The organism is Marinobacter sp. DSM 26671 (assembly GCF_900112835.1).
Taxonomy (GTDB): Bacteria; Pseudomonadota; Gammaproteobacteria; order Pseudomonadales; family Oleiphilaceae; genus Marinobacter; species Marinobacter flavimaris.
Genome location: NZ_FONF01000007.1, coordinates 1 through 57671, shown reverse-complemented (window position 1 = coordinate 57671; position 57671 = coordinate 1). Strand labels below are relative to the sequence as shown.

Here is a 57671-nt window from a genome sequence, read left to right as displayed (position 1 = left end):
GTTCCAGGGCCAGTTGCAGGCCTTCAAGGCTCAGACCCTCGGAAGGATGCGTTGGAATTTCAATGACCTTCAGTCCGACCACTTCCAGAGCCTGAAGAATGCCGGGGAAAGACGGCGATTCCACGGCCACAATATCTCCGGGCTGGGTTACCGCCCTCAGCGCCAGTATGATCGCCTCCTGGGCGCCATTGGTGGCAAGTACGTCGTCTGGCGTCACCGGCACACCGAGGGTCGCCATCCGCTGGGCGATCTGCCGGCGGAACGATTCCTTGCCGGGAAAGGCATAGTCCAGGGTTTCCAGACCCCGGCGTGCCGCCCAGAGCGTGCTGTGCTGGATCTGGCGGAGCGGCAGGTAATCCGGGTGGGGGATCGCCGTAGCCAGCGGTACCATGCGCTTCTGTTCGTCCGCGCACAGGTCCAGGGTCATCTCCCTTGCACTGACTGGAACCGGACGGCTTCGGTGTCGGCGCATAACAGGCTCGGGGGCGTCCACAGTCGGCAGCCGCACGAAGTAGCCGCTACGTTCCCGGGCCTGCAGGAAGCCCCGCGCCTCCAGCGTCTGGTGTGCCTGGAGGATGGTCGAGATGCTAACCCCGAACTGCCGGCTCAACTGTCGCACGCCCGGTAGCCGTTCGCCGTCCCGGTACACGCCTTCATGAATCAGCCCCTGAAGCTGATCCGCGACCTGGTTGTAGAGAATGCCCATTGCCCGCCCTCGCCTGCGAAGCTTCATCGTGATAATGATCTATTGCACCAGAACCCGAGCTGTTCGGTGCAGTACAGATTGCTTCCGATATGACCAGTACAGATCTCACCAAATGCATTCTGTACCGGTTCAAAACCAGATTATCTGAATCTGTTATGGCAGTCAGATCTTTTCCTACAATAGGCTCGAAATCAGATGATATTTCCAAACAGGCCAGCGCTTTGAAATAGGAGAAGAGACCGTGACTTTACCCATCTATCAGGTTGATGCGTTCACCAGCGAGGTGTTCGGTGGCAACCCGGCCGCGGTCATGCCGCTGGACCAGTGGCTGCCAGATAACCTCATGCTCTCGCTTGCCGCGGAGAACAACCTCTCCGAAACAGCCTTTTTCGTGCCTCTTCCGGCCGGCGAGGACGCGGATTTCCATATCCGCTGGTTTACTCCGGGCACAGAGGTACCACTGTGCGGCCATGCCACCCTGGCCAGCGCCTGGATCATCTTCAACAAACTCGGCTGGGACAGAGAGCAAATCCGTTTACGCTCCAAAAGCGGCCCGCTATCCGTCCGGCAATCCGACGACGGCTGGCTGGTACTCGATTTCCCGAATCTGGCCTACGAGGAACAGCCCACGCCGGCCCTGATTCGGGAAGCTCTGGACAGCGCGCCTGATACTGCGTTTTTTGTTCCAAACGACACCAATTACATGGTGGTCCTGAAGGACGAAGACGCTGTGCGGTCTGCGCAACCGGATCTGCGCAAATTAAAGCAACTGGGCAACCAGGGGCTGATCATCACCGCACCTGGCAACAACTGCGATTTTGTCAGCCGCTATTTCGCGCCTGGCGCCGGCATTGATGAGGACCCGGTCACCGGTTCCATTCACAGCGTGCTGGTGCCTTACTGGTCCGAACAACTGGGCAAAACCGAGCTTGAGGCTTGGCAGATTTCTGCCCGGGGCGGTGTACTTCGCTGCGAGTTAAAGGGGGATCGCGTCGACATTGCCGGCCAGGCAGCCTTCTTTATGGAAGGCGCCATTCATTTGTGAGGCACACTTGCAGAGTGCAAATGAAAAAACCGACATGGTCGCCGGTGATAGCTCTGACGGTCAGTTTCGTAAACTTACCCTCAATTCTGAAACAGAGGCGAAGTGATGACAGCGACCAAAGCATTTGCAGCACAGTCACCAACGTCCGGCATGGCACCTCATACCATAGACCGCCGGGATCCACGTCCCGATGACGTTGCGATCGAGATCGACTACTGCGGGGTCTGCCATACCGACATTCATTTTGCACAGAACGACTGGGGGATCACCGAGTATCCGGTTGTCCCCGGCCACGAAATTGTGGGGCGGGTCACGGCCGTTGGTCCCGAGGTCAAAAGCTTTAACGTAGGCGATGTCGTCGGCGTCGGTTGCATGGTGGATTCCTGCCGTACCTGCTCAGCTTGTGAAGCAGGTCTGGAGCAGTACTGCAGCGAAGGCATGACCTCCACCTACAACGGCCAGGAACGCCACGATCACTCCATCACCTTTGGCGGCTATTCCGAGCGCATTACCGTCAGCGAACGGTTTGTCGTTCGCATTCCGGAAAAGCTGGACATCAAGGCCGCTGCGCCTCTGCTTTGCGCCGGCATCACCACCTACTCGCCGCTGCGCCATTATGGCGTCAAAGCGGGCCACAAGGTCGGTGTTATCGGCATGGGCGGTCTCGGGCACATGGGTGTTAAATTCGCCCGGGCACTTGGCGCGGAGGTGACCATTTTCACCCGCTCCGAGAGCAAGGTTCCGGAAGCGAAAAAGCAGGGTGCCGATCATGTAGTGATCTCCACCGATGAAGATCAGATGGCCGCAGCCGCTGAAACCTTTGATTTCATGCTGGACACGGTTCCGGTCCAGCACGATCTGAACCCTTACCTCAACTGCCTGAAGCACGATGGCACTCACATACTGGTTGGCCTGCTGGAGCCGGTAGAGCCACCGGTAGAGGCTGGCGCTCTGGTATTCAAGCGCCGAGTTCTGGCCGGGTCGCTGATCGGTGGCATGCCGGAAACCCAGGAAGTTCTGGATTTCTGCGCAGAGCACGACATCAGCTGCGACGTCGAGATGCTCGACATAAACAACCTCAATGAGGCCTACGAGCGCATGAAAAAAGGCGACGTGAAGTATCGCTTCGTGATCAATATGCAAACCCTGAAAAACGGGTAGCTGCGCAGGAGACCGGGCCTCACGGGCCCGGTCTCCGACTCCTTCTCATCCCGCCACTTCATACGTGGTTACCCCGGCACCACAGACGCCAGCCCCCCATATCCGTATAATTCGCCCACTCAATGTTCGTACCCGGTTTGTGGTTACCCCATGCCTTCACACTACGATGTCATTATTATCGGCGCTGGCGCAGCAGGCCTGATGTGCGCGGCCACTGCGGGCTATCGCGGCCGCAGCGTGCTGGTGTTGGACCACGCCAATAAACCCGGCAAGAAAATCCTGATGTCCGGCGGCGGACGCTGCAATTTCACAAACCTGAACAGTACGCCGGCCAACTTCCTTTCGGATAACCCGCACTACTGCATTTCTGCGCTAAAGCGCTATACCCCCCAGGACTTTCTGGAACTTGTAGACCGCCACGGCATTGAACATGAGGAAAAAACCCCTGGTCAGTTGTTCTGCAAAGACAGCGCCAAGGACATTCTCAATATGCTGCTGACCGAATGCGAGTGGGCAGGAGCAGAAGTGAGAATGAAAACAACGGTCGACCGCATTACCGAAATCGACAGCGGCTACCGCCTGAGCGTCGGCTCCGGCGATCTCACCTGTGAATCCCTGGTGATCGCCACCGGTGGCCTGTCGATTCCCACCATGGGCGCCACCGCATTCGGTTACCGGGTAGCCGAGCAGTTCGGGCTGGACATACTTCCCACCCGCGCGGGCCTGGTACCCTTTACCCTGCAGCCGGAATTGAAAGACCAGCTCGCGCCTTTGTCCGGTGTCAGTTGTCCCGTTGACGTGCAGTGCCATGACCAGCACTTCCGGGAACCGATGCTGGTCACCCATCGCGGGCTCAGTGGCCCGGCGATGCTCCAGATTTCCAGTTTCTGGGAGCCGGGCGACAGCCTGGCCATCGATCTGCTGCCGGCCTGCCGCATCAAGGATGACCTGCTGAACCTCCGGAAAACCCGCCCGCAGTCAACCATTGCAAACTACCTGACCCAGCACCTGCCAAAACGGTTTGCCCAGGCCTTCAACGAACTGCAGGGCTGGACCGGTCCCTTGCAGGGCTACAAGAACAGCGATATTGAGCAGGTTGCCGATGTCCTCGGCCATTGGTCGATCAAGCCGGCGGGAACCGAGGGCTACCGCACGGCAGAGGTTACCCTGGGGGGTGTGGATACACGCCAGCTCTCCTCCAAAACCATGGCGGTGCTGGAGAAGCCAAACCTGTATTTCATCGGTGAGGTAGTGGATGTCACCGGACACCTCGGCGGCCATAATTTCCAGTGGGCCTGGGCTTCGGGTGTGGCGGCCGGCAACAGCGCCTGAGGGCACATCCGACTGCCCAAAGCGACCGTCGAACTGGTAAGCTGAGTTCATGTATTGGCATGACCGGAGAACACACAAGATAGGGGGAACGGATGCTCCAGACCCACAGTGACACCACAACCAGCAATGCCCTCGTTGTCGAAGGTGGCGCCATGCGCGGCATCTTCGCCGCCGGCGTACTCGATGCCTTTCTCGAAAAGCGGCATCAGCCTTTCACGGAAGCCTGGGGCGTCTCCGCGGGCTCAACCAATCTCATCGGCTACCTCTGCGGCCATCACGGCCGAAATCATCGAGTAATCACCGACCACGCCTGTCGGCCGGAATTCATCAACTGGGGGCGTTTCTTCCAGGGCGGGCATTTGTGCGATGTTCACTGGCTCTGGCATCAGTCTTACCAGGAAGTACCACTCGATCTGGAACGCTACCTGTCTGGCACCACCAAACTCTGGGTGGCAACCACGTCGGTGGTGACCGGTGAGGCCCGGTATTTTCCGGTCGACGACCAGAACATCCACAACGTGCTCACCGCCTCCTGCTCCATTCCCCTGGCCTACCGTGATTATCCAAGAGTGGAGGACGAGCCCATGAGTGATGGCGGAATTGCCGATTCCATTCCGGTTGCGGAGGCCTATCGCCGGGGAGCCCGGGATATGACGGTGGTGCTTTCCCGACCGCTGGGCTATGAGAAGAAGCCGTTGGCGTTTCCGGCGCTCACCAAGCGGATGTTCCGGGAGCAACCGGGGCTCGCCGAGGCCATAATCCGGCGGGGCGAAAGATACAACGAGACACTGGAATTCATTCGAAATCCGCCGGAGGACTGCCGGCTCCGGATTATCGCGCCACCGGAGAATTTTCCGGTAAGCCGGTTGACCACGGATCTGAACAAGCTGGATCTGGGGTATCAGCAAGGCCACCGCGCCGCGATGGCCTATCTTGCGGAATTGGCCCAGGAAGTGGCCTAGCGAAGGACGACCAGGGGCTTTCTGGCGGTTTCCAGCATCCTGGTGGTTGTACTGCCCACCAGGAACTGACGGATGCGGGAGTGCCCGTAGGCGCCCATCACCAGAATGTCGATATCATGTTCTTCCTGGTAAGCGTGCAATGTGGGTTCCACATCACCGGCGCGGATCGCCAGAGTGATCTCGGATTCCAGCCCTGCCAGCATTTTCTCGGCTTTTTTGAGCTGCTCCCAACGGTCATTGGTATCCGCTCCAACCATCACCAGATGCAATGGCATGCCTTTGAGAACCGGGCTGCCGGCCAGCAATTCCACACCCTTGAACGCCGTGGCACTGCCGTCGAAGGCCAGCATGGCACTGCGAGGCTGGGTGTACTCATCCGACACCAGGAGAATCGGGCGATGCATGCTGCGAATCACCGTCTCCAGCTGGCTGCCAATGTGAGTGCCACGCTCCGAGCTGCTCTCACCGTGCAGCCCCATGACCAGCAGCCGGGTCTGATTCTCCAGCGCCAGCAGGGACTCGGTCAGGTCCCCATGTCGCTGTCTCTGCACCACGTCTGAGATGCCAGCTTCGCCAACCCGCTTTTGGGCTTCATCCAGCATGTGGTGGCCGTGTTCCAGGGCCAGCTTGGCGCGCTTGCGGTCCAGCTCTGCCAGGTCTTCGAGCAGCTGTTCACGGCTGCCCAGACCAATGTTGCCAGCCAGATCCGGCTCCGCCGGATAACGTTCCTCGTCCAGCACGTGCAGCAGCATCATGGGCGTTTCCATGTGCTTGCTGGCCCAGGCTGCGTAATCGCAAACCGCCGGCGCCGCCTGGGAGCCATCAATACAGGCAACTACTCGTAACATCTCAACCTCGCCTTCATGATCCTTGTGATTGTTATTCTGACTGCGATCGCTGTTGGATTCCTTGGTCTGTGTCATGTCAGTGCCCCATCAGCTGGTCAACGGCGTCCGGCTTGTCGTGCACGCCAAAGCGGTCAACAATCGTGGCACTGGCTTCATTCAGCCCGATAACCTCAACTTCCGCGCCTTCCCGGCGGAACTTGATGACCGCCTTGTCCAGGGCACCGACTGCGGTGATATCCCAGAAATGGGCCCGGCTCAGATCAATGACCACATTATCGACTGCTTCCTTGAAATCAAAGGATTCCGTGAATTTTTCCGAGGAACTGAAAAACACCTGGCCCACCACTGTGTAGGTGCGGGTATCGCTTGCTTCATCCAGCTCAGAGGTCACCAGCATGTAATGGCCAACTTTGTTGGCAAAAAACAGGGCCGCCAGCAGAACGCCGGCCAGAACGCCGAACGCCAGGTTATGGGTGGCAACCACCACAATCACCGTAACAACCATCACGATGTTGGTTGAAAGCGGATGTTCCCGCAGGTTCTTGATCGAGCCCCAACTGAAGGTACCAATCGACACCATGATCATCACAGCAACGAGGGCCGCCATGGGGATCTGGACCAGCCACTTGTCCAGCACCAACACCATAATCAGCAGGAACACACCGGCAGTCAGTGTCGACAGCCGGGTACGGCCGCCGGATTTGATATTGATAATGGACTGCCCGATCATCGCGCAGCCCGCCATACCACCAAGCAGGCCGGAGCCGATGTTGGCAATGCCCTGACCCTTGCACTCACGGTTGCGGTCACTGGTGGTGTCGGTCAGGTCATCGACGATGGTTGCGGTCATCATCGATTCCAGCAGCCCCACAACAGCCAGCCCCACGGAGTACGGCAGGATGATCATCAGGGTTTCCAGGTTCAGGGGCACATCCGGCCACAGGAAGATCGGCAGAGTATCGGGCAATTCGCCCATATCACCGACCGTGCGGATGTCGAGGTTCAGGTACATGGCAACGCCGGTCAGAACCACAATGCACACCAGAGGTGAAGGCAGGATCTTGCCGATCCGGGGCAGCAGCGGGAACAGGTAGATGATGCCGAGGCCGGCCGCCGTCATGGCGTAGACATGCCAGGTAACATTCGTCAGTTCGGGCAGCTGCGCCATAAAAATAAGGATGGCCAGGGCGTTTACAAAACCGGTTACCACCGAGCGCGAGACGAACCGCATCAGGCCGCCGAGCTTAAGGTAGCCAGCGGCAATCTGAAGAACACCGGTCAGCAGCGTCGCAGCAAGGAGATACTCGAGACCATGCTCTTTAACCAGTGTCACCATCAACAGGGCCATGGCGCCAGTGGCTGCCGAAATCATGCCGGGACGGCCACCCACGAAGGCAATGATCACCGCAATACAAAAAGAGGCGTAAAGACCCACTTTGGGATCGACACCGGCAATGATCGAGAAGGCAATGGCCTCCGGGATCAGTGCCAGCGCCACGACGATACCGGCGAGCACATCGCCACGAATGTTCGAAAGCCAGTTGGCTTTTAGGGAATTCACCATAATGTCGGGTTTCCGGATTGCTGTGGAGATAAAAAAACTGAGATAAAACCGTCGATTGCACCCAACCTATCTCACGTTGGCTACAGGGATATGTCTCAGGGGATTAAACCAGAGGAAGAGGAAGCTGAGCGCTAGGGCGGAAGGATCGTCACGGTTTCAGTTTGCTGCACGGTTGATGAAAATCAGGTAACTGCGAATTTCAGGGTCGCGAAGCTTACCAGACCCCTAACGGGAAAGTAAGGCGGTTACGGGAATCTTCTTAGAGGTGTAACGACCGGTTGCACCTGCTGCTATCATCAACATATTCAATTATTAACAGGAGCCTACGCCCTCCCATGGATGATCTTGCTTCCCAGTTTCTGGCCGGAAACCAGACCACTCTCGACCTCGCCGTTGCGCTTTTGCTTGGCGCCATCATTGGCCTGGAGCGGGGATGGGATGCCCGGGAACAGAAATCCGGCGAGCGAATTGCCGGCATCCGCACCTTTGCCCTGGTAGGCCTGCTTGGCGGTATTTCCGCGGTATTGGCACAGGAAATCACGGAATGGGCGTTTCCCGTGCTTCTGGTCAGTGTCGTGGCCATGGCCATCGTGGCCTACAGCGAGCGCCTTGAGCATATCCGTAATTTCAGCATCACCGGTATGGTTGGCATGGTGCTGACCTTCTGCTTCGGTGCGGTGGCGGTGGCAGTGGACCCGGTCATCGCCACGGCCGCAGCGGTGGTAACCGCAATCATTCTGGACAACAAGGAAGAAATCCACGGTTGGGTCAACAAGCTGAAGGAACATGAACTGGATGCCGCTCTCAAGCTGCTGCTGATTTCCGTGGTCATGCTGCCGTTGCTGCCAAACGAAAAGATGGGGCCTGGCGGGGTTCTGAATCCCCGGGAAATCTGGTGGATGGTGGTGATGATCGCCTCCATTTCCTTTGTCGGCTACTTCGCCATACGGGTGGCCGGCACCCGCAAGGGCATCCTGTTTACCAGCCTGTTCGCCGGGCTCAGCTCCTCCACTGCCCTCACCCTGCACTTCGCCCGTCAGGCCTCGAAGAACCCTCAGCTCAATGCCCAGTTCGCCACCGGTATCCTGATTGCCTGCGGTACCATGTTTCCCAGAATCCTGGTGTATTGCCTGGTGATCAACCGTGACCTGCTGCCCAGCCTGATCTGGCCGGTGGTGGTCATGACCGCTCTGCTGTATGGGCCGGCGCTGCTTATCTGGCGCCGGAACAATCGCCATACGCAGGTCAGTCAGCCAACCCTCAACCAGAACCCGCTGGATCTGACCTCGGCGCTGGTATTCGGCGTGTTGCTGACCGCGATCCTTCTGCTGGGCGAATTTCTGGGCAACTGGCTGGGCGACGCCGGCATCTATGTTCTGGCAGCAACCTCCGGCATTGCTGACGTAGACGCCATTACCCTCTCCCTCACCCGCATGTCCAATAACAACCTGGCCACGAGCACTGCCGTGATCGGTATTGTTATCGCCGCCGCCACCAACAATCTGGTGAAGTCCGCGCTGGCGGGCTTTATCGGCAACCGCCAGACCGGGTTGCTGGTTGGCATCCCCATGGTGCTCTCGCTGGGCGCGGGACTGCTGGTCGCCTGGCTGCAATAACCCCTTACCTCGCCCGCCGGAACGTCAGGTTGTAGCGGTACCCGCCCGTCTGCGGGTGCTCACCGGCCTTGAGGGTTAACACTCCGTGGTAACGCATTCGGGCAGGGCCGCCCCAGACCACCACGTCACCATGGCCCAGTGGCACCCGGATGGGGCGTTCGCTGCGTTTGAGACCACCAAACTGGAACACCATCGGCAGGCCCAGAGAAACCGACACGATGGGCTGCGTGAAGTCCTGCTCGTCCTTGTCCTGATGCAGCCCCATTCTTGCCCCGGGCTGGTATCGATTGATCAGACAGGCGTCCGGTTCAAATCCCTCAAAACCAGCGGTTTCGGCGGCGCTTCTGGCCAGTTCCCGGAAAGCCGCAGGCATGGCGGGCCAAGGCCGGCCGGATTCCGGATCCTCCGCCTGATACCGGTAACCCCTGCTATCGGTAACCCAGCCAAGATCCCCGCAGCAGCTCATGGCCGCAGACATGGCATGGCCACCAGGGGTCTTCATGTGTCTGAACGGCGCTTCTGAGGTAACCGTTTCAATGCCGGCCATGAGTGATTCGGCGTTCGGGAGCGCGAACTGCCGCAGCACCACCGCGCCATCCATCAGAGGCTCGACTGTCTGTTCCGGTGGCAGGTTAGAAAACAGGTCTTGGGTCATGACTACTGCCCCCTCATAAATGATTTAATCTAATAGCTTACGTGGCTTTTTCACAGGTCGATGAAAGCCTGTTCATGAAGCCGGGCTGAAAAACACGTATATTCTATGGGCTGATTCATTCCTGTTAAGGACTTATTAATGCTGTTTGCAATCATAATTGGCGGTCTGATTGGCTACGCCTTTGGCAAATTCCCGGGCTTTCTCATAGGTGCGGCGATTGGTGCCTTTCTCTTGAACCTTCTCAAGCGCCGCCTGATTGGCAAGCTCCAGAGCATTCAGTCCGGTTTTATTGAATCGGTTTTTGCGGTGATGGGTGCCCTGTGCAAGGCAGACGGCGTGGTATCCAGGGATGAAATCCAGATGGCCGAAGCCATGTTCGTTCGCTTCCGCCTGAATGAAGAACAGAAAGCCAAGGCCAAAACCGCCTTCAACCGTGGTAAAGAGCCGGATTTTGACCTGGATGCCGAACTTAACCGGTTCCTCCAGGCCAGCGGACGCCAACCCGCGTTTCTCCAGATGTTCCTGCAGGTTCAGGTATCAGCCGTAGCTGCGGACGGCAAGGTGCACCCGGCCGAACACGAAATGCTCGTAAAAATCGCCCGTGGGCTGGGGCTACCGGAGAGCCAGGTGGACCAGCTGGAAGCCATGCTCCGAGGAGCCCACACCAACCGGGCCGGTGCGGGCCAGCCCTCCTCCGCTGATCAGATCAGCGATGCCTACAAGGTTCTTGGGGTATCGCCTTCCGCCAGTGATGATGAACTCAAGAAGGCCTACCGCAAGCTGATGAGCGAGAACCACCCGGATAAACTTGCGGGCCGGGGATTGCCCGAGAGCATGCGGGAGATGGCAGAGGAACGCACCCGCGAAATCAGTCATGCCTACGATGTGATCAAGGAAGCCCGGAAAAAATCTGCGTAAGGCCCTCTGCCGTCACCGGTTCAGAACCAGCGCGGTACCCGCACGCGATAACGCTCGTAGTCCTCGCCAAATTTATCCGCCAGCGCCTTCTCCTCCTCCCGGGCCTGGCGGGTGATCACCAGTACACCGGCCACCAGGCATACCAGGGAAAACACACTGGGCAAGGCCAGGAAAAAACCGAGCTGCCCAGCCATCACAGCCAGGAACAGGGGATTACGGGAACGGCCAAATGGCCCGCCTGTGAGCAGTTTGCGCTCATCCTTCCGAGGATCGATACCAGAGCGCCAATCCTCATGCATGTAGGCCTGCAGATAGTTCACGGTAGTAAATGAGCCAATCAGGAGGAGCATGCCAACCAGCAAAATCGGCCACACATAGAGCGGGCCGAACACGCCCAGCCAGGGGTCGATATCCGCAAAAATCCGCACCACGCAGACGCCCAGAATGAACGCCCGAAACACATTGAAGGTTTGCCGGTGCCACCAGGGCGCACTCCCTCGCTCACCATAGTTAATGTGCGAAAAGCGCATTCTCTGATACAGCCCGAGGCTTCGGCCAGCAAACTGGAGACCGATCATCAGAAAGAAAATGCCGAGAAAGTGGCGTACGAGGGGTTCAATAAATTCCATCAGGATCGCTTACAACGTTTTCAGGCCGACAGCTTATTATTTGAAGAGGTCTGTGAAAAGGCCCTGTGCTAGCCGCCGACCACTCACCCTACCTAAAATGACATGTCATCACGTTTTCAAATGCAGTAGAGTCGTGGAATCACTTTCAAGGAGAGTCTGGCCATGAGCGCCCCGCAGTCCTGCCACAGTTTCAGAAACGACGCGATAGGTTGCGATGACGCCACTGCCCTTGCCGAACGGGTCCTCCGCCGGGAAATATCGATCACCGAACTCACTCAAGCCGCTATCGCTCGCGCACAGGCGGTCGAACCGCTCCTTCACGGTCTGGCCTCGGCGAATTACGACCAGGCGATCCGGACTGCTTCAAAGCTTGATGCCGCCGACCAGACCGGTTCCTTTCCCCTGTTCCGCGGTGTTCCAACACTTATCAAAGACAACACCAACGTGTCGGGCATGACCACACGGCACGGCTCCCTGGCCGTGCCCAGCGTTCCTGCATCCGATACCAGTCCATTTGCCCGCCAGTTGCTTGCCCAGGGTTTTCTGTGCCTGGGTAAAAGCACCCTGCCGGAATTCGGATTCAACGCCACAACCGAGCCCGCACACGCGCCGGCAACCTGTAACCCGTGGAACCTGGCCTATTCCTCCGGAGCCTCCTCAGGCGGTTCAGCGGCCCTTGTGGCGGCCGGCGTGGTACCCATTGCCCACGCGAATGACGGCGGAGGCTCCATACGGATTCCGGCCGCCTGCTGCGGCCTGGTCGGCCTTAAGCCCACACTAGGACGATTGATAGACAACGAAGCGGCAGCCTCCCTGCCGATCAACATTATCAGCGAGGGCGTAGTGACGCGCTCGGTACGGGATACCGCTAATTTTTTCGAGCAGGCCGAGACCTATTTCCGCAATCCCGGCCTGCCGGCCATTGGAAGAATGGAGGGCCCCTCCGGTCGTCCTTTGAGAATCGGACTGGTGCTGGATTCCATCAATGGTCACAAAACCGATGACATCACCCGACGGACTGTCGAAGAAACGGCGCTCAGGCTGGAAAAAATGGGCCACCGCATTGAGCCAGTGCCCGTTCCGGTGCACAGCACCTTCCCTGATGACTTTGCCCTGTACTGGGCACTGCTCGCCTTCGGCATCAGGGCCAACGGCAGGAAACTGCTTCACCCGGCCTTCGACAAACACAAAACAGACGGCCTGACCAACGGCCTCGACAGGATGTTCCGGCGACAGTTCTGGCGCCTGCCAACCGCACTCTGGCGGCTCAAGCGTTCCTGGCACGACTATGCACATGCCATGGCCGGATTTGATGCCGTGCTCACACCGGTACTTGGCCACACCACGCCCGCCCTTGGCCACCTGAGCCCCGATGTGCCTTTTGACACCCTGTTCGAACGGCTGCGCGAGTATGTGAGCTTCACCCCTCTGGCAAACGCCACGGGCGCACCGGCAATCTCACTGCCCATGGGCCACACGCCCGATCAACTGCCCGTGTCCGTTCAGTTTATGGGGCGGCACGGAGGCGAACGCACGTTGCTGGATATCGCCTTTACTCTGGAAGCCAACCATCCCTGGCCGCTGCTTTGCGATTTCAGCCGGAACCATCTTGGTAGTGGAGAGCAAAACACCAGGGACTCACTGACCAATCCCGTTTGAAGTTGGACACTTATAAAAACAGCTGCCATATTCTTTAAAGAACTTAGACATAACCTGTTCAAGTATCCAAACCGAGAGCCAAGGCCGTTCGTAATTCGAAGAAGGACAATTTATTGAGCCCGGCCATGCGTGACAGTGAAGTCCTCGTGACCCACCACAAGGCACTGATGGAGCTGAGCCACAATACCAGCTTTATCGAGATGCCCCGCCCCCGGAAGCTGGCAGCCCTCATGGAGCTGTGCACACGGCTGTTGGGCGTGAAACGGGCAAGTGTCTGGCTTTTCCCTCCAGAACGGGACCGGATCACCTGTGAGTGGCTTCACGACACAGAGCTGCCCGGCCGCAATAGCTGCATCGCGCAGAATGGCTCAGAGTTCAACCTGTTTCGCTCAGACCACCCCGACTACTTCCGCGCCATCACCGAAGAACGAGTCATTGCCGTGGAAGACGCCCGCAATGATATCCGTACCCGTTCCTTCGACCGCGATTATCTGTCCGTGCAAAACATTCATTCCATGTTAGACGCGCCGATTTTCGACGGCGAACAACTCAGCGGGGTTGTCTGCCTGGAGTCAAGTGTGCGCCGTGACTGGTCGGTCCCGGACATTTCGCTGTCAGCTGCCATTGCAGACACCATAAGCCTGATGAACACTCACGAGGCATGGCTGAGATCCAAGCGGGCGCTGGAATACGTCAGTCGCTACGACTCCCTCACCGGACTCGCCAACATTGATTCACTGCGTGACCGGCTGAACCACCTGGTGCGCAAGATCAAAGGCCGGGGTACCGGCAGTCTTGCACTGCTCTGGATTGACGTTGACCGCCTGAAAACCATCAACGATGGCCTTGGCCCTCAGGCGGGGGATCAGGTCATCGCCGATATCGGACAGCGCCTGAAAGAAATCCAGTTGGCGGGCAAGGACTTTCTGGCGCGCATTGGAGGGGATGAATTTGCCCTGGTTATTCGCAACTACACCCAGCCGAGCTTTCTGGACGAGGTGATCCGCGAGATCCACAGCCGTATTCGCCAGTCTATCCGGGTGTCCGATCAGGATCTGAATGTCAGTGCCAGTGTGGGCATCTGTCACTTCCCGGGCGATTGCCACGAGTCAGAAGAACTGCTCAGAGGTGCAGAGGCTGCGATGTACCACGCGAAGCGGCAGGGCGGGGACCGTTCGACCCTGTTCGATTCGGAAATCCAGATGACAGCCCGCTCCCGGTTTGCGCTCGAGAGCGAGCTGCGGGAAACACTCAGAACCAGCGGCCTCGATGTCTTCTACCAGCCAATCATGGACCGCACGGGAACACAGCTGGAAAGCGCCGAGGCCCTGGTTCGCTGGCAGCACCCGCAACGTGGCTGGCTGTCACCGATTGAATTTCTGGACGTGGCGCGCAGCGCCGGCCTGATGTATGAGCTGGGCGCCTGTGTGCTGAAAAACGTCTGCGCTCACTGGCGTGAGGCAAAAGACCGGAATACGCCATTACCAACGATATCCGTCAACCTGTCGGCAGAGCAGATATTGGTCCCAGAGTTGCCAGAGCTGGTAAAAGAGATCTGCGGTAACCAGGGCATGCCGGTCAGTGCCCTGCAGTTTGAGGTGACCGAAGACTCCATCCAGGGTGATTTCAGTGTCATCGGTCGGGTTCTGGAACAGCTGGTACACGCCGGCGCCGAGCTCGCTATCGACGACTTTGGCACCGGGTACTCATCGCTGTCCCGGCTCAAAAGCCTGCCCTTCTCCCGCATCAAGATCGACCGCTCGTTCATCAACAACCTTCCGGATGACGAAAACGATTGCGCTATCACCCTGTCGATCATTGGCCTGGCCAGGGGGCTTGGCCTTTCTGTCGTTGCAGAAGGTGTGGAGAGCGAAGCCCATGAAAGCTGGCTGTTCGAGAAAGGCTGCGACTACCTTCAGGGCTACCGTTACAGTAAACCGCTTCCCTACCCAGGGTTTATCAAGCGCTACTTTTCCGAGTGATCCCGTACGTCAAATCCCGGGAAAAGCGATAACACCTCCAGAAAGCTCGCCTCAGGCGCGGCGCTAATGGTCAGTGGTTTACCCGAAACCGGGTGCTGGAATGCCATCCGGGTTGCGGCCAGCATCAACCGCCCCTGGCCGAATCGCTCTGCAAAATAGCGGTTGTGGCGGCCCCGACCGTGATTGGCATCGCCAATGATCGGGTGGTTGATGTGTTTCATATGCCTGCGCAACTGGTGCTTTCGGCCAGTTTTCGGGTTCAGTTCAACAACGGCGTAGCGACTGCTCGGGTATTTCTCGATCTCCACTGGTATCTCGGTCGTCGCCAGCGTGCGGTAATAAGTGAGAGCGTCCCGCACCGGCTGCTCTTCCCCTTTCAGCCGTCGATCCTCCGGTTCCTCTCGCAAGGGATGATCAATCTCCCCGTGTTCCGGCGGCCAGCCACGCACCATCGCCAGATAGGTTTTCGTCACCTCACCGGCCATCAGCGCCATACCCAGCGTGCGGGCAGTGTCGCTGTCCCTGGCAAACACCAGGACGCCGGAGGTAGGCCGGTCCAGTCGATGGACCGGGTAAACATGCTGGCCCTCATTTAGCGCCCGGGCATATTGCAGGGCAAACTCGGTTTCGTGTTTGTCGATAGGGCTCCGGTGAACCAACAGCCCGGCCGGTTTGTGGACAGCCAGAAGGTGTTCGTCCCGGTAAAGAACGGTTAGTGGGTTGCTCATAAGATAGATGTCATAAAAGCTTCATATTCAAGTCGGCCAATTGCATTCAAGAGCCCGCTTCCCTAGCCGATACCAAAGTAGATAACCTAATCAACTAACGCTACGTATACACTAGCGACACACCCTTACCATCGATCGCTCCCAGGAATAGCTGATGAACTGGTACTCGAAAAGCATTCTCAACCGGGTTCTTCTCGTCGTTTTGACGGCAAATCTAGTCGTCGCCGCAGTGGCGGTGATTTACCTGAACTTCTCCCTGAAAGTCAAAGATGACTTCAACAGTCTTGTAAGTACCAGGATGGTGAACGCCCTTGAAGCCCAGGATGTGCTTTCTGATTTCAAGACCCAGGTCCAGGAGTGGAAAAACGTCCTGATCCGCGGAGCCGACCCGGAACAACTGGACAAATACTGGGGCCGATTTCAGCAGCGCGAAGCATCAATACAGAGCCAGCTTGATGACCTGATTCCCCGAATTCAGGAGCCACAGGCAAAGTCACTGATGTCCGACTTCAAACAGGCACACCAGACGATGGGGCGTGCCTATCGTGAGGGATTCGAGGCGTTCACACGCTCAGGCTTTGATCCGAACGCAGGCGATGCCGCGGTACAGGGGATCGACCGTGAACCTGCCAGACTGATTGTAGATGCTGCAACCGCAGTCCGTGAAGATAGCCTTGTCCGGGCCCGAACCCTGAACACCGTTGTCACCGAGCGTAGCTGGCTGGTGGCGGGTCTTCTGATTGCCGCCATCATTCTGGGTACCATCGCGCTGATAATGGTCCTTTTGTCAGGTGTGGTCCGGCCCGCACAGAAGCTCACCTCGCAGATCTCCCGACTGGGCGACGGTGATCTTTCGGATCCTGTAACCATGCAGCGGGCTGACGAATTGGGGCAATTGGCCGACGCTGCCCGAAGCCTGCACCGCTTCCTCAGCGATACCGGAAGCCAACTGAGCGAGAACGCCAGGCAACTGAACGATACCGGCGAGTTGATCCGCCAGAACGCCGACAGTGTCGTCAGCCAGTCTGACCTGGCCCACCAGCGCATTGAGCAGATTGCGACAGCCATGAACGAAATGTCTGCCACCGCGGAGGATGTGGCCAGTCACGCTGCCTCGGTAGCCACCGAAGTGAGCCAGACATCCGACGAGACGGCTACAGCGGATTCGCAGATCAACAAGGCGGTAGACAGCATGCGGCGTCTGACCGACCAGATCCGGAACTCGGCCGAAACCGTTAACCAACTCGCCAATGATGGCAAGAAGGTCGGCGACGTTATGCAGGTTATCCGGGAAATTGCAGACCAGACCAACCTGCTGGCACTGAACGCCGCCATCGAGGCGGCCCGGGCCGGCGACGCAGGTCGCGGATTCGCGGTGGTTGCCGATGAAGTCCGGAACCTGGCTGCCAAGACCCAGGAAGCCACCGTGGAAATCGACCAGATCATCGGCGCCATCAGTGGGGCTTCGCGGGACGCCACCGAGTTCATGCAGGCCTCAGGCGTTGTAGCTCAGGAAAGCAGCGAGGCCGTTGAAGCCGTACGCGCCACCCTGGCCGAAATCAACCGGCGCATGGGCAGCATCAACGACGCAACAACCCAGGTTGCTACAGCGGCCGAAGAACAGACCAGTGTCTGTGAAGACATCAACCGCAATGTCACGGATGTGGCCGAAACCTCCGAAGCCATGCACCAGGCTGCTGAAAACAACCTGCGCACGGTACCTGAACTGGAAGCCATGGCTGCCCGGGCCCAGGAACTGGCGGGCCGGATCAAGCATTAAGTAGTTCGGAAGCGGCTGGTCAGACTCCCGAAAGCCCGACCGGCCCGGTTACCCAGCACCAGCAATGCAGGTGTGAGCAACAGCGTCAGCACCGTAGCAAACGCCAACCCCCCCGCGATGGCACTGGACAGCTGGGTCCACCACTGGGTTGATGGCGCACCAAGGCCCAGGGAGGGCGTCAGCAGGTCCACATTGACGCCGAGGACCATGGGCATCAACCCCAGCACAGTGGTGATGGCCGTCAGCAGCACCGGCCTCAGGCGAAGGCAACCGGTTTCCAGGGCGGCCTCGTAGGCCTCAACCCCGTCCTTGCGCATCTGGTTGTAGGTATCGATCAGAATGATGTTGTTGTTTACCACGATGCCTGCCAGGGCAATCGTACCCATTCCCACCATCACAATGCCGAACGACTGACCGTTTACCAGAAGCCCGAGCAGCACCCCGGCGGTGGAGAGCACAATCGCCGAGAGAATCAGGAAGGTCTGGTACAACGAATTGAACTGGGTCACCAGTATCAACAGCATGAGGCCGATGGCTACCAGGAAGGCCGTCGCAAGGAAGTTTGATGCCTGCTGCTGATCCTCGTTCTCGCCGGCAAACTTCACCGAAATTCCCTCTGGCGGTTCCGGCATCTCGGCCTGCAGGGCCCGCAGCAGCTCATCCACGCGGCGCCCCTGTGCCAGATCGGATTTGATGGTTACCGTGCGCTGGCCATCCACCCGGACAATACTGTTGGTTTTGTCGCCCGGGCGAAGATCGACGAATTCAGAGAGCGGCACCTGGCCCCGGGAGGTATGAATGGTCTGGCGCTGCAGATGATCCAGTTCCCGCCAGTTATTCGGAACTCGCACCACGATGTCCACTTCATCCCGCACGTCTTCAGGGCGATAGGTGGCCAGTTTCAACCCGTTGGTCACCAAGCGCAAGGCACTGCCGATACCCAGCACATCGGTACCGAAGCGAGCGGCGGCTTCCCGGTCAACCTGCAGCCGCCACTCAATCCCCGGAAGGCTGCGGTCGTCTTCGATGTCCACGAAACCACCGAGCTCACGCATGCGGTCTTTGATTTCGTCCACGTAGCCATTGAGACTGTTTGCTTCGCGGCTGCTCACCTGTAGCTCTATCGGTTTGCCTTCGGCAGGCCCACCTTCCTGTTTGCGGAATTCCAGCTCAACGCCCGCTATATCAGAGGTCATGTCGCGGAAGTCCTCGAGAATCGCGCTGGCCGGTCGCCGGGTGAACCAGTCGGTAAACTGGAATTGCAGAACGCCTATGACATCTGGCGCCAGTTGCGAGCTGGTCTGTACCATTGAGCGGGCGTACAGGGCCTTCACCTCGGGCATGCCACGCAACCGCTGCTCCACTTCACGCACAATGGCATCCCGCTCCCACACTGAAAGATCACCCCTCGCCCTCACCTGAACCTGGGCGGAATCCGGCTCCACACTGGGGAAGAACTCAACCCCATGGTTGAAGCGGGCGTACGCGGCGTAGATCACGGCGATCACGCAGAGCACACCAATCAACGTCAGCCCCGGTGAACGAAGTAGCAGCCCCAGTACCCGTCGATAACCCTCCATCAGGCGCCCCGAAGAATGCCCCTGCCGCGCCCGGCGCCCGCCGCTGGTGCTGCCCAGTACGGGCAGGAACACCAGCGCCATGGCCAGGGAAGCAATCAGGCAGATGATCACCGTGAGTGGCAGGAACTTCATGAATTCCCCGACCACGCCCGGCCAGAACAGCAACGGCACGAACACCGCCAACGTGGTTGCCGTAGAGGCAATAATGGGCCAGGCCATACGGCTGGCCGCCTCGGCCCAGGCTTGCTTGACCGTCTGCCCTTCCGACAGGTTCCGGTCCGCCAGCTCCGAGACCACGATGGCGCCATCCACCAGCATGCCCGCTACCAGAATCAGGCTGAACAGCACCACGATATTGAGCGTGAGCCCCATGCTCCAGATCACCAGGATACCGGTCAGGAACGCGCCCGGAATGGTCAGCCCGACCATCACCGCAGAACGAGGTCCCATGGCGGCGATCACCACAATCAGAACGAGCACGATGGCGGTAAGTACATTGTTCAGCAGATCACTGAGGATATCGCGCACTTCTTCGGACTGATCCATGATGTAGCGGATTTCCAGCGAGTCCGGCAGCTGAGGCCTGGCCTCATCGATCAATTCGCGAACCTGGGCAATGGTTTCGATAATGTTGGCGCCCGAGCGCTTGGACACCTCCAGCACCAACGCCGGCTCGCCATTGATGCGGGCAAAACCGGTCGGATCCTTGGAGGTGCGCTGGAGCATGGCCACGTCGCCAAACGTAACGACCGTGTCGCCATCCACCTTCACCGGCATGGACATCACATCTTCGATGGTTTCGATCACGCCGGGCACTTTCAGGGCCATGCGGCCGTTGCCGGTATCGAGGGAGCCTGCAGCGACCAGCTGGTTGTTGCGGGTTACCAGGGAAGCCAGTTGATCGAAGTCGATGCCGTAGCTCTCCAGAACCTGGGGATCGACCACGATTTCCAGCAGGTCTTCCCGATCGCCGCCAATCTCCACCTCAAGCACTTCCGGAATGGACTCGATGGCATCCTGGAACCGGCGGGCGATGGTGATCAGCTCCCGCTCCGACAGTGGCCCGGACAGACCGACGGACAACACCGGGAACAGGGACACGTTGATTTCGTTCACCCTGGGCTCGTCCGCCTCCTGGGGCAGCTTGGTTCGGGCGGTATCCACTTTCTCGCGAACATCCTGCAGCGCCTTGTCCGGATCAAACCCGGCATCAAATTCCAGCATCACCGAGGCATGCCCTTCCGAGGCCGTACCCCGCATTTCCTTGATGCCTTCCAGCGAACGCAATTCCTGCTCCATGGGACGAACAAGAAGGCGCTCGGCGTCCTCCGGGCTGATTCCGTCCAGGGTCATGGAGACATAGATCATCGGAATGGTGACGTCGGGGTTGGCTTCCTTGGGGATGGTCTGAAACGCGGCAATCCCCCCGAGAATCAGGAACAGCAGCGTCAGCAAGGTGGTCCGGCTGCGGTCGATGGCGGCAAAGATCAGTGCGCGCATGCGGTCTAGCCCCTGTTTTCAGCGGCGTCGACCGGCACGACCTGCTCACCGGTGCTCACGAACCCACCGCCGCGGGTAATCAGACGGATCTCATCCGGCAAACCGGTCACCCAGGCACCCTCGGTGGATACACTCAACAACTTCACTTCACCGAACTCGACACGGTTCTCACCGTTCACGTATTTCACACCGGGGCGACCGTCATCACCGAGGGACAAATAAGCGGGTGAGATAAACATCGCCTTTACCTCCGGCAATGCCACCCGCAGGCTGGCGCTGCCACCGGCCACCCGTTTGCGATCCGGATTCTCCACCGCGATCTCCACGGCAAAACTCCGGGTTTCGGGCGAGGCAGCGCTGGCCACAAAGGTCACCACGCCAGAAAGACGGCTGCCATCCAGCAAATCCACGCGAACAGACTGACCGGGCGCCACATTGCCCACCGATTGCTGGGGGATCTGCGCGGTAGCCTTCAGGCGATCCACCCTCACCAATTGAAACAGGGGGGAACCCACCTGCACCAGATCGCCGATATCCACCGATTTGCTGTTGATAATGCCGTCAAAAGGCGCCTCGGGAGTGAGGTGGCTGATGGCCTGTCGGGCACCGGTCAGCTCCGCTTCAGCGGCAGCAAGTTCGCTTTCCAGGCTCAAAATCTGGGATTCCGAGGCAAGGTTATTGGCGCGGAGCCGGCGGGCCGCCACCAGGTCCGCTTCCAGTTTCCGAACCTGGGACTGCCAGCGCAACACCGCGGCACTCCGCCCTTCATCAGCTATCGTAAGCAGCTTCTGACCCTGCTGGACCTGCTCACCCAGACTCACAGCCAGAGACTCCACGCGGCCGGGCACCTGGGCACTCAGCATCACCGAACTCCAGGGCTCCAACTGGCCCTGCAGCATCAGGCCCGGCTCATGCAGCCGGGCCGTCAGGGTTTCCACCTGCACCGTTGTAGGCTGGCCATCGCCGCTGTCCTGACGTTCCGGAGCCTCGTCACTGGCCACCTTCACCTCGCCAGTCGCCATCCAGATCACCATTGCGATCACGATCAGAAGTGACAGCCCAAGAGAACCCCATTTTGCTTTCGTCATTGAATGCTCACTGTTGCTGAATCGGAGGTTGGCAGAAAAAACCGGCAATTAACGGTTGCATCCGGCTAAAAACGTGGGGTAGATTCTACACAGAATCTTTTTACGAATTCAGAGCAGACTGTCGATTTTATGAATCTCAACGCAGTGATTGTCCTTGTGAAGCTTGTCCTGGTGGTCGTGGTACCGTCCGGGGGCTTCTGCGTGGACAAGCGGGTGAGATAGCGACAAACCTGACAAGACACCAGAAACCCCCGGCACCGAAAGGTCCCGGGGTTTCTTTTTTTACGGCAAAAGAAAAGGGAAAGACGACCATGAACGGCGCACAGCACATTCTTGACGCGTTCCACCGCCACAACATCAGCACGGTTTTCGGATATCCGGGTGGCTGCATCATGCCGCTATACGACGCGCTGGTGGACGATGTGGGCGTGGAGCATGTGCTGTGCCGCCATGAACAGGGCTGCGCCCTGGCGGCAGACGGCTACGCCCGGGCCAGTGGCAAGCTGGGCGTCTGCATTGCCACGTCGGGCCCCGGCGCCACCAACCTGATCACCGGCGTTGCCAACGCGCACCGGGATTCCATTCCCATGCTGGTGATCACCGGCCAGGTTCCCTCGGGCCTGATCGGCACCGACGCCTTCCAGGAAACCGACGTACTGGGCATGACCCTGGGCATCGTTAAACACAGCTACCTGATCGATGATGCCAACAGCCTGCCGACCATCATGGAAGAGGCGATCGAACTGGCTCAGAGCGGTCGCCCCGGGCCGGTCTGGATTGATATCCCCAAGGACCTGTTGCTGTCCGAAGCGGCCGATGCGCCCTTCCCCCAGCCTGAAGCCCGTGAAACAGCTTCAACCGACCTGACGGAAGCCCTGGCGATGCTGCGCGCCGCCCGCAAGCCCCTGCTTTACACCGGCGGTGGCATCAGCCTGGCCCACGCCGAGGACAGCTTCCGGGCCTTTGCCGAATCCTCCGCCCTGCCCGCGGTTGTGACTCTGAAGGGCATCGGCAACCCCGGCAAACACAATCCTTATAACCTAGGCATGCTGGGCATGCACGGTTCCCGGGCAGCCAACAAGGCGGTCGACGAGTGCGACCTGCTGCTGGTTATCGGCGCGCGCCTTGATGATCGCGCCACCGGCAAACTGGATGGCTTTGCGCCCAACGCCAGGATGATCCACATTGATGCTGATGCCGCCGAAATCAACAAACTGCGCGGCGCCGATCTGGCCATCCGCGGCGACCTGAACGAGATACTGAAATCACTGGCGGACGCATTGCAGGCCGAGCCACTGGCCATCAGTGATTGGCAGAAACAGTGCCGCACCTGGCACACCACCGGTGGCTTCCATGCGGCCGACAACGATGATCCGATGGCCCCGATCACCGGCCCGGCTTTCATCCGCCAGCTCTCCCGGATTGCCCCGGACGACACCGTCATCGCCTGCGACGTTGGCCAGCACCAGATGTGGGTAGCCCAGCACTACGAATTCGACCACCCACGGCACCACCTCACCAGTGGCGGCCTCGGCACCATGGGCTTCGGCCTGCCCGCCGCCATCGGCGCCCAGTTTGCGGATCGCAACAGCACCGTCATCAACGTAACCGGTGATGGCTCGTTCATGATGAACGCCCAGGAACTGGCCACCATCCGCCGCTACAACCTGCCGGTAAAGCTGATCGTCATGGACAACCAGTGCCTGGGCATGGTCCGCCAGCAGCAGGAACTGTTCTACAACAACCGCGAAAGCCAGATAAACCTGGACGACAACCCCGACTTCGTCGCCATGGCCCGGGCCTTCGACATTCCGGCCCTGCACATCGAACGCACCGACCAGATCCGCCGCGGCATCGAAACCATCCTGGCCTACAACGGCCCGATGCTGCTGCACGTTGCCATCAGCCGTGAAGAAAACGTATGGCCCATCGTCAAACCCGGCGCAAGCAACACAGACATGATCGACGAAACCGCCCGCACCGCAAAAGCCAGCAAGGAGCAAGTTGCATGAACCCGCAAAGCCAGCCATCAACGCCCAGCTACACCATCAACTGCCGCATGACCCACGAAGCCGCCGCCCTGGAGCGGCTCTGCCAGGTGGTCCGCATCCGCGGGTTCCGGATTGCCACCATGGCGGTTGAAACCGCTGGCGAGCATCTGGATATCGCACTGACTTTGGAGGGTACAAGGCCGATTGCCATGTTGCAGTCGCAACTGGAGAAGCTGCACACGGTTGCCGAGGTTGCCCTCGCGGCTGGATCTGTGGCCCGGTCTCGTTCGGCCTAAGTTCGGAGTTGTGATCCGTTCAGCCTGAGATTTGGCGGGCACGGTCTATTTGTAGCCTGAGGTTTGGCGGGCAGGTACGCGGGTGGCGGTATTTTTTCTTCGGGGAAAAGAAAAACTCCACCTGCCACCCCGCAGGCCCGCCCCTCAACCAACAGGCTACAAAGGCGGGCACCTCCAAATTATCAGGTTTTGTAAGGCAGGCAATTCCAGGTCAGGCCGGAGTAATGCCCACCTGGTTCAGGGCATAGGTCACCACAATCCAGATCAGCATCACCAGCGGCAGGTAGCGACCAACCAGGTACATACGCCACTCCCACCAGCGGCTCTGGGTGCCCAGTACCGTCCGGATCTTTTCGGGCGGAATAAACCAGCAGAACATGGCGGCCCCCAACACCCCGGAGAAGATGATCACATTACCGCCGGCCACCCGGTCGATCACATCCAGCACCGGCTCCCCGGCAATGTTCCATTCCAGCGGCGTGAAACTCAGTGCCGATGCCGTGCCCAACACCAGCATCACCAAGGTAACGAGACTAACGGCCTTGCCATTGCTGAGCCGGAACTCCTCCGCCACCGCCGCAATCATCACCTTCAGCCCGGCCAGGCTGGAACTGAACGCCGCCATGAAGAACAGGCTGAAAAACAGCGTACCCACCCAATAGCCGCCAGCCATATCCTCAAACACTCGCGGCATGGTCACAAACGCCAGCTGACTGCCCTCCGTCGGCTCCATACCCAGGCTGAACACAAACGGAAAGATCATCCAGCCCGCCAGCAGCGCCACACTGGTCTCCGTGCCAGCAACAATCAGACAGGCTCGGGGAACATGGGTCTGCCGGGGAATAAAGCTGCCATAGGTCACCAGGTAACCCTGGCCAATCGCCAGAGAATAGAACGCCTGGCCGAAGGCAAACGCCCAAAGCTTGCCGTCCGTGAGGCGACTCCAGTCCACCTGGAAAAAGAAATCCTTGGTCTGCTCCCAGCCGGATGTGCGGCTGGCCAGAATCACCAGCCCGATCATCACAACGATCAATACCGGCATCAGGATCTTCGACAACAGCTCGATCGCTGTTACATCCTTGGCCAGGATAATCGCCCCCACCACAGTGACCGCGAAAAAATACCAAAGCGAGTTGTACCCCGCGGTAAAGTCATCGAAAACCTGGAGGTTGTTTGTTGCCGCATCCACTGCATAACCGAGGGTCCAGCCGGTAATCACGAGGTAATAGCTGGTGATGGCAACGGTGATCAGCACCACAAACCAGCCGTACACCGCCCCGAAGCGGTTCACCTGCCGGTAGGTCTGAACTGTACTGCCCTTGGAAAGACGCCCCGCCGACACTTCCAGAATCATGATGGGCAAAACCACCACAATCAGCGCCAGCAGATAAGCCACCACAAAAGCCCCGCCACCGTTCTCCCCCACCATATACGGAAACCGCCACAGATTCCCGAGCCCAACAGCCGCTGCGGCCATCGAAGCAACAAACGCAGGCTCGGAACTCCACTGTTTGCGGGATTCCTCAATAAACTCGTGGCGCTTTCGCACGGGGGTTCTTTCTCCAATGCCGGGGAATTTCAATGCATTGAAGGCTAGCAAATCATGGGGTTGGCCGCATGACTGATGTCAACTTGGGGTCTCTGGGAGTTTTAGGACTTCAGCCTTGGGGGAGTGGCCGGCGATGGGGGTACCTTTTCTTCTGGGAAAAACAACTCGCTTCGCTCAGACATTTTTTCCCGCCAGAAAAGGTACCCCCACCACCGTCCTTCGGACTAAGGAATGCACTTCTTCAAAAAAGTGAAAGCAAGATTTTGAAAATCGCGATATCTCAAGAGTATCTCGGCGCGGGGTGGCCGGTGAATTTTTCGCCGGAAAAAGGTGTCTGAGCGAAGCGAGTTCTTTTTCCAAGAAAAATTCACCGGCCACCCCGCAGCCCGCCCCTAGCCGGGCAGGCTACAACAAGAACCGATCAAATCAACTCGATGGCAACGGCAGTCCCCTCACCACCACCAATACACAGCGAAGCCACACCACGCTTCAGGCCACGCTGCTTCAGGGCATTGATCAGGGTAACGATAATCCGCGAACCGGAAGAACCGATCGGATGCCCCAGGGCACAGGCGCCACCGTGGACGTTCACCTTGTCAGCCGGGAGTTTCAGTTCGTTGATGGCCGCCAGGGTGACAACGGCGAAGGCTTCGTTGATCTCGAAGAGATCCACGTCGTCCACGCTCCAGCCGGCTTTCTTCAGCACCTTCTCGATGGAACCGATGGGCGCCAGGGTGAACTCAGCGGGCAGGCGTGCGTGAGTGGCGTGGGCCACGATGCGGGCCTGGGGTGTCAGGCCACGGGCGTCGGCTTCGGCGGCAGAAGCCAGTACCAGGGCGGAGGCACCGTCGCTGATGGAGCTGGAGTTGGCCGCAGTCACAGAACCGTCTTTGGCGAAGGCCGGCTTGAGGTGCGGGATTTTCTCCGGTTTGGCGTTGCCCGGTTGCTCGTCAGTGTCGACTTCGGTGTCGCCACCACGACCAGATACGGTGACCGGAACAATCTCGTCACGGAACCAGCCGTTTTCGATGGCCGCCAGGGATTTCTGCAGGGAGCCGATGGCAAATTCGTCCATGGCCTGACGGCTGATGTCGTATTTATCCGCGGTACGCTGGGCGAAGACACCCATCAGGCCGCCTTCGTAGGCATCTTCCAGACCATCCAGGAACATGCTGTCCATTACCTGACCGTGGCCCATGCGCATACCGGCGCGGGCCTTGGGCAACAGGTAAGGCGCCTGGCTCATGTTTTCCATGCCGCCGGCGATCATGATGTTATTGGTACCGGCCTTGATCTGGTCGTGAGCCATGATCACGGCCTGCATGCCGGAGCCGCACATCTTGTTGATGGTGGTGCAGCCGGAGCTGTCGGGAATGCCGGAGGCGCGTGAGGCCTGGCGCGCCGGGGCCTGGCCCAGGCCGGCGGGCAGCACGCAGCCCATGATGACTTCCTGGACATCCGCCGGCTGGAGGCCGGAGCGTTCAATGGCGGTCTTGATGGAGATAGCGCCCAGATCCGGCGAGCGCACGGAGCTGAGGGAGCCCATCATGCCACCCATGGGGGTTCTTGCTGAACCTGCGATTACCACATCATTGCTGTCCATTTTGTTGTCCTCCTGATTGGGTGGAGGGCCCGATCAGGGGCAGACTTTCCGGGACACGCTGTGAATACGTCCCTGTACGCTTGACTGCAGCATCCATGCTGCAGACAGTCCCGGAAAGGCTGCCCCTGCTCGGACCCCGAGCATTCGAGTTGCCTTCCTCAGGCCTTGCCCAGTACCGACCGGGCAATAATTTCTTTCATGACTTCCGAGGTGCCGCCATAAATTCGCTGCACCCGCGCGTCGATGAAGGCCCGGGAAATCGGATACTCGGTGGTGTAGCCGTAACCGCCAAACAGCTGCAGGCAACCATCGGCCACTCGGCACTGCATCTCAGTGGCGCTGTACTTGGCCATGGAGGCGGTTGGCGCGTCCAGTTCGCCCAGGTCGTACTGGTCGATGCACTGGTCCACGAACGCCTTGTTCACCCGGTAGTCAGTTTCCATGCGCGCGATTTCAAAGCGGGTGTTCTGCAGTTGGGCCAGTTTCTGTCCGAACAGTTCCCGCTCCTGGGCGTAGGCAATGGTCAGATCCAGGGAGCCACGGGCGGCAGCCACGCCAAGGGCGCCAATCACCAGACGTTCACGGGGCAGTTCCTTCATCAGGTACACAAACCCCTGCCCCTCTTCGCCAAGACGCGCGGAAGCCGGGATGCGCATGTCGGAGAAGAACAGCTCGGAGGTATCCCCGGAATGCTGGCCGATCTTGTCCAGGTTGCGGCCTTTGCTGAAGCCAGGCAGTGAGGTATCCACCAGGAACAGACTGATGCCCCGGGCGCCGGCCTTCGGATCGGTTTTCGCGGCAACGATGACCATATCAGCGTGCTGACCGTTGGTGATGAAGGTCTTGGAGCCGTTCAGGATGTAGTCATCGCCATCTTTCACCGCACTGGTGCGGATCGCCTGCAGGTCACTGCCGGCACCGGGCTCGGTCATGGCGATGGCGCCAACGGCTTCGCCGGAGACCAGCTTGGGAAGCCACTGCTGCCGCTGCTCTTCATTGCCCATGTGGCTCAGGTAGGGAGCCACAATGTCCGAATGGACCATCACATTGGTGGACAGCGCGCCGAATCCCATGCGGGCGAGTTCTTCACCCACCACCACGGAGAACTGGAAAGGCGCACCAATGCCGCCCCACTCTTCAGGCACATCCACGCACAGCATTCCGGCGTTGCCCAGGGTGTTCCAGAGCTCGCGGGGCACCAGCCCGGACTTCTCCCAGGCTTCGTAGTGCGGCGTCACTTCTTTTTCCAGGACCTTGATAACGGAATCCCGGAACATCCCCAGTTCTTCTTTATCAACAGACACGGTCATGTATGTCTCCTGCAATTGAATGCTTCACTTGGGCGCCATACGAAGCGCGCAGTCCAGACGAATCACTTCGCCGTTGAGAATCGGGTTGCGCACCATCTGGTCCACCATCATGCCGAATTCCTCCGGCTTGCCGAGACGCTTCGGGAACGGCAGCGTGGCTGCCAGGCTTTCCTGAACTTCATCGGGCATACCGGCCATCATGGGCGTCATGAACAGGCCTGGTGCAATCGTATTTACACGGATACCTTCGCGAGCCAGCTCACGGGCCGACTGCAGGGTTAGCGATACCACACCGCCCTTGGAGGCACTGTAGGCGGCCTGGCCAATCTGGCCCTCGTAGGCGGCCACCGAGGCGGTATTGATGATCACACCCCGTTCACCGTCAGCGTTGGGCTCACGCTGGGCCATATCCGCTGCCGCCAGGCGCAGAATGTTAAAGGTACCAATCAGATTGACCTGGACAACCTTGCTGAAGTTCTCCAGGGGCATCACGCCCTCGCGGCCCAGAATCTTCGAGGCCGTGGCAATACCGGCGCAGTTCACGGCAATACCACAGGGGCCATGGGCATCCCGGGCGGCATTAATGGCCGCTTCGGCGCTGTCCGGGGAACTGACATCGCATTTCAGGAAAATGCCGCCGATATCCGCGGCCACCTTTTCACCCTGTTCCTGCTGAAGGTCAAGAACCGCGACCTTGCAGCCGGCGGCGGCCAGTGCGCGAGCCGCACCCTCGCCCAGTCCTGAAGCACCGCCTGTTACAATGGCTGCCACATTTTTGAATTCCATCGTTCACTCCCCTTTTCAGGATTCTGTTTGTTAAAAATCGGACCCTAAAACTACTTTACGTTTACGTAAACTTTATCTAACCTAAGTCTAAAAAGGAAATCCCAATGGACATTAAAAAGACATACAGCATCAGTGAGCTCGCAAAAGAGTTCGACGTGACAACCCGGAGCATTCGTTTCTACGAAGACCAGGAGCTGCTCAGGCCCACACGGCGCGGGCAGACACGGATCTTCAGTTCAAAGGATCGAGTGCGTCTGAAGCTTATTCTCCGCGGCAAGCGAATGGGATTCTCCCTGGCGGAAACCAAAGAACTGTTCGACCTGTGGGACGAAACCCTCAGTGGCAATGAAAAACAGCTGCTGAAGATGCTGACCATCCTGGAAAACAAACGGGCTCAGCTGGAGCAGCAGAAAAACGACATTGCCCAGGCAGAGATGGAAATGGATACAGCCGAAGCCCGGTGCCGAGAAGCCCTGGCCGAGCTGCAGAAAAAAAAGAAACAGCAGGCCCCGGCAAAAGAAGAAGCCAGGCAGACCGCTGAAAACTAATGAATGACAGAAATCAAAGGTAGCCAACGATGAAATCACAGTACTCAGAGCTCAACTTCGGCCTCGGCGAAACCCTCGACATGCTCCGCGAGCAGGTCAACGGCTTTGCTGCTTCCGAAATCGCACCCCGCGCCGAGGAAATCGACCGCAACAACGAGTTCCCCATGGACCTGTGGCGGAAAATGGGCGACATGGGCCTGCTGGGTATCACCGTGAGCGAAGAATACGGCGGCTCCGACATGGGCTACCTGGCGCACGTCATCGCCATGGAAGAAATCAGCCGTGCTTCCGCCTCCGTTGGCCTTTCCTACGGTGCCCACTCCAACCTGTGTGTGAACCAGATTCACCGCAACGGCACCGAAGAACAGAAACAGAAATACCTGCCGAAACTCGTCAGCGGCGAGCACGTTGGCGCCCTGGCCATGTCCGAACCCAACGCCGGCTCCGACGTCATCTCCATGAAACTCAGCGCCAAAGACGCCGGTGACCACTACGTCCTCAACGGCAACAAAATGTGGATCACCAACGGCCCGGATGCGAACACCTACGTCATCTACGCCAAAACCGACACACAGGCCGGCTCCAAAGGCGTGACCGCCTTCATCGTAGAACGCGACGCCCCGGGCTTCAGCCGCCACCAGAAACTCGACAAACTCGGCATGCGCGGCTCCAACACCTGTGAGCTGGTGTTCGAAGACTGCAAAGTACCCAAGGAAAACGTCCTGGGTGGTGTTGGCAACGGCGCCAAAGTCCTCATGAGCGGCCTCGACTACGAGCGCCTGGTTCTCTCCGGCGGCCCGTTGGGCATCATGCAAGCCGCAATGGACGTGGTCGTACCTTACATCCGCGAGCGCAAGCAGTTCGGCCAGGCCATCGGTGAATTCGAACTGGTCCAGGGCAAAGTCGCCGACATGTACACCTGGATGAACACCGCCAAGTCCTACGTCTACATGGTTGCCATGTCCGCCGACCGCGGCGCGGAAACCACCCGTAAAGACGCCGCCGGCGCGATCCTCTACTCCGCCGAAATGGCCACAAAAATCGCCCTGGACGCCATCCAGCTGCTCGGCGGTAACGGTTACATCAACGAATACCCGACAGGCCGCCTGCTGCGGGACGCCAAGCTGTATGAGATCGGTGCCGGAACATCCGAGATCCGTCGGATGCTGATCGGTCGTGAGCTGTACCTGAACAAATAAAGCGCAGCTTGAAGCCAGAAGCCGTCCGTAGCCGGAAAAGCCGGGGACGGCTTGCACCCAAAGTACAACGAGGGACTGGCAGGGTGTCTTTCCGGGAATGTCGGCGGCCATGGATGGCCGACGTCAAGCGCACATGGATGTGCTCGTAGCGGTTCCCGGAAAGATGCCCTGCCAGTCCCGCCGCCCCGAACCTCGAGGCCCGAAAAAATGACAATACTGCAAAGCAAGATTAACCCCAGGTCCGAAGAGTTCCAGGCCAACCAGGAATCCATGGCCCAGGCCGTAGCCGACCTGCGCGACAAAGTTTCAACCATCCAGCAAGGCGGCGGCCCCTCCTACCAGGAGCGCCACATCGCCCGTGGCAAGCTGCTCCCCAGAGAGCGCATCAACCGCCTCCTGGACGACGGCTCCCCGTTCCTGGAAATCGGCCAGTTCGCCGCCTACAACGTCTACGATGAAGAAGTCCCCGCAGCAGGCGTGATCGCCGGCGTGGGCCGCGTCTCCGGCACCGAATGCATGATCATTGCAAACGACGCCACCGTAAAAGGCGGCAGCTACTACCCGCTGACCGTCAAGAAACACCTGCGAGCCCAGGAAATCGCCCTGCAGAACCGCCTGCCGTGCATCTACCTGGTCGACTCCGGCGGCGCCAACCTGCCCCGCCAGGACGAAGTCTTCCCGGATCGCGACCACTTCGGCCGCATCTTTTACAACCAGGCCCGCATGTCCGCCGACGACATCCCGCAGATCGCCGTCGTCATGGGCCTGTGCACCGCCGGTGGCGCCTACGTGCCCGCCATGGCCGACGAATCCATCATCGTCCGTAACCAGGGCACCATCTTCCTGGCTGGCCCGCCGCTGGTGAAAGCCGCCACCGGTGAAGTAGTGACCGCCGAAGACCTCGGTGGCGCCGACGTGCACTGTAAAATCTCCGGTGTTGCCGACCACTACGCCGAGAACGACGCACACGCCCTGGAAATCGCCCGGCGCAGCGTCTCCAACCTGAACCGTCGCAAGCCAACGGATGTGGAAATCCGCAAACCCAAGGCACCGCTGTACGACGCCGAGGAGATCTACGGCATCGTTGGCACCGACCTGCGCAAGCAGTTCGACGTGCGTGACGTCATCGCCCGCACCGTCGACGGTTCCGAGTTTGACGAATTCAAACGCTATTACGGCCAGACCCTGGTCACCGGCTTTGCCCATATCCACGGCTACCCGGTGGGCATCATCGCCAACAACGGCATCCTGTTCAGCGAAGCCGCCCAGAAAGGCGCCCACTTCGTTGAATTGTGCTGCCAGCGCAACATCCCGTTGCTGTTCCTGCAGAATATCACCGGGTTCATGGTTGGCCAGAAGTACGAATCCGAAGGCATCGCCAAGCACGGCGCCAAGATGGTTATGGCCGTGGCCTGTGCCAACGTACCCAAGATCACCGTACTGATCGGCGGCTCCTTTGGCGCGGGTAACTACGGCATGTGCGGCCGCGCCTACAGCCCCGATTTCCTGTGGATGTGGCCGAACGCCCGCATCTCGGTGATGGGCGGCGAACAGGCCGCCGGCGTTATGGCCACCGTTCGCCGTGAAGGCATGGAGCGCAAGGGCCAGGAATGGAGCGCCGAGGAAGAGGCGGAATTCAAGAAGCCGATCATCGACACTTACGAACACCAGGGCCACCCGTACTACGCCAGTGCCCGCCTCTGGGACGACGGCGTTATCGACCCGGCCCAGACCCGGGAAGTGGTTGCCCTGAGCCTGTCTGCCACCCTTAACCGACCCGCCAAGCCGACACGCTTTGGCGTGTTCCGGATGTAATCGGGGAGACTGACATGACAGACAACGAATCCGCAGTTCTGCTCAAACGTCGCGACGAAGGCATTGCCGAGGTGGTTCTAAACCGCCCTGACAAACGCAACGCCTTTGACGACGTGATCATCCAGCAGCTGATCAGCACCCTCACCGAGGTGAATGCCGACAACAGCGTGAAGATCGTTATCCTGCGCTCCGAAGGCAAGCACTTCTCCGCCGGGGCCGACCTTGGCTGGATGCGCCGCATGGCCGAGAACAGCCGCCAGGAAAACCTGGACGATTCCCGGGAACTGGCGCGGCTGATGAACGTACTCAACCATCTGGCCAAGCCGGTGATCGGACTGGTACAGGGCGCTGCCTTCGGCGGCGCGGTGGGCCTTGCCGCCTGCTGCGACATCGTCATTGCCACCGAAAAATCCAGCTTCTGCCTCAGCGAAGTGAAGCTCGGCCTGATTCCGGCGGTGATCAGCCCCTACGTGGTGCGCGCCATCGGCGAGCGCCAGGCCCGGCGGTATTTCATCTCCGCCGAAGTGTTCACGGCAAAGCAGGCCCAGGAATACGGCCTTGTACACATCGTCTGTGACGATGTCGACGCCATGGAAGCCCGCTGCAACGACATGCTCCAGCAACTGGCCATGAACGGGCCCGAGGCCATGAAAGCCGCCAAGGACCTGGTATTCGCCGTCAGCCACAAGCCCATCAACGACGACGTGATTGACGACACGGCACACCGCATCGCGGATATCCGGGTGGGTGAAGAAGGGCAGGAAGGGCTCAGCGCCTTCCTGAACAAGCGCAAGGCCAACTGGGTTCCGGAGGAAGAATAACAATGTTCAGCAAGATACTGATCGCCAACCGGGGCGAAATCGCCTGCCGGATCATACAAACCGCCCACCGCATGGGCATTCGCGTCGTCGCCGTCTATTCTGAGGCCGACGCCAATGCACGGCACGTGGCCATGGCCGACGAAGCCTTCCACATCGGCCCCGCGCCCAGCTCCGAGAGCTACCTGCGGGCTGAAAAGATCATTGAGATTGCCAAGAAGAGTGGCGCTCAGGCCGTTCACCCGGGCTACGGTTTCCTCTCTGAAAACACCGCATTCGCCGAAGCCTGTGAAGCCAACAACATTGTCTTCATTGGCCCGCCTTCCTCGGCCATTGCCGCCATGGGCTCCAAGTCTGCGGCCAAGGCCATCATGGAAAAGGCTGGCGTGCCGCTGGTGCCCGGTTACCACGGCGACGACCAGTCGGTTGAAACCCTGCGGGCCGAAGCCGAGAAATGCGGCTTCCCCTTGCTGCTCAAGGCTGTCGCCGGCGGCGGTGGCAAAGGCATGCGCGTCGTGAACAACATGGGCGAGTTTGACGATGCTCTGGCTGCTGCCAAGCGCGAAGCCCAGAACGCCTTCGGCAACCCCGACATGCTGATCGAACGTTACCTGACCCAGCCACGGCACGTGGAGATTCAGGTCTTCTGCGACAAGGATGGCAAGGGCGTTTACCTGGCAGAGCGTGACTGCTCCGTGCAGCGCCGCCACCAGAAAGTCCTGGAAGAAGCCCCGGCCCCCGGCCTGAGCGAAGACACCCGCAAGGCCATGGGTGAGGCCGCCGTGCGCGCCGCCCAGGCCATCAACTATGTAGGTGCCGGCACCGTTGAATTCCTTTACGACGTCGACGGTTCCTTCTTCTTCATGGAGATGAACACCCGCCTGCAGGTAGAGCACCCGGTGACCGAGATGGTTACCGGCCAGGATCTGGTGGAGTGGCAGCTGAAAGTGGCCTGGGGTGATGCCCTGCCGCTGGAACAGTCCCAGGTGAAAACCCGGGGCCACGCCCTGGAAGCGCGGATCTACGCCGAGGACCCGGACCAGGACTTCCTGCCGGCCACCGGCAACCTGCGTTACCTGAGCACCCCGGATGAAAGCGCCCACGTGCGCGTAGATACCGGTGTGACCGAAGGCGACGACATCAGCATCCACTACGACCCCATGATCGCCAAGCTGATCGTGTGGGACGAAACCCGCGACCAGGCCATCAACCGCATGGTCCAGGCCCTGGAGCATTACCGCATTGCCGGCGTGAAAACCAACATCCGGTTCCTGCACGCCCTGGCCGACGCCCAGCCGTTCCGGGAAGCAGACTTGACCACCGGGTTCATCGAGGATCACCGGGAACTGCTGTTCCCGAAGTCCAAACTGGATACCCACAAAGCCCTGGTACTGGCCGCCGGTTTTGTTCTGGAGCAGCGAAAATCCCGGGAAGTGGTCAGCACCGACCCCTGGTCACCGTTCGGCCGCCAGAACAGCTGGCGCATGAACTCAGAATACGCCCAGCCGCTGCAACTGCAGGTCGGTGACGAGATTCACGACCTGAAGGTACTGGAGCGTGATGACCGTTATCAGGTGTATGTGGGCGACAGCGTCTATAACCTCACCGCCCGCCTGGACGACGATTATCTGCAGGCGGTCATCAACGGCCACCGCATCAGCATCCACGGCAACCTGCACAACGACCAGTTGGTGCTGTTCTACGAAGGCGACACCTTCAACTGCACCGTGTACAAGGAAAGCTACGGCTTCGAGGAAATGGCCGGCGAAGGCAGCCTGGCCGCGCCCATGAACGGTGCCATCGTCGCCGTGCAGGCCAAAGTCGGCGACAAGGTCACCGCCGGCCAGAGCCTGGTGATCATGGAAGCCATGAAGATGGAGCACGCCATCAAGGCCCCGGCCGACGGCGTGGTCACCGAGATCTTCTTCGCCGAAGGCGACCAGGTTTCCGAAGGTGCTGAGCTAATTGCCATTGAGATGAATGACCCTGAAGCGAAACAAGAGGAGGCAGGCTGATGGCCTTTCCCAAACAGGTTCGCCTGGTTGAGATGAGCCCCCGGGACGGACTCCAGAACGAGCCCGGCCCGGTGATCGCCACCGCCATCAAGACCGGACTGATCGACCGCCTGGCAGACAGCGGCCTGAGCCACATCGAGGCCGCCAGCTTCGTGTCCCCGAAATGGGTGCCACAAATGGGCGACGCCGCCGAGGTGATGGCCGGCATCAATCGCAAGGCTGGCGTTCGCTACTCCGCCCTCACCCCGAACCTGAAAGGGTTTGAGGGGGCACTGGCAGCGAAGGTCGGCGAAGTGGCCGTCTTCGGCGCCGCGTCCGAATCCTTCACCAAAAAGAACATCAACTGCACCATCGCCGAAAGCCTTGAACGCTTTGCACCGGTAGTGGAAGAAGCCCGCAAGCACGGCATCCCCGTGCGCGGCTATGTTTCCACCGTGATGGGCTGCCCTTACGAAGGCGACATTGCTCCCGAGCAGGTCGCTGCCGTGGCCAAAGCCCTCTACAACATGGGCTGCCACGAAATCTCCCTGGGCGACACCATCGGCGTGGGCACACCCATCAAAGCCAAGCGCATGCTTGAAGCCGTCGCCGCCCATGTTCCCCTGGAAAAGCTGGCCGCCCACTTCCACGACACCTACGGCCAGGCCCTGGCCAACCTCTACGCGGTGTTGGAAGAAGGCATTGCGGTTATCGACGCCTCCGTCGCCGGCCTCGGCGGCTGCCCCTATGCCAAGGGCGCTTCCGGCAACGTCGCCACCGAAGACGTGCTATACCTGCTTAACGGCCTGGGTATAGAAACAGGTGTTGATCTCGAAAAATTAGTGGCAACCGGCGACTGGATCTGCGGCCAACTGAACCGTGCAAATGGCTCCAAAGTAGGACAGGCGCTAGGCGGTAACTGCCAATGATTAACGTGGTGAGCGGGTACGACTTCCCGGGACTGTCTGCAGCATGGATGCTGCAGGCAAGCGTACAGGGAGGTATTCACAGCGTGTCCCGGGAAGTCGTACCCGCTCGCCACTGCACCAAATCCTGAAGGCTAGGAGTCAGCAAGAATGAGTAATAAAAACGTAGTCGCCCTGGATCTCCCGATCCCGGAGATCAGCGACATGCCGGAAGACACCCGGAAGTACTTCCAGATCTGCCAGGAAAAGCTGGGCATGATTCCGAACGTACTCACCGCCTACAGCCAGAACCTTAAACAGCTGGAAGGCTTCACCCGCCTCTACAACGAACTCATGCTCGGTGAAGGGGAACTCTCCAAACTGGAGCGGGAAATGGTCGCCGTGGTGGTCTCCTCCGAGAACAAATGCTTCTATTGCCTGGTTGCTCACGGCGCCGCCGTGCGGGTCCTGAGCGGCGACTCCCAGCTGGGTGAGCACATGGTGATGAACTTCCGCAGCGCCAAGCTGGACAAGCGCCAGCGGGCCATGCTGGATTTTGCATCCCACCTTACCCGCTCGCCGGCCACCGTTACCGAAGACCACATCCAGGCCCTGCGGGATGCCGGTCTGAGCGACCGCGGCATCTGGGATCTCAGCAACCTGATCGGTTTCTACAACATGTCCAACCGCGTGGCGATTGCCAGCGATATGCAACCCAACCCCGAATATCACAGTCAGAGTCGCTAGCAGGTAAACCACCCTGCTCGCCCTCGAATACAAAAACAATGGAGGCAGAGATATGAGCAAGACTCTACCAAGTTATACAAGCGGAACCGCGGAAAAGCCCCTGCTGGGCATGACCATCGGCGAAATGCTAGACCGCACCGCCGCAAAATACCCGGACAACGAAGCCCTGGTGTGCCTGCACCAGGATATTCGCTGGACCTACAAAGAGTTTGTTGAAAAAGTTGACGAAGCCGCCCGGGCCTTTATGGCCATCGGCGTCAAACGCGGTGACCGCGTGGGCATCTGGTCCCCGAACCGCTACGAGTGGACGGTCACCCAGTTCGCCACCGCCAAGGTCGGCGCCATCCTGGTGAACATCAACCCGGCCTACGGCGTTCACGAACTGCAGTACGCCCTGAACCTGGCCGGCATCACCACCCTGGTAACCGCGGACAGCTTCAAAGCCTCCAACTATCGGGAAATGATCTACGAGCTGGCCCCGGAGCTGAAGCGCAGCGCCCCAGGCAAGCTCAAGGCGGACCACGTTCCGGAATTGCGGGCGGTGATCAATGTGCATGAAGACAAGCACGACGGCATGTGGACCTGGAACGAGTTCCTCGGCTTCTCAAGCGACGTATCCCAGGACGATCTGGTAAAGCGCCAGGGCGAACTGCAGTTCGATGATCCCATCAACATCCAGTTCACCTCCGGCACCACCGGTAACCCGAAAGGCACCACCCTCACCCACCACAACATCCTCAACAACGGGTACTTTGTGGGCGAGAGCCAGCTCCTGACAGAAAAAGACCGCCTGGTGATTCCGGTGCCCCTGTACCACTGCTTCGGCATGGTCATGGGCAACCTGGGCTGCATCACCCACGGATCCACCATGATCTACCCCGGCGAAGGTTTCGAGCCCAAGTCCGTCTTGCAGGCCGTGCACCAGGAGAAGGCCACCGCCCTGTACGGCGTGCCTACTATGTTCATCGCCGAACTGGCCGAGCCGGAGTTCGAGACCTACGACCTCTCCACCCTGCGCACCGGCATCATGGCTGGCTCCATTTGCCCGGCCGAGGTGATGAAGAAGGTTAACGGCAAGATGAACATGAAAGAGGTTCAGATTGCCTACGGCATGACCGAAACCAGCCCGGTTTCCACCCAGACCAGCTCACTGGACCCGTTCGAGAAGCAGGTGACCACCGTGGGCCGCACCCAGCCGCACCTGGAAACCAAGATTGTCGATCCAGGCACCGGCAACGTGGTTCCGCGCGGGGAGATCGGTGAACTTTGCACCCGTGGCTACAGCGTGATGCTGAAGTATTGGAACAACGAAGAGAAAACCCGCGAAGCCATCGACGATGCTGGCTGGATGCACACCGGTGACCTGGCCACCATGGACGAAGAGGGCTACATCCAGATCGTTGGCCGCATCAAGGACATGGTCATCCGCGGTGGTGAGAACATCTACCCGAAAGAAATCGAAGAGTTCCTCTACACCCACCCGGCCATCGAAGAAGTACAGGTAACCGGCATTCCCGATGACAAATACGGCGAAGAGCTGATTGCCTGGGTGAAGCTGGCTCCCGACGCGGCGCCGGTAACGGCCGAGGACCTGCAGGCCTTCTGCAAGGGCAAGATCGCTCACTTCAAGATCCCGAAGAACTACAAGTTCGTGGACGAATTCCCGATGACTGTCACCGGGAAGATCCAGAAGTTCAAGATGCGGGAGATCTCAATTGAGGAGATGGGGTTGAACAAGTAACTTCTCCTCGCTGCTTTGCGAAAACCTCAGACCCCGGCTTTGTCGGGGTTTGTTCTTCCTGGCGTACCGCCGATACCCAGAGCTTTCAGCGGTTCCTGCCGTTAATAAAAATCCATTCGTATTTTCTTTGCCGCTCGGCCTTCGCAGCATTTCTTGCTTTCTTTTGAGCCGGAGCATGGCCTTGATATACGCCGACTCAACTGGCCACCTTAGCTATTTTCTTCAGAGTTTCTTTGCTATCGCCAAACGTACATATCGCATCACAGTGCTTACGCAAGTCAGAGAATAAAATATAATGAATTTCGATATTATTGCCCTTGATCGCTGGCCGACTTAGCTGCAACTCCAATTCCTTTTCTCTGTTGTCAGGAATGATAAGAAACAGGGAGGAGGGATCTTCTGGAAATGAGAAGTACAAGTCGGTAAGCCGAAGTATCCCGGAATATATTGAAGTGCTTTTCTCAACCTCAAAAGCGCAAACAATTTTATTTGTGCCTTTCTCAAACCAAATCACGTCAATTAGCGCAATGGTGTTGTTTGTATCTTTATCAACACCTATATCAGGAAATCCTGGCAGACTTATAAATGAAAAACTAATGCCATCATGACATCTTGACCGATCATTTGAAGCGCTGATTACATCATACCCTAACGAGTGGCCAATTTTCAGGAGATGGTATTGCATTTCTGTATGCAGATCTTCCTCTTCTTTTTCATTTGTAACTTCTTTGTGTCGTTTTTTAAGCAGCCTTTCTATTTTTACCTTCTCATCATCAGAAAGAGCGCCCTCATCTCCAACCAAAAGCTTTTTTACGCCAATGTCAAACAGCAAGCCAGAAAATGCCCCGAGATCTCTGGAAAGCATGCCTCTGTACTGGCTGTTTTTTCCTATAATTATCTCCCGCATACGAAGGTATTCCTGCCACGAACCAAGCTTGATATTTTCCTTGAACAAGTGGTTAAACCCATTAACAATTGCAGTATTGAATGGAGGAATAATCTCAGGATGGAGGAAATACAGAATATTAACCACTGCAGGCCCGAGCCCTTTTATTTTTCTTTGATCAAGTCGAATTATTTCCCTTAATATCTGATCTTCCCTTGTAGCATTATAGCAGTTTTCAAGAAACTGGCCGAATATTACCTTATTTTCTTCATTCTCATAAATATCTGGAATGCGAAGCTTTGGTTTCCAGTAGAATGCATGTGACGCCCCAATAAATACCTGCTTTTGCTCGGTAATACAATTTAAGACAAACTCCAGGGACGAGCCTTTGTAATCGTTACCGAATTCTTTCGTCTTAATATCCAGTATTACTTTCTGAACCCCACGACGAATAGAGCGAAAGGCTTTCAAACGTTCATCGTTATTGATAAACCAGGTATTGAATACTGACTCTTTATCGCACTTATATTTTTCAAGCAAACCCTGTAATTCTATATTCATTATATGTTCCGTATTATTTATTACACATCAACAGGCAGCAGAAAACCCGTTTCCGGGCGGGGCTGTGCCCCATGCTGCCAGTCTTGAAGGTCAAGAGAAGCTTAAGGAGAGTCAGCGCTCACCAGCGAGGTCGCAATGCCGTTGCCCCTGAACTCCTCAATCAAGCCCCAGATTCTTTCGGGCTCCGCCAGATAAACCTGATGACCTGCTCCCGCGAGCCGCTCAAATCGTGCATTACTGAAAGCAGGCAGCAATGCAGCTACGTTTTCTATCGGCGCAGACATGTCGTTTTCGCCGTGAATGAGCAGTGTCCTTTTTTCCCCAACTGCCAAACCCAACCGCCATAGATCTGTTTTGACAAGAATTTCGTCAAGGGAATTGTAATAACTTACCCATGTGTGTTTTCGGGCATCTTCGAAAATATCCTGTGGGAGGTTTTTCGGCCGAAACCATTCTGTCAGGTAAAGAGGATGGAAGAAGCAAACGAATTCGAATCTCGAATCCACCGAAACCCGGTCCCACAATGATTGTTTCGCAAATCCGTTTCTGATTTCGTCTGCGTCGGCATAATTGGGAAGGCCGATGGCGGCAAGCCCGTCAAACCAGTCCGGGTGCCTTGCAACGAGTCCGATTGCCAGGATTGCACCCATCGAGTGCCCCATGACAAAGGATCCACCGGAATCAAAGCCCTCAATTCGCAGTACTTTTTCAATTGCCCCTAAATGCTGCTCGAGCGTGTAGGCGTCATTAGGCTTGGGTGAGTCACCGAAACCCAGCAGGTCGATGAGCAACAGCGACTGGGAATCAGGTACCTCGCCCAGCCCCTTTTTCCAATAATTCAAGGACCCCGTCAATCCGTGCAAAAGAACGATCTTATCGGGGCCACTTCCAATTCGTTCATAGTTAAGCCTCATCGTGTCCTGGTCATAGGGAGGCTCAAGAACGCCATCCAAATAACTCTGCAATCCGACTCCTGAAAAAATGAGCAGGATTACCGTAAGGACGATGTAAAGCGTGCGTTTAAGCATAATGATCATGAAGTCGCCCGACCTGATAATGGCATACCCAGTGAATAACGTTTGATACGCAAGCCTGTAAAGAAAACGAAGTAATTCCCGCCATTGCCAGGCTACCGGTTTTCAGCGTCATTCGCGACCAGCTTGTACGGCTCACCATCCTCGTTCTGAAGCTGGTAATCGTACGCCGCCTGGAGTCCGGTTCATCCTCGACTTCCTCCTCGGGCTCACGCTCAATGTAGCGCGGAGGAGGCGGGGGCGCTGCGTTCGAGGGCGTGACACGCGAAACGGGCGAGCCCGTAACTGATCGCGATCAGTGCCGCTCCCAAGAGTGCAAACACCGTGCTTGAGGGAAACTTCATGCCACCTCCGAAAAACATCCATGCCCTTTAACGCTATTCATTCGTGTCAGCGTAGACCGCAACGAGCCCACCAGCCAAACCTCAGCGATTGGCCGGCCCTGCCGTTTTGCCCGGGCTGCTGTACGAAATCGCCATACAGCAGGTGCACAAAACGCTGATCACCTTGAAAACACTGGCCCTGTCCCCAATAAGAGGGTAGTTTGATGCCTCCGCCCGCGGGCCCGGCATCTTCCCTTAATTCACGCAACCACCATCGGGACAGAGCACTATGGCAACCCTTCACAAACCGTTTCAACAGCGGACCGTCTGGCAGTTGACATCGCTGATCACGCTTGTTTTGTTTCTCAGTGGCTGTGGCATCAATAACATCCCCACTTACGATGAGAAAGTCACCGCCGCCTGGTCCCAGGTGGAAAACCAGTACCAACGCCGCGCGGATCTGATTCCCAACCTGGTGGAAACCGTCAAGGGCTTCGCGGCCCAGGAACAGGAAACCCTGACCGCAGTAATTGAGGCGCGCTCCAAGGCCACGTCGATCCAGGTAGACGAAAGCATCCTCAACAATCCTCAGAGGCTGCAACAGTTCCAGCAGGCCCAGGGTGAGCTGAGCAGCGCCCTGAGCCGACTGATGGCGGTGTCTGAACGCTACCCGGACCTGAAATCGAATCAGAACTTCCTGGCCCTGCAATCCCAGCTTGAAGGTACGGAGAATCGCATTGCCGTCGCGCGACGGGATTTCATCCAGGCGGTGGAGCGCTACAACACCGAATTGCGCACCTTCCCGGGCAAGATCTGGTACAGCATCCTGTACAGCGATCTGGAGCCCCGCGCCAACTTCGAAGCCACCACAGAAAACGCGGATGAAGCGCCCGCGGTGGAATTCTGATGGTTTTCCAGTTGAACAAAAACCTGTTGCTGACATTGCTGGTGCTGCTGCCGGCCACCGTCTGGGCCCAGTCCACGCCGGAGTTTCCCGAGCTGACCGGCCGGGTGGTAGACCGCGCAGAAATGCTGCCTCCTCAGGTGGAAGCGCGCCTGAGCCAGATGCTCCAGGCCCACGAGCAGGCCAGCACTGAACAGGTTGTGGTGGTTACCGTGCCGAACCTGCAGGGTTATCCCATTGAGGATTACGGCTACCAGCTGGGCAGGCACTGGGGCATCGGCCAGGAGGGCGAGGATAATGGCGCCCTACTGATCGTGGCGGAGGAAGAACGCAAAATCCGCATCGAAGTGGGCTATGGCCTTGAAGGCCGGCTCACTGATGCTGACTCCTCAGTCATAATCAATCGCATTATTACACCTGCCTTCCGTCAGGGGGATTTTCAGTCCGGTATTGTTAACGGTGCCGCGGCCATGATTCAGGTGCTCGGCGGCGAGCCCATGGCAGCTCCCCAGAGTCAGCAACCGGTTGCACTGCAGGAAAAACCCAAAGCTGGCATGGTCGCGCTGTTCTTCATCATCATGATGGCAGTGGTGTTTTTTATCGGCAGTCGCGGTGGCCGTGGTGGCCGCGGTGGCGCAGCCCTGTTGGGCGCGGCGTTGCTGGGTGGTGCCATGGGCGGCCGTGGCGGCGGAGGCTTTGGTGGTGGCGGTTTTGGCGGAGGTGGCGGCGGCTTCGGCGGCGGCGGGGCCTCCGGTGGCTGGTAGCTCTACACGGGACTCCCAGCGAGCTGAACCCCCTAACCTGACAATGAGAATTATCGAATCATGACACTACTAGACAAAAGCGATCAGGAAGCTGTCACCGCCGCCATCAATGAGGTGGAACGGGAAACCGATGCCGAACTGGTCACCGTGCTGACGGCACAAGCGGATAACTACAATTACATTCCACTGGTCTGGGCCGGCATTCTCGCATTACTTGTGCCAGGCATTTGTAATTATTTCGGCAGCTGGTTCGGCGCCGACATGCTGATGCTGGTTCAGTGGGGCACGTTCGCGCTGCTCAGTCTGCTGTTCCGGATGCCGGGTATAAACACCCGCCTGATTCCCCGGCAAGTGCGCTACTGGCGGGCGTCCAATCTCGCGCGGCGGCAATTTCTTGAGCAGAACCTGCACCACACGGAAGGCAGCACCGGCATGCTGATCTTCGTCTCGGAAGCGGAACGTTATGTAGAGATTCTGGTGGATCAGGGCATTGCCGATGTGCTGGACAACTCGGTATGGGAAAGTATCGTCACAGACTTCACCGCAAAAGTGCATCAGGGGCAGACACGGCAAGGGTTTCTTGACTGCATTGCCGCCTGCGGCAAACTGCTGAAAGAACACGTGCCCGCCACCCACGAGCGCAATGAACTGCCCAATCATCTCGTGATTCTGCCCTGACGGAAAAGGGAGCCTACGCTATGGAGCGACAAGACCCGGATCCTGCGCTCAAGCCGGCATTGATGCAATTGGATATGGCGCTGGCCGAGTTCGCCCGCGCCCGACGTTCTGATCCAAAAGCGTCCAGCCTGGCGCTTCTGGAGCGCGCGCGTATGCTGATGACCCTGCCCGGGGGCTTCGATGCCCTGTACCGGCGGGTCCGCTCGCTGGAATCCGCGGGTATTTTCGGCACCAGCGACTGGGCTCAACCGGCCATCCTGCAGCCGGCACTGGCCAAGCACTCCCTGCGGGAGGCCGGTGCGGTCACCACCATCGTGGAGGCCATCAGCGAGCTGCGCATGCTGGCCGTCTCCCGTGGCGATTATTTCCATCCCGGCATTTCCGCCGAGCAGGCACGACACTTCCTCACCCAGGTGATGGCCCTGAATCTGGACCTGCTCTCTGGTCAACTCACCGAAGCCGACCGGGAACGCCCGAAACAGCTCGGGATGATTGTTCAGGAACTCTACCGGTATCTGATCTCCCACCTGGGGTACGAAAGCCTGCTGGACAGCCTGGTGGCCGAAGTGTGGCGTTTGCTGGATCAGGGGCCGGTTCAGGTGGACAGCATCTGCGAGATGATCGGGCAGATCGCCAAGTGCCTGTACGACCCGACCATCAGAACCAGACGCAATTCCGACGCCACCCGGCTGGTAAAGGCCCTGTTTGCTCCCACACCCGCCAGCTCCGAGGATCCGGGGCTTGCCGTCTATGAACAACGCCTGAAAGACATGGACGACGTGGCACTCTCCTCAGAGGCCACCTACTTTGCCCGGAGTATGTTCGATACCGGCCTGGCTTCTCCCTATCACGCGGTGATGCTCCGGTTCCTGCGCAGCACTGGTCAGGACGACCTGATACCCAACACACTGGGCCTGACCATGACCGGCCTGGACGATCTCTACTGTTACACCGAGCTCGTTCATGCCCTGATTGACGAAGCCATCTACCCGGAAACCTGCCAGGCCGTTTACGGCCTTACCATGATGCTGGAGCGCGGGTCATTGTTTACCCCCTCCGTTGCCCAGGCCCTGTGGCGGCAAATCAATCTTCGCCCCTCTGCGGAAACCGAACAGACCCTCGTAGAAGCATTCGGCGATGCACGCCCGCCGAGGGTGTTCCTGCTTGCCGGGGTTATCAATCTGCTGGGTCAGCCGCTGGGTGTTGGCCAGGGCAACAACCCCACCTGCCAATCTGCCATCGGTCTTTCCATGTGGGCGTCGAACGAGGCCGACTACCTGCTTCAGGTATTGACCTGGGCTGCCAGGGACAATGAGGTGCTGAGCCGGTTCGAAGGCCAGGAAGTGTCCTCCAGGAATCTGGAACCCGGGCTGGTGAAAGGCACACCGGTGGACGTGGACCCGGTATCGCTGGTTCTCATTCCTCATCTGGATCGCATCTACGGCGAAATGTGGCGCCGCTGTGAAAACCGCGATGACGATGCCCACCGCTGGATCAACCCGGAGTTCTACGGCTGGTGGGTAAGCCACGGCTTCCGCGTGGTGGCCGATGTGCAAACCGGTGAGATACAGGACTATAAAGACTTTATCCGGTATTTCTATGCCAGCTACCACCCCTTCTACAACGGCAACATGCCGGTGATTCACGCCCAACCTGCGGGTATTGCCGTGACGGACAGCGCCGCACGTTTCGTGGGCCGCCACGCCATCAACATACTGCGGGTCGCCCTGAGCCCGAAAAACGAGATGCGGGTGTATTTTTTCAACCCGAATAACGACAGCGGCCAGGATTGGGGCCAGGGTATTACCTGCTCAACCTACGGCAATGGCGAAGTTCGCGGCGAAGCCTCCCTGCCTGTGGCGGAATTCACTTCCAGACTGTACGCCTTCCACTACGACACGCTGGAGCTGGGCGATCTCTCGGCGATACCCGATGAGGAGGTCGCCCGGGTGATGGACCTGGGCTACACCAGCTGGGCGGCGCCCACCGAGGGATCAGCGGAGTAAAGACTCGAGCCGGGCACCTCAGTAGCTCTCATTCTTACCGGTGACCGGCGACAGCGGCTCGCCTTCTTCGCCTTGCAGCTGATAGTCGTAGGCCGCCTGCAGGCCGGTATCCTCTTCGGTCTCCTCCTCCGGCTCGTATTCCAGGTAGCGCGGATAAAGCGGAGACAGCATGGCCACGACAATGCCGATTGTGCAGAACATGGCAAACGCATCAGCATAACCAACCTCGCTTACCAGCACACCGACCACGGGTGAGCCCGCCGCCTGCCCCAGGGACACCGCCATAAATGGCAGCACCGGACCCATGGAGAGCCGCCCCGGCAGCAGCCGGATGCCGGTCATGAGGTACAGGCCGGTCAGACTCATGTAGGCCAGGCCAAAGACCAGCGCCGAGAAGCCAGAAATCAACAGGTTGTCGGGGCTCGCGGCCAGCAACGCCAGGCTGGCAGCCAGCATCATCAGCATCAGGGCCTGGGTGATCGGAGGATTGTTGCGGTCGGCCAGATCGGCCACCACCGCGCCGCCCAGACCGGCAATGCCAACACCCAACCACAGCCAGCCGGTGGCGTCAGAAGGCATGGCGCCCAGATTGACCACCAGGTCGGGCGCGAAGATCCAGTAGGCGGCCGAGACAAAGCCCATCATGAAAGCGAACAGCGAGAGCCTGAGCAGGCGCCACCACTGATCGGCACTGATGGGCTGCGCCGGTGCCGCATTCGCAGGCACAACACGTGACACGGAGGGAATTAAGAACCAGGTGGCAATCACTCCGATGACGGCCAGAACCGCAAAGGAAGCGTAGGCATAGCGCCAGGCCCCGGCCAGAAACAGAATTGTTGGCACAGCAACTACCACACCAATACTGGTGCCCGCGTTCATCACAGAGCTGACCCGGCCATGCAGAGAGCGCCTCACCAGCGCCTGCATGGCTGCCGTGAGCGCCGGCATCATCAGGCCGGTACAGATGCCACAGAGGACAACACCAACACCGAGGGAAACGGCCCCCACGGACTGGCTGATCAGCGCCAGGCCGACAACACCAAAAATACCGGACGCCATGGCGGTGTTTCGGGCACCGAGCCGATCTGCCGAGAGCGGCGCAATCAGGGTAGCGAATACGAAACTGATCAGTGGCAGAGCACCGATCACACCGATCACATCCGGCGCCAGCCCCAGGTCTTCCCGGATAGGGGGAACAAACAAACCAAACGCAAAACGCGCCAGCCCGTAACTGATCGCGATCAGTGCGGCGCCCAGGAGTGCAAATGACGTGCTCGAAGGAAACTTCATTCGGTTGTGCTCTTTGCGCTGTGCATCCCTATCAGCCTAGACATCAAAGCAAGGTATTTAAAGCACCGGCCAGCCGGGGCGCAGCTATCAGCCTGCAGTCTGGGGCAGAAACCGTCGATCCCAGAGCCGCTCAGTGGCTTCAAACAGGCTATCTACCGTGAGCGCCAAAAGGCCAATCAGAATCGCACCCTGCAACACATAGGCCGTGTTGCCATTTACCAGCCCCGCAATCACCGGATCACCGAGGGTTCGGGCACCGATCGTTGAGCCAATGGCAGCGGTGGCAATATTGATCGTAACCGAGGTTCGGATGCCGGCCAGGATCACCCTGCCCGCCAGCGGCAACTCCACCTGCAGCAACACCTGAAAAGACGACATGCCCATACCCAGCGCAGCCTGCCGGACGGTGGCATCAACTCCCTCAAGGCCCGCCAGTGTGTTGCGGAGAATGGGCAGCAAGCCATACAGAATCAACGCCACGAGAATCGGTGCCTCACCAAATCCGAGAACCGGCACCGCCAGGGCCAGAACCGCCACCGGTGGAAAGGTCTGACCAATGGACGCGATCTGGCTCACCAGCGGCAGAAAGTCCCGGCCCGAGGGGCGGGTTGCGAAGATACCGCCCGCTACCGCAGCGACGGTTCCCACAAAGGCGGAAATCACCACCAGCATCAGATGGTTCTGAAGCAGAAACAGGAAGCTCTCCCGCTCGTAGATCACGTTCTGTTTATCCGGCTGGACCCACTGGAACAGCGGCTCCAGAACCGGCATGCCGGCGCTCAGGGCACACAGAAGCGCGGTCAGCGATACAGGCGGCAACCAGATCCGCATCAGGCACCTTCCCGGATAATGCGTTCGCGGGTGATGGTTCCGGTTTCCTCGCCATCGGCATTGAACACCGGCACCTGATTCCAGTTCTGCCAGAGCATAATCGAGAGGGCCACTCTCAGGCTGTCGGCCTCCTTGAGGCCGTCGGCGCCGGGTTCAGGCCGCCTTGGCTGCGGGTAGCTCTGCATCAGGTCTCGTACAGTGCGCAGGCTCATCAGTTTCAGGCCCCGGTCCTGCTTGCCCACGAGATTCTCCACAAAATCGGACGCGGGCCGCCGGAGAATGTTCTCCGGCGTGTCGTGCTGGATGATGCGGCCCCGGTCCATCACGGCAATGCGGGTCGCCAGCCTCAGGGCTTCGTCGATATCGTGGGTCACAAACACGGTGGTTTTCCGCAGCTGACTCTGGATGCGCAACATCTCCAACTGCAGGTTTTCCCGGGTGATGGCATCCAGCGCGCCGAAGGGTTCGTCCATCAGCAGAATATTGGGGTTGGCCGCCAGCGCCCGGGCAACCCCCACCCGCTGGGCCTGCCCCCCCGGACAGTTGCTGAGGATATTTGTTGGCGTGGGTGGCCGGGTCAAGATCCAGCAGCGTCAGCAGTTCATGCACGCGCTCGTCGATCCGCTCGCGGGGCCATTTCAGAAGCTGGGGCACCATGGCGATGTTGCGGGCCACCGTCCAGTGCGGAAACAGGCCCGTGCCCTGGATGACATACCCCATATTCAACCGCAGCTGCTCCGGGTTCATGGCGGTAACGTCCTTGCCATCTACCAGGATCTCGCCCTCGCTGTGGGGCAACAACTGGTTGATCATTCGCAAAGTGGTGGACTTGCCGCAGCCTGAGCTGCCCACCAGCACGCACACTTCTCCGGTTTCGACCGTCAGGTTGATCCGGTCCACGGCCACGGCATCGCCGAAGCGGCGGGTTACGTTTTTCAGTTCGATCATTCGGACATACCCTTTTCCTGTCAGGCCGTCGCCGGTGTCGGCTTGAGAATGGCCGCCAGCATGGTGAACAACGCATCAGCCAGCAGAGCGAGTGCGATGGTGGGCAACGCACCAAGCAATACCAGATCCATCGCCGCCTGCCCCAGGCCCTGAAAGATAAAGCTGCCAAAACCGCCGGCGCCGATCAGCGCGGCAACCGCCGTCAGGCCGATGGCCTGAATCGTGGTGATGCGAACGCCCTCCACCATCACCGGCAGTGCCAGGGGTAGCTTGAGTTTGAAAAACAGCTGCCGCTCGTTCATGCCCATGCCTTGCCCGGCATCCGCCAGGCTTTCAGGCACTTCGGTAAGCGCGACGAAGGTATTGCGCACCATCGGCAGCAGACTGTAGGCCACCAGCGCCAGCAGCGCTGGCGCCCAGCCAATGCCACGGATGCCCATGGCCTGAAGCGCCGGGAAAGCAGCCGCAAGCGCGCTGAGCGGTGCGATCAGCAAGCCGAACACCGCCAGGCTGGGAATGGTCTGGAGAAAACTGACGGCGCCGAGGATAGGCCGGCGCCAGGCCACACTGCGAATCATCTTCAGCGCCAGCAGAAAGGCCAGACAGGCGCTGATGCCGACCGCACCGAAAGCCAGTGCCATGTGAGTCCAGAAGGCCTGCTCAAACTTATCCGGCCGGGCGTTGAACTCCCGAACCAGAGACAGACTCTCCAGGCCGTCACCCCGCAGGAACCACAGCCAGCTTCCACTGATAACCGCCAGGATCAGCAGTTGCAGCCCTCGGCCACTTCCGAGGCGCCCCAGGATTTCGATCAGCATCAGGGACAACAAAAACAGCAGGCACCAGAAACCGGCTCCGATGGACGATCGCGCATAGGGGGCGTCTTCCGGCAGATGCCGGCCTGCGAAGACCTCAAGCAGCAGTGGCATCAATGCCAGAGAGAGGCCCACCAGAGCCAGGAGCGGCAGGTACCGACGGCGCACCGGCAGAAGAGACAGCACAACGCAGCCCGCCAGAATCAGTGACACCAGCCCAGCCCCTGCTCCGCCTACCGCCGACCAAAGACCATGCCCGGTACCAGGAACGATCCGGTTGGGTTGAATAACGCCCAGATCCAGAAGCCAGACCAGTGCCAGGGCCAGCAACCCCAGCACGGGCAGGACACGGTTCGGCATGGAGTTCGGGGAAACGGAGCTGAGAATCGACAAACCTCAGTCCTGGGCCAGGGAATCCAGGTAATCCCGGGCAACGGTGTCCGCCGGCACACCGTTCACGGCCACCTGGCCATTCAGGCGCTGCAGCGTTTCGAGATCCAGCGACTCGAAGATGGGGGTCAACACCTCCCGGATCTGCGGATAGGTTTCCAGCACCTCGCCACGCACGATGGGTGCAGGTTGATAGACCGGCTGAACGCCGGCGGTATCTTCCATCACCTTCAGATCCAGGGCATCCAGGCCACCGTCGGTGCCATAGGTCATCGCCCCGTTCACATCGTTGTTGTTCAACGCCGCCGCGCGGAGGGTGGCCGCCGTGTTGCCACCGGAAAGAATCAACAGCTGGTCGGACTCAAGCTCGAAGCCATAGGCCTCCTGGAAGGCTGGCAGGGCACTGGCGGATTCCACAAACTCGGCGCTGGCCGCAAACTTGAAGGCACCGCCTTCATTGATATAGCGGGCCAGGTCCTCAAGTGTGGCCAGGTTGTTGTCACGCGCCAGATCCCCCGCACGCTCATGGCCCAGGTGTTGTTTGCCTCTGCCGGTTGCAGCCAGACAATGTTGTGCGCCTCTTTATCCAGGCGAGCAGCCTCCTGGTAAGCCTTGTCGGCGTCCTTCCAGATATCCCGGTCGGCCTGGTCGTGGAAAAACGCGGCATTGCCGGTGTATTCGGGGTAGATATCGATTTCGCCGGCCTTGATCGCATTGCGCACAATGCTGGTGCCACCCAACTGAAGCCGGTTTTCAACCGGAATACCGGCCCCTTCCAGGGACTGCAACACCATCTGCCCCAGCACCGAGCCTTCGGTGTCGATTTTGGAAGACACCACCACAGGATCAGCAGCCATTACCGATCCGGACATTACCAACGCTATCAATGCCGCTGTGCGGCGCAAAAAGGATTTGGGAGTCACGGCCATTCCTCTGGTTTTTTAGTTACCTATATCAGTCTAGAGGGCGCATCTACGATGGCAAACGCTAATTGGTCTTGCCCCTGCAAACTTGCCTGGCGACTGATTGGACAGGTGTCCATCGACACATCCGGTTTGAGTTCCAAAAGCCGCCCGGGTTACGCTGTCTACAAAGCGAGAAGCATGGTAGTCGATCACTATGGCACAGCCCCTGGAAACACCCCGCGAACCGACCTCCACCGTAGCGCCCCTGAACCCGGAGAATGTGGCCCTCCTCGAACAGGAAGGCTTGTCGCTCAAGCCGCTGGACCCTATCGGCGTTGAAATCTACGGCGCAGACGTTCGCAACCAGCTGCCAGAGCCGGCGATAAAGGCCCTGGAAGCGGAAATGGCAAATCGCGGGTTCATTGTCTTCAAGCACCAATCCGGCCTTTCGCCTGATGAACTGATCGATGCCTGCAAATGGTGGGGCGGCCGTGAGATCCACTCCACCCACGGTGTTCACCCTGCAACGCCTGACCGCAACCGGCACATCTTCCGCTGCTCGAACGATGGCCGCCAGGGCATTCTCGGCGTTGGCCCCCAGTGGCACAACGACGGCAGTTTCGAAGCCGCTACCTTCTCCCACAGCGCTTACTACATGGCCCGCGCACCGGAAAACGGCGGCGGCACCCACTTCGCGCACCAGGGCGCCGCGTTTGATTCACTCCCGCCGGAAAAGCAGGATCTCTGGGAGCGCCTGGTCTCAGTAAACTCCGCTTCCAGCGTGACCCACCCCGTGGTCCATACCCACCCAATTTCCGGCCGCAAAAGCGTGTGGCTGCATCTGGGCATGACCGGTGCGGTGATTGAACGACTGCCGGAAGAAGGACTGACGCTTGACCAGCTGAAAACCCTGCCCGCCCCCGCGGACAGCTTCCGGTTGCTGGACGAAACCGCCATGAAGGAACTGTTCAACGATTACAATGATCTGCTGAACGACTCCTTCAGGGATGGCTACGGCATTCGCTACGAATACGATACCGGCGATCTGCTGTTTATCGACAACTGGGCTGTCGCCCATCGTGCCTCGCCAGAGGCCCACCTGCCGGCAGAGCAACAGGGCCTGCGCATCATGGATCGGGTAACTATCAAGGCCCCGCGGAACCTCGCGCCCCACTTTGGCCTGCCGCAGTACATTAATATGGCCGGTCCTCACCCGTTCAATAAAGACGGCGTGTGGCAAGCCGGGGGCGTAGGCTTTCGCTGGAAAGACGACATTCGCATGCAGAACTAGGCGGGGCGGTTTAAGATAACCCTGTTATTGCAATCTGCTGGACTTTGCCATGAAAGCGCGTGTGCAGTCTTACCTCGCACTGCTCCCCCTCTGCCTGCTACTGGCTGCGTCCCCGCCTGCGGTTGCCGAAACTGTCCTGCATGTTGCCTATGAGGATAAAACCCAGTTCCCCTACTACATGGGTGACACCGAAAAGGTTCTGGTGAATCCCGGAGCGGCCGTGGAGCTGGTCAAGTTGGTAGAGGAACGGATTCCGGGCTTGCGGATCAAATTCAGCCGCTACCCCTGGAAACGATGTCTGGCCATGCTCGAAACCGGCCAGGTGGATGGTATCTTCAATGCTTCTTACAATGCTGCGCGCACCCGAATAGGCGAATACCCCCGGCGTGACGGACAGGTTGACCCCACCCGACGACTGACCACCATCAGCTATCATCTATACGCCCTGCCAGATACCGATCTTGGCTGGACCGGCGAGACGTTCCAGGATAGTGACCTGGAGATTGGCGCGCCCCTGGGCTACTCCATCGTGAACGATCTGGAACAGCTGGGCGTTTCCGTGATGAAGGTGCGCAGCTCCAGGCAAAGCCTCCAACTGCTGACCGCGGGACGAGTCCATGCCGTTGCGCTGCAATCCGTCACCGCCGATTTCCTATTGAGCCGTAACGCCGATCAGCTCCCGGGCATTGTCCGGATTGATCCACCCCTGAAAACCAAACCCTACTATCTGATGCTCTCGCGGGAGTTCAAAGCGGCAAATCCGGAGCTTGCAGAGCAAATATGGGATGCCATCGGCGAACTCAGAGAAGAAAAGCTTGAGACCCTGGCACAGCCCTATCTGTCGGAACCGGGTTAATCATCTTTCCGGAGCTGGTTGAGCCGGGTCATCACAAACGCCGCGATGGAGAGAATCAGAATCGCAATGGCCTCGAAGAGAATATTCTCGGGCGCCATATCCTTGCCCTGAAGAATAATCAGTCGGGCCAATGCGGTGATGGCAATGAAAATGGGAAATACAGAAGCAGATCGCCGATCCGAGTAGAACACAGCCACCATGCCGATGACCTCCAGATACAGGAACATCAACAGAATGTCTGCAAGGTTGATGTTCTGGGCGATGTAGAGCGAATGCAGCTCGAAGGCCACGCCCCCGAGTGTCATCAACACAACGATGAACAACAGAATGCGCTCGATTATCTGGAAAAGACCAAGCGCCAACTTCTTTTCGGAAGCATCCATGGGGTTTGCCTTGCTGTTTTAGGGTCTGTCTCTTCGGAAAGTCTAGCCAAGTAATCAGCCTACGCCGATCACATTGATTAAAGTGCGGTTCCGCGATGAGCCAACCCATAGTCAATTGCCGCACATACCGCCGCAGCCTGCGCGGCATTACATTGCGCGGGGGTTACACGTGGGCTATCAGGGTAAACCTCGGTGGTGGTCCGGTAGGGCGCACTCGTAATACCGGCGCACAGCCCCCACTGCGTGAGCGGATACGCGATCACGCCCCTGGCGACCACCGGGGAGCCGAAGATCTCGCCGCTGTCATCGGCCGGCGCAATATGCGTCACCTGCTCCACCGCCCTGATCAATGCCTGCTGGAATTCAGGCTGTGGGTTCTCGCTGTCGTCGACCACATAAAAGCCATCGGGAATCCCGGCCGGCTCGAACGGCTTGCCGTCGCGGGCAGCCAGCGCCGGGCGAAACTCCGATTCGTCGGTATCGGTGGTCTCGTGCAGGTCGATATGAATCAGGGCACTGTCACGAACAGGCGCTACCAATCGCATAAGTGCGGCTGACTCCTCCGCCCGACTGCCCTCGTGGAATGAACGGTTGGGATCAGTCGCATTATAGTTCCAGCGATGAATGCGCTCATACGCCCAGGGACTGACACAGGGCGCAACCAGCAAGTTCACGCGGCCGGCATAATCCGCTGCGTGCTTATCCAGGAACTGTAGCGCGCCATGCACACCACTGGTTTCATACCCGTGAACCCCGCCGGTTATCAGCACCACCGGCAGATCGTTATTCCAGCCGCGGCTGCGAATCGCCATCAGCGGATAGTAATCCGGGCCGTAATCCAGAGCGCCGTACTCTTCCACGTCAAAGCGCGAGCGCAGGCCCTCGATCACACTCAACACCTCCGCCTCGTAACTGCGCTGACGGGTCTGCCGTGACAACCACTCGGCGCGTTCCGCATCGCCCCAGGGAGTGCCGGGGGTGCCGATTGGATAGGGTGCAGCGTTTCTATTCATGTCGACTTTTCTCTCCGGAAGCCGCGAATTTAATGTGCGTCAAGCAAGCAGATTTCTGATCGGCAGAAAGAAAAAAACCACCTCTCTGGGTGGGTCTTCGCCTTTCGTGCATTTTTAGAAACCTAAAGCCAACGGAGCTAAATTAAACTAAGCCAGCTATTCCATCTATACCAGGGGCTCCCATTTAGTCATTTTGCGAGCCTCACGTCTACCCGATGGCTTCTGACGTATGACAGTCCAAGCATGGCAATGGAAAGCAATACTAGAACAGATGGGCCAATTGGCAAAGCCCGTGGTTTTTGGGTACTTTTGAACGATATCGGAAGAGGGAGCGCGTGGCTTGGGCATGCGAGTAGGGATTCTCGAAGACGACAACGAATTAAGCCAAACCCTGGCACTCTGGCTTCAGCAGGAAGGCTACAACGTAGACTCGGAACAGAGCGTTTCACGTTTTTTTCAGCTTGTAAGAAAGAAACGCCCTGATGCCGTGATTCTTGACTGGAACTTGCCCGACGGCAGCGGCCTCGAAGTTATGTCCTGGATTCGTGCGGAATACGGTTACGATATCGCCGTCGTCTTTTCCACAGCTCGGCTTGCTGAGGAAGATGTCGTGCAGGCCCTGCGAGCGGGAGCAGATGATTACCTGAAAAAACCCTTATCCCGTGGTGAGACACTTGCGCGGCTGCAAGCTATCAAACGAAGAATATCAGCTCGCGAGGACCGCAGCAGCAAAACATTCGGCCCCTATCGTTTTGATGCTCCTCGCAAACAACTTTTTCTGGGTAATGAGCAATTACCGTTGACACGAAAAGAATTCGATCTGGCCTATTACCTTTTCCAGAATCACGATGTGCTGGTGCGACGCGATCAGGTTTTAGCTGCTGTTTGGGGCCAAACCGGCGAATTAACGACTCGCACTATAGACAACCATATCAGTCGTTTGCGCCGCAAACTGCAGACTGAAACAACGGGCTGGAGCCTGAACGCTGTCTATCAACAGGGCTACCGACTGACCTCGCCTACAGATTAAACACATTGAGGTTAAAACCTCTTGGCACCAACTTAATTGTAATCTTTTGTCACGATCCGCACTTAACAATACCTGTGCCCCTTCCTAACTCTTAAACTAAGCCCGATCTAACCTGTATTCAGATAAGACACATCATGAGTTTACCGGGCACCTATCAATCTTCCACTCAAGACCTTCTTGCTGCTGTCATAGAAGCTGCAAGGGACAGGCTGGGTTCTGATATCAGTTTCGTTGCGGAATTCCAGGGCGATCGTAAAGTCTTCAGCCGCATCTCCCAAAGCAACGACGAATGCAAGCTCGAGGAGGGGGATAGCTTTCCGCTCAAGGACACCTATTGTCATCGCATGGTAAATGAAAAAATCTCAAACATCGTGAATGACGCGAGAAACGACCCAGCAGTTCGTGACTTGACGGTAACAAGAGCTCTAAATATCGGTAGCTATGTTGGTGTACCCATTGTTCTCCCGGACGGAGAAATTTACGGAACGCTGTGTTGCATCAACAAAGACAGCTCAGACCTCGGCCCAAGAGACGTGCAGTTTCTGTCGGTCCTTGCCGATATACTCAGTGCGCACATCGCCAGACAAAGAGGGATAACCGAAGACCAGCGGGTAAAACGTCGGCGTATCGAGCACGTTTTGGATAATGAATCGCCAAGCGTGGTTTATCAGCCCATCGTGAATCTCTCAAGCGGCAAAATCGTTGCTGCCGAGGCTCTTGCCCGTTTTTCATCAGAGCCTAAGCGCACCCCTGACAAGTGGTTCAATGAGGCGTGGGAGACCGGCCTGGGCATTGAGTTAGAAATCAGGGCAATGCAGGAGGCTCTGGCGTTGGCTGATCACCTGCCAGATGGTACTTATTTGACTATCAATCTCGCGCCTAAGACTTTACTCTCGGAAAGTTTTACCGAAATCGCACGCACTCTGAATCTTGATCAGGTTGTCTTCGAGATCACGGAACACGAAATGGTCTCGGATTTTCAACCCCTGCGCTTGGTTGTTGATCGCTTGAAAGCGCTGGGTGCAAAGGTAGCTATTGATGACGTCGGAGCCGGCTACTCTGGCCTCAATCGTATCCTCGAACTGCGCCCTGATATCCTGAAACTTGACCTTCAGCTCAATGACAACATTCACAGAGACCCAGCCAAACAGGCAATGGTGTCCGCAGTTTCCGAGTTTGCCTCTCGAACCGGCGCGCTCGTTGTCGCCGAAGGCATCGAAAGAGCTGAAGAAATGGAAACTCTCAAATCCCTGGGTGTTGCCTACGGCCAAGGCTACTACTTTGCCAAACCCGGCCCACTGCCTTTGAAACTGGACGTACAAGGCCATGCAAATCAATAAATCGAACCAGCGGGTAATTTCATCCAAGCTTACTCTGGTAGCCTAGCAGCACTATTATTTACGTGATCGCAGTGCTGCACCATAGGCCAATTTGGCGAGATAGTCAGGCGTCATTCATGAAGCCAAGGCGTATGATTCAGCCCCACCAAAACACCTTCGGGGCTTATGAATCTTGCAACTGTCTGCCCCCAGGGTTCAGTGCAAGCATCTTGGACAAACGCCACTCCCTTGGCTTTCATTTCGTGCACTGCCGTCTCGACCGCAGCGGCATGTGCGAGCGCAGGCCCTCGATCACACTCAACACCTCCGCCTCGTAACTGCGCTGACGGGTCTGCCGTGACAACCACTCGGCGCGTTCCGCATCGCCC

48 protein-coding genes and 2 pseudogenes (1 of these 50 running past the window's edge) are annotated in these 57671 nt (G+C 58.5%); 28 read left to right on the top strand and 22 right to left on the bottom strand.

The window, feature by feature from the left end; all coding sequences use genetic code 11:
- Positions 1 to 706, bottom strand: the 5' end (the start) of a protein-coding gene (locus tag BM035_RS09725; RefSeq protein ID WP_092031500.1) for an aminotransferase-like domain-containing protein. 710 nt of this gene lie to the left of the window's left edge; 706 of the gene's 1416 nt are visible here — the first part of the coding sequence; its start codon is at positions 704 to 706; its stop codon lies off the left edge, out of view.
- Between the two features lie 241 nt (positions 707 to 947).
- Between BM035_RS09725 and BM035_RS09720 the strand changes: the two genes are divergently transcribed.
- The 4 genes from BM035_RS09720 (at position 948) to BM035_RS09705 (ending at position 5206) form a co-directional block, all read left to right on the top strand.
- A complete protein-coding gene (locus tag BM035_RS09720; RefSeq protein ID WP_092031498.1) occupies positions 948 to 1751 on the top strand; it encodes a PhzF family phenazine biosynthesis protein in 804 nt (267 codons plus the stop codon).
- 105 nt (positions 1752 to 1856) lie between these two features.
- Entirely contained in the window at positions 1857 to 2912 is a 1056-nt protein-coding gene (locus BM035_RS09715) for an NAD(P)-dependent alcohol dehydrogenase (protein WP_092031495.1), read from the top strand.
- A gap of 150 nt (positions 2913 to 3062) precedes the next feature.
- Positions 3063 to 4244: an NAD(P)/FAD-dependent oxidoreductase gene (locus tag BM035_RS09710; RefSeq protein ID WP_092031492.1), complete on the top strand. Its 1182-nt coding sequence runs from the start codon at positions 3063 to 3065 to the stop codon at positions 4242 to 4244.
- A 92-nt stretch (positions 4245 to 4336) separates the two neighbouring features.
- Entirely contained in the window at positions 4337 to 5206 is an 870-nt protein-coding gene (locus BM035_RS09705) for a patatin-like phospholipase family protein (RefSeq protein WP_092031489.1), read from the top strand.
- On the opposite strand, the gene BM035_RS09700 is transcribed toward BM035_RS09705, so the two are convergent.
- Both BM035_RS09700 and BM035_RS09695 read right to left on the bottom strand, forming a co-directional pair.
- Positions 5203 to 6129 carry a universal stress protein gene (locus tag BM035_RS09700; protein WP_092031486.1) on the bottom strand — a complete coding sequence of 309 codons (927 nt, stop codon included), beginning with the start codon at positions 6127 to 6129 and terminating at the stop codon, positions 5203 to 5205. The two genes, BM035_RS09705 and BM035_RS09700, sit on opposite strands and share 4 nt — an antisense overlap.
- Position 6130: 1 nt before the next feature.
- Positions 6131 to 7618, bottom strand: a complete 1488-nt coding sequence (locus tag BM035_RS09695; protein ID WP_053114765.1) for a SulP family inorganic anion transporter — start codon at positions 7616 to 7618, stop codon at positions 6131 to 6133.
- Positions 7619 to 7953: 335 nt separating this feature from the next.
- Between BM035_RS09695 and BM035_RS09690 the strand changes: the two genes are divergently transcribed.
- The gene (locus BM035_RS09690; RefSeq protein ID WP_092031483.1) at positions 7954 to 9234 is read left to right on the top strand and encodes an MgtC/SapB family protein; all 1281 of its coding nucleotides are present in this window, start codon (positions 7954 to 7956) and stop codon (positions 9232 to 9234) included.
- A gap of 4 nt (positions 9235 to 9238) precedes the next feature.
- Here the strand turns inward: BM035_RS09690 and alkB are convergent, their stop codons facing one another.
- A complete protein-coding gene (gene alkB, locus BM035_RS09685; protein WP_092031480.1) occupies positions 9239 to 9889 on the bottom strand; it encodes a DNA oxidative demethylase AlkB in 651 nt (216 codons plus the stop codon).
- 138 nt (positions 9890 to 10027) lie between these two features.
- Here alkB and djlA point away from each other — a divergent pair, with 138 nt between their 5' ends.
- A complete protein-coding gene (djlA, locus tag BM035_RS09680; RefSeq protein WP_053114762.1) occupies positions 10028 to 10807 on the top strand; it encodes a co-chaperone DjlA in 780 nt (259 codons plus the stop codon).
- Positions 10808 to 10827: 20 nt separating this feature from the next.
- On the opposite strand, the gene BM035_RS09675 is transcribed toward djlA, so the two are convergent.
- Entirely contained in the window at positions 10828 to 11436 is a 609-nt protein-coding gene (locus tag BM035_RS09675; protein WP_041645084.1) for a methyltransferase family protein, read from the bottom strand.
- A 162-nt stretch (positions 11437 to 11598) separates the two neighbouring features.
- Here BM035_RS09675 and BM035_RS09670 point away from each other — a divergent pair, with 162 nt between their 5' ends.
- A complete protein-coding gene (locus BM035_RS09670) occupies positions 11599 to 13095 on the top strand; it encodes an amidase (protein ID WP_092031477.1) in 1497 nt (498 codons plus the stop codon).
- A 125-nt stretch (positions 13096 to 13220) separates the two neighbouring features.
- Positions 13221 to 15077, top strand: a complete 1857-nt coding sequence (locus BM035_RS09665; RefSeq protein WP_008170574.1) for a putative bifunctional diguanylate cyclase/phosphodiesterase — start codon at positions 13221 to 13223, stop codon at positions 15075 to 15077.
- On the opposite strand, the gene BM035_RS09660 is transcribed toward BM035_RS09665, so the two are convergent.
- On the bottom strand, positions 15062 to 15805 hold the full coding sequence (locus BM035_RS09660; protein ID WP_008170576.1) for a pseudouridine synthase: 744 nt from the start codon (positions 15803 to 15805) through the stop codon (positions 15062 to 15064). The genes BM035_RS09665 and BM035_RS09660 overlap by 16 nt on opposite strands.
- Positions 15806 to 15959: 154 nt before the next feature.
- Here BM035_RS09660 and BM035_RS09655 point away from each other — a divergent pair, with 154 nt between their 5' ends.
- Entirely contained in the window at positions 15960 to 17585 is a 1626-nt protein-coding gene (locus BM035_RS09655; RefSeq protein ID WP_092031474.1) for a methyl-accepting chemotaxis protein, read from the top strand.
- Here BM035_RS09655 and BM035_RS09650 read toward each other — a convergent pair.
- Together BM035_RS09650 and BM035_RS09645 are read right to left on the bottom strand one after the other, a co-directional pair.
- The gene (locus BM035_RS09650; RefSeq protein ID WP_092031471.1) at positions 17582 to 20665 is read right to left on the bottom strand and encodes an efflux RND transporter permease subunit; all 3084 of its coding nucleotides are present in this window, start codon (positions 20663 to 20665) and stop codon (positions 17582 to 17584) included. The genes BM035_RS09655 and BM035_RS09650 overlap by 4 nt on opposite strands.
- A 5-nt stretch (positions 20666 to 20670) precedes the next feature.
- Complete coding sequence (locus tag BM035_RS09645) at positions 20671 to 21753, bottom strand: efflux RND transporter periplasmic adaptor subunit (RefSeq protein ID WP_092031723.1); 1083 nt, start codon at positions 21751 to 21753, stop codon at positions 20671 to 20673.
- 311 nt (positions 21754 to 22064) lie between these two features.
- On the opposite strand from BM035_RS09645, the gene ilvG reads away from it, so the two are divergent.
- The gene (gene ilvG / locus BM035_RS09640) at positions 22065 to 23765 is read left to right on the top strand and encodes an acetolactate synthase 2 catalytic subunit (protein ID WP_008170584.1); all 1701 of its coding nucleotides are present in this window, start codon (positions 22065 to 22067) and stop codon (positions 23763 to 23765) included.
- Positions 23762 to 24040 (top strand): ACT domain-containing protein, encoded by a 279-nt coding sequence (locus BM035_RS09635; protein WP_008170585.1) that lies wholly within the window; start codon positions 23762 to 23764, stop codon positions 24038 to 24040. The genes ilvG and BM035_RS09635 overlap by 4 nt, the downstream gene beginning before the upstream one ends.
- 211 nt (positions 24041 to 24251) lie before the next feature.
- Here the strand turns inward: BM035_RS09635 and BM035_RS09630 are convergent, their stop codons facing one another.
- The gene (locus BM035_RS09630) at positions 24252 to 25589 is read right to left on the bottom strand and encodes a sodium-dependent transporter (RefSeq protein ID WP_092031468.1); all 1338 of its coding nucleotides are present in this window, start codon (positions 25587 to 25589) and stop codon (positions 24252 to 24254) included.
- A gap of 68 nt (positions 25590 to 25657) precedes the next feature.
- Here BM035_RS09630 and BM035_RS22320 point away from each other — a divergent pair, with 68 nt between their 5' ends.
- Complete coding sequence (locus tag BM035_RS22320; protein ID WP_139216032.1) at positions 25658 to 25927, top strand: hypothetical protein; 270 nt, start codon at positions 25658 to 25660, stop codon at positions 25925 to 25927.
- A gap of 83 nt (positions 25928 to 26010) precedes the next feature.
- On the opposite strand, the gene BM035_RS09625 is transcribed toward BM035_RS22320, so the two are convergent.
- The 3 genes from BM035_RS09625 to BM035_RS09615 all read right to left on the bottom strand — a co-directional run bounded on the left by BM035_RS09625 (position 26011) and on the right by BM035_RS09615 (position 29288).
- Complete coding sequence (locus BM035_RS09625; protein ID WP_053114752.1) at positions 26011 to 27192, bottom strand: thiolase family protein; 1182 nt, start codon at positions 27190 to 27192, stop codon at positions 26011 to 26013.
- Between the two features lie 158 nt (positions 27193 to 27350).
- The gene (locus BM035_RS09620) at positions 27351 to 28502 is read right to left on the bottom strand and encodes an acyl-CoA dehydrogenase family protein (RefSeq protein WP_092031465.1); all 1152 of its coding nucleotides are present in this window, start codon (positions 28500 to 28502) and stop codon (positions 27351 to 27353) included.
- 24 nt (positions 28503 to 28526) lie between these two features.
- The gene (locus BM035_RS09615) at positions 28527 to 29288 is read right to left on the bottom strand and encodes an SDR family NAD(P)-dependent oxidoreductase (RefSeq protein ID WP_092031464.1); all 762 of its coding nucleotides are present in this window, start codon (positions 29286 to 29288) and stop codon (positions 28527 to 28529) included.
- Positions 29289 to 29392: 104 nt separating this feature from the next.
- On the opposite strand from BM035_RS09615, the gene BM035_RS09610 reads away from it, so the two are divergent.
- From BM035_RS09610 to BM035_RS09575, 8 genes are all read left to right on the top strand, one after another.
- Positions 29393 to 29836, top strand: coding sequence for a MerR family transcriptional regulator (locus BM035_RS09610; RefSeq protein WP_092031461.1), 444 nt, complete (start codon positions 29393 to 29395; stop codon positions 29834 to 29836).
- A 29-nt stretch (positions 29837 to 29865) separates the two neighbouring features.
- Complete coding sequence (locus tag BM035_RS09605; protein WP_092031458.1) at positions 29866 to 31035, top strand: isovaleryl-CoA dehydrogenase; 1170 nt, start codon at positions 29866 to 29868, stop codon at positions 31033 to 31035.
- A 207-nt stretch (positions 31036 to 31242) separates the two neighbouring features.
- On the top strand, positions 31243 to 32850 hold the full coding sequence (locus BM035_RS09600; protein WP_008170608.1) for a carboxyl transferase domain-containing protein: 1608 nt from the start codon (positions 31243 to 31245) through the stop codon (positions 32848 to 32850).
- Between the two features lie 14 nt (positions 32851 to 32864).
- On the top strand, positions 32865 to 33671 hold the full coding sequence (locus BM035_RS09595; RefSeq protein ID WP_092031456.1) for an enoyl-CoA hydratase-related protein: 807 nt from the start codon (positions 32865 to 32867) through the stop codon (positions 33669 to 33671).
- A 2-nt stretch (positions 33672 to 33673) separates the two neighbouring features.
- Complete coding sequence (locus BM035_RS09590) at positions 33674 to 35683, top strand: acetyl/propionyl/methylcrotonyl-CoA carboxylase subunit alpha (RefSeq protein WP_092031454.1); 2010 nt, start codon at positions 33674 to 33676, stop codon at positions 35681 to 35683.
- The gene (locus tag BM035_RS09585; protein ID WP_092031451.1) at positions 35683 to 36591 is read left to right on the top strand and encodes a hydroxymethylglutaryl-CoA lyase; all 909 of its coding nucleotides are present in this window, start codon (positions 35683 to 35685) and stop codon (positions 36589 to 36591) included. The genes BM035_RS09590 and BM035_RS09585 overlap by 1 nt, the downstream gene beginning before the upstream one ends.
- A 147-nt stretch (positions 36592 to 36738) precedes the next feature.
- Entirely contained in the window at positions 36739 to 37314 is a 576-nt protein-coding gene (locus BM035_RS09580; protein WP_092031449.1) for a peroxidase-related enzyme, read from the top strand.
- A 52-nt stretch (positions 37315 to 37366) separates the two neighbouring features.
- Positions 37367 to 39055, top strand: coding sequence for an AMP-binding protein (locus tag BM035_RS09575; protein ID WP_092031446.1), 1689 nt, complete (start codon positions 37367 to 37369; stop codon positions 39053 to 39055).
- Positions 39056 to 39251: 196 nt separating this feature from the next.
- Here the strand turns inward: BM035_RS09575 and BM035_RS09570 are convergent, their stop codons facing one another.
- Positions 39252 to 40502 (bottom strand): hypothetical protein, encoded by a 1251-nt coding sequence (locus BM035_RS09570; RefSeq protein WP_092031443.1) that lies wholly within the window; start codon positions 40500 to 40502, stop codon positions 39252 to 39254.
- Between the two features lie 101 nt (positions 40503 to 40603).
- Positions 40604 to 41539, bottom strand: a complete 936-nt coding sequence (locus BM035_RS09565; RefSeq protein ID WP_092031440.1) for an alpha/beta fold hydrolase — start codon at positions 41537 to 41539, stop codon at positions 40604 to 40606.
- Between the two features lie 609 nt (positions 41540 to 42148).
- Between BM035_RS09565 and BM035_RS09560 the strand changes: the two genes are divergently transcribed.
- The 4 genes from BM035_RS09560 to BM035_RS09545 are packed head-to-tail and all read left to right on the top strand — an operon-like array spanning position 42149 to position 46211.
- Positions 42149 to 42766: a LemA family protein gene (locus BM035_RS09560; protein ID WP_092031439.1), complete on the top strand. Its 618-nt coding sequence runs from the start codon at positions 42149 to 42151 to the stop codon at positions 42764 to 42766.
- Positions 42766 to 43527 carry a TPM domain-containing protein gene (locus tag BM035_RS09555; RefSeq protein WP_092031436.1) on the top strand — a complete coding sequence of 254 codons (762 nt, stop codon included), beginning with the start codon at positions 42766 to 42768 and terminating at the stop codon, positions 43525 to 43527. The genes BM035_RS09560 and BM035_RS09555 overlap by 1 nt, the downstream gene beginning before the upstream one ends.
- 60 nt (positions 43528 to 43587) lie before the next feature.
- A complete protein-coding gene (locus BM035_RS09550) occupies positions 43588 to 44205 on the top strand; it encodes a TPM domain-containing protein (RefSeq protein WP_092031434.1) in 618 nt (205 codons plus the stop codon).
- Between the two features lie 20 nt (positions 44206 to 44225).
- Positions 44226 to 46211, top strand: coding sequence for a hypothetical protein (locus BM035_RS09545; protein ID WP_092031431.1), 1986 nt, complete (start codon positions 44226 to 44228; stop codon positions 46209 to 46211).
- A gap of 18 nt (positions 46212 to 46229) precedes the next feature.
- Here the strand turns inward: BM035_RS09545 and BM035_RS09540 are convergent, their stop codons facing one another.
- From BM035_RS09540 to osmF, 6 genes and pseudogenes are all read right to left on the bottom strand, one after another.
- Positions 46230 to 47501: an MFS transporter gene (locus BM035_RS09540; protein ID WP_092031429.1), complete on the bottom strand. Its 1272-nt coding sequence runs from the start codon at positions 47499 to 47501 to the stop codon at positions 46230 to 46232.
- An 87-nt stretch (positions 47502 to 47588) separates the two neighbouring features.
- A complete protein-coding gene (locus BM035_RS09535) occupies positions 47589 to 48332 on the bottom strand; it encodes an ABC transporter permease (protein ID WP_092031426.1) in 744 nt (247 codons plus the stop codon).
- Positions 48332 to 48850 (bottom strand): hypothetical protein, encoded by a 519-nt coding sequence (locus BM035_RS22955; RefSeq protein WP_254775455.1) that lies wholly within the window; start codon positions 48848 to 48850, stop codon positions 48332 to 48334. Before BM035_RS22955 ends, BM035_RS09535 begins: the two co-directional genes overlap by 1 nt.
- Before the next feature lie 88 nt (positions 48851 to 48938).
- A pseudogene (locus tag BM035_RS22950) lies at positions 48939 to 49280 on the bottom strand (ATP-binding cassette domain-containing protein); the annotation flags it as partial.
- 20 nt (positions 49281 to 49300) lie between these two features.
- Complete coding sequence (locus tag BM035_RS09525; protein ID WP_092031720.1) at positions 49301 to 50455, bottom strand: ABC transporter permease; 1155 nt, start codon at positions 50453 to 50455, stop codon at positions 49301 to 49303.
- A 36-nt stretch (positions 50456 to 50491) separates the two neighbouring features.
- Positions 50492 to 51357, bottom strand: a pseudogene (osmF, locus tag BM035_RS09520) (glycine betaine ABC transporter substrate-binding protein OsmF).
- Positions 51358 to 51604: 247 nt separating this feature from the next.
- On the opposite strand from osmF, the gene BM035_RS09515 reads away from it, so the two are divergent.
- Positions 51605 to 52681 (top strand): TauD/TfdA dioxygenase family protein, encoded by a 1077-nt coding sequence (locus tag BM035_RS09515; RefSeq protein ID WP_092031423.1) that lies wholly within the window; start codon positions 51605 to 51607, stop codon positions 52679 to 52681.
- A gap of 49 nt (positions 52682 to 52730) precedes the next feature.
- Positions 52731 to 53537: a substrate-binding periplasmic protein gene (locus BM035_RS09510; RefSeq protein WP_092031421.1), complete on the top strand. Its 807-nt coding sequence runs from the start codon at positions 52731 to 52733 to the stop codon at positions 53535 to 53537.
- Here the strand turns inward: BM035_RS09510 and BM035_RS09505 are convergent.
- The gene (locus BM035_RS09505) at positions 53534 to 53920 is read right to left on the bottom strand and encodes a phosphate-starvation-inducible protein PsiE (protein WP_092031418.1); all 387 of its coding nucleotides are present in this window, start codon (positions 53918 to 53920) and stop codon (positions 53534 to 53536) included. The two genes, BM035_RS09510 and BM035_RS09505, sit on opposite strands and share 4 nt — an antisense overlap.
- Positions 53921 to 53997: 77 nt before the next feature.
- Positions 53998 to 54933: a M14 family metallopeptidase gene (locus tag BM035_RS09500; protein ID WP_092031416.1), complete on the bottom strand. Its 936-nt coding sequence runs from the start codon at positions 54931 to 54933 to the stop codon at positions 53998 to 54000.
- Between the two features lie 346 nt (positions 54934 to 55279).
- Here BM035_RS09500 and BM035_RS09495 point away from each other — a divergent pair, with 346 nt between their 5' ends.
- The gene (locus tag BM035_RS09495) at positions 55280 to 55963 is read left to right on the top strand and encodes a response regulator transcription factor (RefSeq protein WP_092031413.1); all 684 of its coding nucleotides are present in this window, start codon (positions 55280 to 55282) and stop codon (positions 55961 to 55963) included.
- A 134-nt stretch (positions 55964 to 56097) separates the two neighbouring features.
- Positions 56098 to 57303 carry a sensor domain-containing phosphodiesterase gene (locus BM035_RS09490; RefSeq protein ID WP_092031409.1) on the top strand — a complete coding sequence of 402 codons (1206 nt, stop codon included), beginning with the start codon at positions 56098 to 56100 and terminating at the stop codon, positions 57301 to 57303.
- The last annotated feature ends 368 nt before the right edge of the window (positions 57304 to 57671 follow it).

What these genes read in the sequence shown, in the direction of transcription:
- BM035_RS09715 (WP_092031495.1), top strand. Translation starts at nt 1,857, where the DNA reads ATGACAGCGACCAAAGCATTTGCAGCACAGTCACCAACGTCCGGCATG.
- BM035_RS09710 (WP_092031492.1), top strand. Translation starts at nt 3,063, where the DNA reads ATGCCTTCACACTACGATGTCATTATTATCGGCGCTGGCGCAGCAGGC.
- BM035_RS09705 (WP_092031489.1), top strand. Translation starts at nt 4,337, where the DNA reads ATGCTCCAGACCCACAGTGACACCACAACCAGCAATGCCCTCGTTGTC.
- BM035_RS09700 (WP_092031486.1), bottom strand. Translation starts at nt 6,129, where the DNA reads ATGACACAGACCAAGGAATCCAACAGCGATCGCAGTCAGAATAACAAT.
- BM035_RS09695 (WP_053114765.1), bottom strand. Translation starts at nt 7,618, where the DNA reads ATGGTGAATTCCCTAAAAGCCAACTGGCTTTCGAACATTCGTGGCGAT.
- BM035_RS09690 (WP_092031483.1), top strand. Translation starts at nt 7,954, where the DNA reads ATGGATGATCTTGCTTCCCAGTTTCTGGCCGGAAACCAGACCACTCTC.
- alkB (WP_092031480.1), bottom strand. Translation starts at nt 9,889, where the DNA reads ATGACCCAAGACCTGTTTTCTAACCTGCCACCGGAACAGACAGTCGAG.
- djlA (WP_053114762.1), top strand. Translation starts at nt 10,028, where the DNA reads ATGCTGTTTGCAATCATAATTGGCGGTCTGATTGGCTACGCCTTTGGC.
- BM035_RS09675 (WP_041645084.1), bottom strand. Translation starts at nt 11,436, where the DNA reads ATGGAATTTATTGAACCCCTCGTACGCCACTTTCTCGGCATTTTCTTT.
- BM035_RS09670 (WP_092031477.1), top strand. Translation starts at nt 11,599, where the DNA reads ATGAGCGCCCCGCAGTCCTGCCACAGTTTCAGAAACGACGCGATAGGT.
- BM035_RS09665 (WP_008170574.1), top strand. Translation starts at nt 13,221, where the DNA reads ATGCGTGACAGTGAAGTCCTCGTGACCCACCACAAGGCACTGATGGAG.
- BM035_RS09660 (WP_008170576.1), bottom strand. Translation starts at nt 15,805, where the DNA reads ATGAGCAACCCACTAACCGTTCTTTACCGGGACGAACACCTTCTGGCT.
- BM035_RS09655 (WP_092031474.1), top strand. Translation starts at nt 15,960, where the DNA reads ATGAACTGGTACTCGAAAAGCATTCTCAACCGGGTTCTTCTCGTCGTT.
- BM035_RS09650 (WP_092031471.1), bottom strand. Translation starts at nt 20,665, where the DNA reads ATGCGCGCACTGATCTTTGCCGCCATCGACCGCAGCCGGACCACCTTG.
- BM035_RS09645 (WP_092031723.1), bottom strand. Translation starts at nt 21,753, where the DNA reads ATGACGAAAGCAAAATGGGGTTCTCTTGGGCTGTCACTTCTGATCGTG.
- ilvG (WP_008170584.1), top strand. Translation starts at nt 22,065, where the DNA reads ATGAACGGCGCACAGCACATTCTTGACGCGTTCCACCGCCACAACATC.
- BM035_RS09635 (WP_008170585.1), top strand. Translation starts at nt 23,762, where the DNA reads ATGAACCCGCAAAGCCAGCCATCAACGCCCAGCTACACCATCAACTGC.
- BM035_RS22320 (WP_139216032.1), top strand. Translation starts at nt 25,658, where the DNA reads ATGACTGATGTCAACTTGGGGTCTCTGGGAGTTTTAGGACTTCAGCCT.
- BM035_RS09625 (WP_053114752.1), bottom strand. Translation starts at nt 27,192, where the DNA reads ATGGACAGCAATGATGTGGTAATCGCAGGTTCAGCAAGAACCCCCATG.
- BM035_RS09620 (WP_092031465.1), bottom strand. Translation starts at nt 28,502, where the DNA reads ATGACCGTGTCTGTTGATAAAGAAGAACTGGGGATGTTCCGGGATTCC.
- BM035_RS09615 (WP_092031464.1), bottom strand. Translation starts at nt 29,288, where the DNA reads ATGGAATTCAAAAATGTGGCAGCCATTGTAACAGGCGGTGCTTCAGGA.
- BM035_RS09610 (WP_092031461.1), top strand. Translation starts at nt 29,393, where the DNA reads ATGGACATTAAAAAGACATACAGCATCAGTGAGCTCGCAAAAGAGTTC.
- BM035_RS09605 (WP_092031458.1), top strand. Translation starts at nt 29,866, where the DNA reads ATGAAATCACAGTACTCAGAGCTCAACTTCGGCCTCGGCGAAACCCTC.
- BM035_RS09600 (WP_008170608.1), top strand. Translation starts at nt 31,243, where the DNA reads ATGACAATACTGCAAAGCAAGATTAACCCCAGGTCCGAAGAGTTCCAG.
- BM035_RS09595 (WP_092031456.1), top strand. Translation starts at nt 32,865, where the DNA reads ATGACAGACAACGAATCCGCAGTTCTGCTCAAACGTCGCGACGAAGGC.
- BM035_RS09590 (WP_092031454.1), top strand. Translation starts at nt 33,674, where the DNA reads ATGTTCAGCAAGATACTGATCGCCAACCGGGGCGAAATCGCCTGCCGG.
- BM035_RS09585 (WP_092031451.1), top strand. Translation starts at nt 35,683, where the DNA reads ATGGCCTTTCCCAAACAGGTTCGCCTGGTTGAGATGAGCCCCCGGGAC.
- BM035_RS09580 (WP_092031449.1), top strand. Translation starts at nt 36,739, where the DNA reads ATGAGTAATAAAAACGTAGTCGCCCTGGATCTCCCGATCCCGGAGATC.
- BM035_RS09575 (WP_092031446.1), top strand. Translation starts at nt 37,367, where the DNA reads ATGAGCAAGACTCTACCAAGTTATACAAGCGGAACCGCGGAAAAGCCC.
- BM035_RS09570 (WP_092031443.1), bottom strand. Translation starts at nt 40,502, where the DNA reads ATGAATATAGAATTACAGGGTTTGCTTGAAAAATATAAGTGCGATAAA.
- BM035_RS09565 (WP_092031440.1), bottom strand. Translation starts at nt 41,539, where the DNA reads ATGATCATTATGCTTAAACGCACGCTTTACATCGTCCTTACGGTAATC.
- BM035_RS09560 (WP_092031439.1), top strand. Translation starts at nt 42,149, where the DNA reads ATGGCAACCCTTCACAAACCGTTTCAACAGCGGACCGTCTGGCAGTTG.
- BM035_RS09555 (WP_092031436.1), top strand. Translation starts at nt 42,766, where the DNA reads ATGGTTTTCCAGTTGAACAAAAACCTGTTGCTGACATTGCTGGTGCTG.
- BM035_RS09550 (WP_092031434.1), top strand. Translation starts at nt 43,588, where the DNA reads ATGACACTACTAGACAAAAGCGATCAGGAAGCTGTCACCGCCGCCATC.
- BM035_RS09545 (WP_092031431.1), top strand. Translation starts at nt 44,226, where the DNA reads ATGGAGCGACAAGACCCGGATCCTGCGCTCAAGCCGGCATTGATGCAA.
- BM035_RS09540 (WP_092031429.1), bottom strand. Translation starts at nt 47,501, where the DNA reads ATGAAGTTTCCTTCGAGCACGTCATTTGCACTCCTGGGCGCCGCACTG.
- BM035_RS09535 (WP_092031426.1), bottom strand. Translation starts at nt 48,332, where the DNA reads ATGCGGATCTGGTTGCCGCCTGTATCGCTGACCGCGCTTCTGTGTGCC.
- BM035_RS09525 (WP_092031720.1), bottom strand. Translation starts at nt 50,455, where the DNA reads ATGCCGAACCGTGTCCTGCCCGTGCTGGGGTTGCTGGCCCTGGCACTG.
- BM035_RS09515 (WP_092031423.1), top strand. Translation starts at nt 51,605, where the DNA reads ATGGCACAGCCCCTGGAAACACCCCGCGAACCGACCTCCACCGTAGCG.
- BM035_RS09510 (WP_092031421.1), top strand. Translation starts at nt 52,731, where the DNA reads ATGAAAGCGCGTGTGCAGTCTTACCTCGCACTGCTCCCCCTCTGCCTG.
- BM035_RS09505 (WP_092031418.1), bottom strand. Translation starts at nt 53,920, where the DNA reads ATGGATGCTTCCGAAAAGAAGTTGGCGCTTGGTCTTTTCCAGATAATC.
- BM035_RS09500 (WP_092031416.1), bottom strand. Translation starts at nt 54,933, where the DNA reads ATGAATAGAAACGCTGCACCCTATCCAATCGGCACCCCCGGCACTCCC.
- BM035_RS09495 (WP_092031413.1), top strand. Translation starts at nt 55,280, where the DNA reads ATGCGAGTAGGGATTCTCGAAGACGACAACGAATTAAGCCAAACCCTG.
- BM035_RS09490 (WP_092031409.1), top strand. Translation starts at nt 56,098, where the DNA reads ATGAGTTTACCGGGCACCTATCAATCTTCCACTCAAGACCTTCTTGCT.